We start from the raw sequence: 56764 nt of genomic DNA, 5'->3' as shown, positions 1-56764 counted from the left end.
GAGAGTGGTCAGCGGTGATCTCATCGAGGGTCTGCTGCAAGAGATTCTTTGGTGGCGACGGCTCTTGGTCGTCCAGAGCTTCGAGGGTTGCGTCGTAGAGGTTGATCGCCATCTACTGTTTCCCCCCGGACTTCTTCGCTTCGGCTTTCTTCTTGTCCTCAGCAGCTTTCCTCTCGGCGTTCTTCTTGACGGCCGCGGCGGCCACACGGTCGCCGGCGTCGATGCCCTCCCATGCCGCTTGACCGGCACCAACCACAGCGCCGGCCGCGTCCTTCGCGGTCCCCTTCAGCCAGTCAATAGCTCCACCACCAGGCGCCTGTGTCGTCGTGGGCGCAGGCGCCGCCTTCGGGGCCGGCACTTTCGGTAGCGGCGCAGCGACGATCGGTTCGTTTGGGTGGCGCTGCTTGAACTCCTTATAGAAGTCGAGAATGGCCGCGTCGCTGGGCCTCTTGCCCCTCGCGACCAGCGCGTCAGAGAGCGCCTTCTTCTCGTCTGGCGTAATGTCGCCGATGGACACGTCGAGCAGCGGTCTTGTCGCGCTACCGAAGATCCCCCACCACGAACCCGGAACCGTGGCCTTCTGGGAGAGGATGTTGTCCACGATCGACTGGATGTCCTGGTTGCTGGCCTTCTTGCCCGGAAGCGCCGCACCAGTGGCCTTGTCCACCGCGGGAGTCTGCATAGCCGAGACGCGCCGGTCCACCATGAGGTGAAGCTGCGCGATGGCCTTCGCCTCCGGCGTGTCTTCTTTGGCTTTAGGGTTGACGCCGAATTGCCTCAGGGTAGCGTCGACGACTTCCTGCCGCGTGAGGAAGGGCGTCAGTTCTTTGTCGGCCGCCTGCCGGTTGCCGGCCTTAATTGAGGAGCGGATCGACGCCAGGTGCTTGTAGTCGGTTTCGTCGAGACGGTACTTCAACAGGTCTTCCCTAATGAAGCCGTCAGGGTTGTTGTCCGCCAGATTCATCAGGGCGTCGTACGTGCGGCGGTCTGTTTGGGTGGTCTCGCCCTTCGCCTTGCGAGCCGCTTTCTCCTCCAGCATGTTCCGCACGCCTGGATCGAGTTGGGTCCAGTAGGGGAGATGATGGGCAACGCGGAGATTCCACCCCGACGCCTCTAGCGCGTTGTAGGCGTCCAAGCTCTGCGCTGCGGCCTGGTCGTGTTCCTTGGTCTTTTTGACGTTCCAGTCGTGCTCGACGTACTGCAGCGTCATATCGCGCACCTTGCCGTCGAGCTTCTTCGCTTCGGCGCGCTGCCCGTCGATATCTAGATCAGAGGCGATGATCCGGTCAGACTCTCGCTGCGCCGTCTGCGTTGTGGTGGCCTCGGTGATCTTCGTTTGGAGTTCGTCCCACTTGTCGGGAGCGATCTCGTCCTTCGCTGCCGTGAACCAAGTTGCGGCCAACGAGTCCTGGTCCTGCGCGACGAGATTGTGAATCGCCCCGATGTGTGCCGCCGTGGTCATCTCCAACTTCCTCGCCGCGACCTGTTCCGGTCCCATGCGAAAGAGCGACGCGTTGGCGTCGACGGACGCGAGCCCCGCGTCGAGGCTTGCCCGGAAGACCTTGGGGTTCGCCGCGTAGTGGACCGCCTCGATCACGCGGTTCGTTTGGAAGGTGGCGACCTCGCCCGTCTTGACTAACTCGGTCTCTCTCTCGGCGTGCTGCTGGACCTCAAGGTCAATTCGGCTCCACTCCTGCGATCGGAGGTTCTCAAAGTAGGGCCGCTGTTCGGGCGTGAGTTTCCCGCCGATTGCGTCCGCGGTTTGGTTGAAGGCCGACATGACCTTCTCGTGGAGCCCGAGCGCATCCGCTCCCTTGACCCTGAGAGCGCCCTTCTGTTCGTCATAGAGCGCCGCGCTTTTCCAGGCGTCGAGCTGGTTCTTCGCCCCGAGCAGCGCGGTCTCGTTCGCCTCCTTCCGCGCCTTCGCGACGATGTCCGCGTAGACCGACGCGCCAATGTTCGCCACCTTGCCCGCGACGCCCGCGATCGCGCCGAACGTCTGCGCCTGACCGAGCGCCTTGACCTCTGCGCCCTGCGCGGTGGCCACGTCGAGTTTGCCCTTCGCGAGTGCCACGCCGGCGCCTTCCGACTCCGGCGTCTCGGCGGCTGTGAGCCGCGCGCCGGGGAGAGGGGCCAGTCCGACTTGTCGTTGGTACGATCGTACGGTGGGCATCTCGGTTCCTTTCGACCTACGTTCCGAACAGCACCCGCGGGGCGGTCGCTGCACTCGTCTCGGGTTCCGTGTTCGTCGGCGTCTCTGTGGCTGCCGGCAGGCTGGGGGGCGTTCCCGCCACGTCGGGGAGGGCGTCCGGTCCCGTGGCTGCTGGAGCCGACGACACGCCAAGCAACCTCACCATCCAAGCGGGCCGCCGCTCCGGCTCTGGTTCCGGCGGTGGCGGGGGCCCCTTCCTGTGAATCGTTTGCACGGTCGCTCCTGTCGGTTTCGCTTCAGACGGATAACAGGCGTTCTCAGCCATGGCAGCTCTCGCTGGTTTCGAACGGGTTGAAGTCGTGAATCACGCCCGCGTCTTCGCCGGGGTCGACCGGAATCAAGACTCGCCGCGCCGACCCCAACGGGCTCATCTTCCCGAGCTCGGCGTTCAGCGACTGCTGTGCACTCGCCCGATGTTCCGGGATGTCCTCGGACACGCGCACCATCCATCGGGCCGAGAAGTGCTCCTCACGCGCGAGCGTGAAGATGTCGCTCTCGCGACGGAGGCTGTTCCCGTAGCACCCGCGATGCAACACTCGGACACGCAGGCTCATCGTTGTGCCTCCGCGTAGGGGTCAAATTCATGTTTCACGTGCCCAACCGACTGCCGATCGAAGCCACCGGAGAGCGACGCCGGCTGATCGGGGAAGGCGAACGTGAGTGCGAGCGCGTCGGCCAGGTCGGGGGAGCGGCCGAGCCGCTTCTTGATCTGGTCCTTCTCCTCGATCAGGAACTTGCCGTTGGCGAACGTGTAGGTAGGTTGCGTGAGCTCGGCAACCATCTCGGGGATGTTCGGGAGGCCCCCGCCGCGTTTCACCCACTCGGCCATCTCGAACCACATTTCCGCGCGACGGTTGCGGTATCGCGGGTTGAGCGCCTGGTCTGAGAAGACGATCCCGAGCACGGACTCGCCGGCGGCCAGCAGATTGTCAATGACCCCAGCTCCCCACGTCCCAGTGTCGTCAACGGTCGTCAGCTCGGCGCCCCACTTGGCGATCCCCTTCGCGACGCGGGCGGCGATGTTGGTGGTCCGCGCGGCCCGCATCACCACGGGCTTGAACGCGGCGAGCCCCTGGCGCGGGAAGATGACCGTTCGGTCGTCACCAAAGCGCGCGACGTCTACGCCGAGGCGCTTTTGGCTCCAGGTGTAGGCGTCCTCTCGGACGTGACGCCCCATCGCGGCCTGAACCTCTTCGACGCTCAGAAGGCTGTTGAACGACTGCGCCGGGAACTTCCCGAGGATGTAGCTTGCCACCCACGCATTGTCCCGGCCGTACGTTTCAATCTGCTGCTTCGCCCACTCGATGTCGACTCTCGGGGCCCGCTTCGGATCGTCGGGGTCGCCAGTGACGACGAGGACGTACCATAGGTGCCGGAGCTGCGCGGCTGCAGCGTAGAGCATCCCGTCCGTGCTGATCGGATTGCCGGCCTGGACGATCTTGCCGAACGTGCAGTTAGAGAGAGCCTGCTCGGCAGCTCGAAGGACCGTCAGCGGGATCACCCCAGACTCGTCGATGAGGGCAAGCACGTACTTCGAGTGAAGGCCGGAAAGCGTCTTCCCCTGCTCGTCGGCGTTGCCCGTCTTCGGCCAGGAGCGGGCGGAGAGGAACCACGTTTCAGGATGGTCGTTCGCGAAGATGCGCGAGGCCGTCCAGGTGAAGGCGGTTGAGAGGTAGATGCTGCGGCTCATCCACTTCGAGAGCTCGGCCCAGAGGTTGTCGCGCAGGTTGTCGCCGGTCACCGCGACCGCGGCGCCCTTCGGGTGTTCTCCTGGTTCGCCTTGTGTGCCGAGGAAGTGCAACGCGCACCAGGCGAGAACGCTGCTCTTGCCTGGTCCTACGCACGCCTGGAGGCTGATCCGGCGCTTCGACGGGTCCGGGCTGGCAAACGCTTCGAGCGCGTCTCGCTGCCAAGTGTCGGGCTCGACGTGCAACTCCTCGGTCACGAACGCGAGGATGTTCTCGCGCCAGCGTCGGAGCGTCGCGCCCATCGTGACCAGGTCAACCACGGGGCGCCTCCGACTTTCGCGAAGCCCCGAGCGCCTGCTCGAGCGTGACGGTGCCCGTGTGCTTGACGGTGTCGACGAAGTCGGCCTGGCTGCGGCCGAGCATCTCGGAAGCCTTCAACCTATCGCGCAGGTCCGCGTCGTCGTAGCCCGCGGCGCCGCTCGCGATAGTCGTCCAGAATCGTTGCCGTTGCTCGCGGGTCCAGACGATCGGGTCGCTCTTCGCCCGTTCGTCGATCGCCCGCCGGATCCCTACATTTCCCAACAAGCGGCTAGCCTGCTTCTCAGCGGTCGTCTCCGCGTAGCCGGCCATCCGCGCCGCCTTCGTCGCGTTGCCGCACGCGGCACCCATGAGGATTTCAACAAAGCGCCGTTGACGTTCAAGCAGGGGGCGACTCGTCCGGGCAGGAGCCGCCGGCCGTTGGGACCGGGAACGCACCTTCTCCGCCACAACCGGTCGAACCGCCCATCTCCGTCCGCCTTTCATGCGTACACCTCTGTCGTTGCGACAAACGCCTCGCTCGCCGATCGAATCTTGCGGAGCACCGGACACCCGGCGTCGTTGTGCATAAACGGCGGGAAGTCGGTTCCGGGCACGCGCGTGTCACAGAGGAACGCCGCCTCGCGCGGCGCGAACGATTCTTCGGCGTGGCAGCCGGGGCAATGAACGACCCGGACGCCGTTACTGAGCGTGGCGACGTCCATGCCCGCAACAATACTCAGCCGCTCCCGCAAGGCAGCGCCGTACTGTCGTAGCTCGCTCTCGGTCATCGTGCGCTCTCCTCGATGTCCCACTCGGGGGGATAGGGCGGTTCCCGGGAACCTAAGTCGGAGCCCATTTCATCGGGTCCGTTTGATGCTTGGAGCGTGGCTGAACCGCAGTTTCCAGAAGAGTCGGGAACCTCCGGAACCTCGGGAACCTGCAAGCACTCGGTATCGAGGTCAGAAGCCCTTTGAGGAGTAAGTACAGGCTCTTCAGAGATCAGGTTCCCGGTATTCCTTATAGGAACCTCGGGAACCTCATCCCTGAAATCGAGATTCCCATCGGTAAAATCGGGTCCGAGTGAGGTTCCCGCACTTTTCGCTGTTTCGGATGAAAGTGCCGAGTTGCGGGGTCCTGAGCCTTCGGGACTCAACTGGTAGCGGTAGGGGTCTCGATGGCCGCCGGCGCCAGAGCGCACGACGCGGCCCATCCCGACCAGGCGCCGCAGCACGCGGCCCTTGTCCTGGTTGCGGCCTTCGACGTGAGAGTCGAACCACTTTTCAGCGACGGGCTCGGCTTCGCCTTCGAGGGTTACAAGTAGGCGCTCCCCGAGCTCCCGGTCGTCGACGTTCCGCTTGGTTCCGGCCACCGTCACGCGCCCGGTCGATTCGTCCAGCACGAGCACGACGGGCTCGAGGTCGTGGCCGACGCGTTGCACGCTGGAGAGGGTCCGATACTTGTCCGAGCGTTGCAGCACGAAGACGTTGTCGGCGGAACCGGTGAGGGCCGTTGAGCCCAGCACCGCATCGAGGCCCGAGCGATCGGTGTGCGTGCTGGCATGGGTCAAGAGCAGCAGCGTCGCGCCGGTCTCGCGAGACAGCCGAAGCAGGGGCTCGAAGCGTGACGTGACGTCGGCGTAGTCGGAGAAGTCACGCGCCCGGATGAGCCGCTGTAGCGTGTCGACCACGATGAGCCCTGGCTGTTCGGTTGCCGCGAGCACGTGCAACGCGGGCAGGATCTCGTTCGGTGCCTGGCCGGCGAAGATGCGAATCGGTTCGCAGCCGGTGGCGCCCATCGCTCGAAAGTGCTTTCGGACCTCGCTGCGTTTGTCTTCGAGTGCGAGATACCACACCGCGCAGCGATGCGTACGCCAGCCCCCGAGCCACTTCTCCCCGCTGGCGACCGCAAAGGCCAGGTCCCGCGCCAACGTCGACTTACCGGCCTTTGGACGGCCAGCGAGGAGTATCACGCCGCCGGAAGGCATTCGCTCTTCGATGAGCCAATCCGCCGCCTCGTCCGGTTCGTTGAGCAGATCGGCGAGCGTCGTAAGCTCGAACTTCAGTGGCGCCGCGGCGAGCTGGCCCGGATTGAACGGCGGGGCCACTCGGATCGCCTCGAGCAGCTCCGCCTTCGTGTGCGAGCGCAGCCAATCGCTGACGTCGCCTTTCTGTTCGAGGCCGGCAAGGGGCACGATCTTCGTGAACAGGCCGGCGTCGTGACAGCTCCGAGCCACGGCGCGCGCGTGCGCATCGCCAGGCGCATCGTTGTCGGGAAAGATCGCGACGCGTTGACAGCCCAACGCCTTCAGTAGCGTCGAATACTCCGGTGCCCACTTCCCGGCGCCGCCCGCGTTCGTCGTCGCCGGCAGGCCCACGCGCCAGAGGTTCTCGACGTCCTTCTCGCCCTCGGCGATGAAGATTGCTTCACGGCCCTTGAGGTCTGGCAGACGGTACGGCACGCGGCGCACGCCATTGAGCGACCAGCTCCACCCGCCGCGGCCGTCTGGGCGGCGTTGACGGAATTGCTTGTTCGGAAAACGCACGACCTGAAACAGCACCGCGCCCGTCTCGTCGCGGTAGTCGTACGTCAGCTCGGAGTCGTGTTGGTCACGAGGAGGGAACAGATCGCGCAGTTCCAGACTCATCGCCGCGGTGATCGCGGCCGCCTGGCAACCCGCGTGACACTTGAGCAGCACGCGGCCGTCGTCGCCTGTCGTGATGGAGAGCGACGCGCGATCATCTTCGTGCGCCGGGCATCGGGCCATCCATCCGCCGCCGTTCTGTTGCGCCGGCCGCGGGAGTGCGGCCAGGAAACGATCGAGCGGGGTGGTCGCCAGCGCAGTCTCCATCAGGCGGCTTCACTTTTCGCTGCGTCAACCGCCGCTGCGAGCGTGACGCGGGCCGACGCCAGCGCGGCCTTCGCCGCTCGGAGAGACGACAGGTCGCGCATCACTGCGGCCGATCGGTCGTGAAGTGCGGTCTCTGCATCGATTTCGTTCTCGAGCGCAAGCTCCAGTCGACGCTGTGCTAAACTTGTCGTGTCCATCGGTGCCCCCTTCCACGCCCGGCCGCTTGCCACGTGCCGGGCGTTGCCGTCTTCAGCCCTGGTTCACGCTGCGCCCTGTCGCGACTCCGCGCACGAGCGGATCCACTTTTCGATGTCGTCTGCGAGCCAACCTCGAGCCCGCGGGCCGAGTGGCAGTGGTTTCGGGAACCGCCCCGCCTTGATGTCGGCGTAGATGGTCGAGCGTCGCCGCTGCGTGATCTCGATAACTTCCGGCAGCCGCAGAATCTTGCTCATCGCTTCGGGCCTCCAATGAATCCAGATGGATTCAAAACACCTAAAGCGTAGAGATGTGGCTAGATGACTGGAAGGCGATTCCCGACTTTCCGCAGTCGGGAAAGTGCGGAAAGTCGGGAAGGTATTGGGAGAGGACGGGCCGCGACTACTTGGTCGGAACGTCGCGCACGGTGACTCTGGACCCTTTTTTCGAGAGGGCGTCGGCTACCTTGTCGCGCACGTCTTCGCTCACCGGCTGGCCGTCGAGGATCTTGCTGGTAGTCTTCGGGTCCGGGCCGCCCGCATCAGACAGGGAGCGCTTGTTGAATTTCCGCTGCTTCATTTCGGCTTTCAGCCAGGCCGCGCACTCCACGTTTGGGCCGGACACGCAAGCGTCCGCGTTGCGTTGTTTTGCCGCCACGGGGGCTGGGGTCGGTTGTGGCGATAGCTGATCGGGCGCCCAACCATACTGACGAAGCAGCTCGGCTTGTCGCTTCCGCCACTCTCGCCGGCTGGGCGTCTTGATGCCTGGGCCGGCATCCTCGGGGACGCCGTGCTGCTTCGTCCGTTGTTTGCTGCCGATAATCATCGTGCCCTCGCCTGATGCTCCCTCGGGAAGAAAAGTCGCCGCCGACCAGCGAGGGACTGGCGTTCGCGCCGGTTCATGAGGCCGGCGCTAGGCGGCGAGTGAATTCTACTTCGACGGCGTCGGCTCGTTCGACGCTTTCAACGCCTCCGCGAGCGGATCCGGCTCTCGGAGCACCGTCACGAGAAGGGACTCCTCGATCGCTGAAAAGGGGAGGTCAGTCGGAAACCAACATTCGACCTCCGGAATTCGAAACGGCACCAGATCGATTGACCGGATATCGTTCCATAGGACGAGTTGCGGGTACACCGCTGGCGCGACGAAGAGAACGGCGATCGTGTCCCCTCTCGGCAAGAAGCAGCCGAGACCCCTCTGAATGGCCGTTTCCGACTGGCCCCTGAAATCGAAGAGGCAGACGTAGCCCCTCCTTCGCCCGACACTGAGCCTCGATTGTGGATACGTGTTACCGAGGGCCCCATCGTGGTTCGCTCGAATCCGCCCATCCTGTCGAATGACTGGCAGACGATCGCCTGGCGTCATGTGGAACACCCGGCCGTCCAGGAGGGGCGCCAGGCGATCGCGCAGTTCCATTGCTCGGATCTGGATGGCATGCTCTGTCACGTGTTTCCCTCTCGGGCGACGGGCGCGCCGTGGCTCATGTTCCCTTCCGAAATCGCATCGTCTCGGGCGGATCCACGTCCCGACGTGGAATACGGTAGGTGCGCCCGGTCTTGCCGATGCGCTTCACGGCCAACCGCCCGGAGGCGATCATCGAGTAGATGGTCCGCACTGGCACGCCCAGCACGAGCGCGGCCTCCTGCGGCGTGTAGTAGAGCGGCGCGATCGGGTTCATTTACTGCCTCGCCATTCTTCGCGGCGTCACCGTGGGACCGATAGGCGCCGTTCTCCGTCTCAACCTTCACGCCGCCGCAAGCGCCGCCGCGACGACGTCGGTAATCTGCCGTTGAACGCCGGCCCGGTCGTGTTCGTCGACATACCCGATCAACGTGGCGACCGTCTTGTGTCGGCTGTAGGCGCGCACCTGGTCAAGGCGAAGACCGGCCGCAGCGCCGCGTGCGACGGCCGTTGTAATCGCTGTGTGCCTCAGCGCGTGACACCACACGCGCACGCCGACGCGCTCCCCAAGGTCAGTGACCAGGCGCAGCACCGATCGCGCGTGGAGCCTCTTAGTGCCGCCGATCCCGGGCCGATGCGATCGGCTGAGAAACAGCGGCCCCTGGCCAACGGCGCCGCGGTGCGCCAGATACCGGCGCAGCGCCGCGACGACGGTCTCTGGCAGGGGCACGAGCTCGCGCTCGCGTCGACCCTTACCGCGGATCCAGGTGGTGCCTCGCGCGAGGTCCGTCTCTTCGAGATTGAGTCCGCACAGTTCCGAAACCCGGAGGCCCAAGCAGAACAGCGTCGCGACGATCGCGTGGTCGCGTGTCTCCGTCTCGGTGTCGGCGGCCGTCGCCTCAAGCATCCGTCTCACGTCCTCCACCGCCGGCCCGCGCGTGTCGCGGCGACGTTCGGCCTTCACGCCCGGAACCTCGATGATCCAACCGCCCTGAACCACGCCAAGCATGCGAGCGAGTTTCGAGACAGAGCGGAGAGTTGCAAGCGCCCGGTTGATCGTTGCTGGCGCGAGGTTGGCAGCCAGGAGCGACCCGCGGAAATTCAGAACGATCCCGTGCGCGCTCGCGCTGTCCTGTTGGAAGAGTCGATCGAGCGCAGCCTCGACCGTGAGCGACGGGGCGATGTCCAGGCCCGCCGAGAGGAACCGGGCGAAGGCCTCAAGGTCGTGCTCGTAGCTTCGCATCGTGTGGGGCGACTTGCCGGCCCGCCAGGCCTCCAGGATGCTGCGCGCGTTGCGCTGGCGCTGGTCGCCGAACATCAGCGCCGGCGACAGGAGCTCCGGCCGTGGGACAGCGAGGGCGGGAGCGGTGTTCATGACGCGCCGCCTTTCGCTTCGCTCGAAACCGTGTCGTCGCGCCACGTGAGCCCGGCCGCCTGGAACCACCGCTCCAGCTTGTCGGCGGCGTTCATGTTGAGATACTTCACGGAGCGCCCAAGTTCGTGTTTCCTGAAGCGCGCAAGGTCCCCCAGTGTGAACAGGCCCACGGCGTGAAGTCGAGCTAACGCACGGGCGGACACTCCATCGGGCGAGTCTGGACCGGGAACGGGGGTCTGCGGGGTCGGGTGGTGGCGCTGGCGCAAGGCTTCAACCGCCTGCCTCTGCGACTCGCGGTACGGCTCGTCCCAACTGAGAGCGGGCGGAGGGGCCGGCTCGCACATGAACTTGTCGAACGTCTCCAGCATTACGTTGACCATCAGGGGCTGGACGTGTGCCGGCAGAGCACGGAACTGCGCGACAAGCCCCGCCTCCGTTGGCGACAGCCCCAACGCGCTTCCAGAGGCTCGCGCGGCAACGATGCGGGCGCGGTCTTCGAGGGCTGGGAAACGAAGGACACTAGCGCTCATCGGGCACCGCCCGCCGCGACACAGCGCCCGACCGCCAGGCCAATCGCGTACGCCGCGTCTTCTCCGGCGAACTTCACTTCCGCTTGGGTCATCTGATAGCTGACGAATACGCCCCGCAGTTCGTCCGAGCCCAGGGCATCCCTCAGCCGGTGCTCCAGCGCGTTGGCATGCTTGCTCGTGAGCTGCCCGGCCTTCGCCGACGCCGCGTCCCGGATGGCGAGGCAGTGCTGTTCGACGGCCTCAAACTCGAGTTCCGCCAGTTCGGTGAGGTTGCTGTACGTGAGCGCCTTCTGTAGAACGCGATCGACCAACGCGTCGACCGACGGGCGCTTTCGCGCGACCGGCGCCTTCCGTGTAGACTGGTTCTGCTTCATCGGTGCCTCCAGGGTCGGAGGCCGGCGGGACGCTGGTAGAATAGCCAGCAGATCGTCGGCCTGGTATCGCAGGTTGACGGTTTAGGGGCGCTTGCGGGTGACAGCCCGCGGGCGCTCCGACTTCATGACACCTTTCGACTCCAGCCACATTCGAATCGCTCGCCGCACCTGCTCAGAGGGCGGAACCCCATCGCGCTTGTGGACGAGCTGTAGTCCCTCGAGCAGCTCCTCGTCGAGTCGGATTGTGGTAACTGTTCGGGTAGGCGGCATATATGAGATTGTATTCTAAACGCATACGCGTGTCAACACCCTATTGTGACCGCGATTCACGCGGGTTGCCGGCGACCGCCGCGTCTACCGGAATCAGGGTGCTCTTCTGGTTCGCCCGTTGCCCGGGCGGCGCTCCTGCCTTTGTGAAGTGCATATCCGGCGCGCTCGGTCACTTCCACCTGGCCCGCCAGGCCAACCCGCCAGCGGCCAGCATCGCGACGCAGCCGAGCAGGCGCCATTGGGCGTGCGAGAACGGGCCCACCTTGGTCTCGGCGGCGGCGCACCACAGGAAGACGAAAGCCAGCGCGAGAGCCGCCCCGGTCAAGATGCGCCACCACGCAAATCGCCTCACCAGTCGACGCAGGAGCAGGAACACGCTCGCGGTCAATCCGACACCGATGCTCACGACGCTGCTCTCTCCAACAACTTGAACCCACGCCGCTGGAGTGCATGGCATCGACAATGTATCGGGCGTCCTCTCGACGAGCGCCGGGACGCGTCGCTGCCTGCCCGCCCTGATTGCATCCTCCTCTGCTATGCGATCGAGCGCTTGAGAAAACGCCAAGTCGTCCCGCATCTTCTGGTATTTCTCTTGCTGCACCCGGTCCCTTTCCTGTTCCAGCAACGCCGCTCGGAGGCCAAAAGCCCCGGCCAGAACAAGAACCGCCGCAGCTACCGCTATCAGGCGCGTTGAAACCCTCACCGGCCACCTCCTCGCAGGGGCACTCGCGGTCAGACTTCCCGCACGGCACATAGTAGCGCCAGCAGAAGCGACCGGCGGTGGGAACAGTCAATCTCGTTCTCACTGTCGCGCTGGCACCGGTGCGATAATGCCGCTCGGAGATGAGACCGATGCCGAACTTCGAAGTCGTGTGGCACGGGGGAATGATGGGGTTTGTGAGTCCCTGGTCGAAGACGAAGGGCGAGCTCGTTGGCCTGCGTCCGGACTGGGAACGGCGCGACGACGCCAAGGACGATCAGGCGGCGCCGGCGATTGAGGCACGCATCGCGCGTCGCCTCAATCTGCGACTCGACCAAGCGCGGCTCCGCGGTGCGGACACAGAGAACGACTCGGGGCGGTTCGGCATCACCGACGCGAATCCCCTCGGCGCCTGGCTGCTACTGGACGACTCGCCCGGCTTCCTCGATAACCCACTGGCGCAGGATTCACCGAAACACCCCCGCGCTGACACGCTCCTGTCGGCTGGCGAGACTTCTGACGCGGGTCGATGAATAGAGCCCTTCGATCGCTCGACGCTTCTACGGGGCGCTGAGCGGCCCGGGCGCGCGTCGCTGTCGTTGAGGCTGAGAATGGAAAGTTATCGGACGCTGGGCGGACCGACGACTGGGTAGGCTCCAAGGGCGCGGGAAGCGCTGGCTAGTAGGGCGTACACGACCGGTTTGCCCGCGGGAAGATGTACCTGCCCCCTACTCAAGAAACGCCCCCACTCTGCGGGGAGCCGCCAGGAGGAATCATGGAGCCGATTGACAGGAAGAAAGCGGACCGATTTGCGTTCCTCGAGGCCATCTACAATCGGACCGATGGTGCCTCAGACGAGGCGATCGACGAGAGGGAAATCGGCTCCGAGCTCGGTTGGACCGACGACCGCCTGGAAGCCGTCGTCCAGTATCTGACCGCGGAACGCCTTATCGAATGTGTGGCGTTCGGCCACAACATGGGGATTACTCACGAAGGTATTTGCGAGTACGAACGCGCCGTGTCTGAGCCGGGCACGGCGACGACGTACTTCCCACCAGTCAACATCATCAACGTCGAACGGATGGAGCACTCGCAGATCCAGCAGGGAAGCAGAGACAGCGTGCAGACGTTCACGATGGGCGCTTCTGATGCGCCGGCTGTTCAGGCACTCCTGAGTGAGATCCGGACAGCCCTCAGTCACCTCGATCTACCAGGCGATGGTCGACAGTCGGTCGAGAGCGATGTCAACACGATCGCCGCGCAACTATCAAACCCGACGCCCAAGCGTTCAATCGTCGCGGACTGCCTCCAGTCGATTCGCCACGTGCTAGAGGCGGGCGGAGGCCACCTTCTCGCACTGAAGATTGCTGAGTTTCTATCCAGGTAGTCGCCCGGCACCTAGACTTTCGAGTGGGCGTCGTCGGCCTTGAGCGGGGCGGGCGCGGGTTTCGCCTTCGCGGGCGCCTCGGGGCGGTCCGCCTTGGACGGCGCCTTCCGCTCGATCCAGCGGTTCAGATGGATGTTCGTTCGCGCCATACCGATCAGGCGACCATCACAATTCCGTAGACTTCCGTGAGTGCAAAATCGATGGCGTCCCCACCGGGATTCGAACCCGGGTTTCGGCCTTGAAAGGGCCACGTCCTAACCCCTGGACGATGGGGACGACTTGGAAGGCGAGTACGCCACGGCGTGCACCACGCACGAATGACGAACAACAAATAGTACCAGAACGCCTCACCGGTTCGCAATGCGCTGATCGCGGGTCTGTCCGAATGGAGGCCGGGTCTTCAGACCCGACGCCACACGTACACACAGGCGGACGGGCGGGATCCGAGCAGTCCTTCGGTACCTTCGGCCACCCCGGGTCTGAAGGCCCGGGGCTCCACCAGAACTCTGGCAAGCCTTCTTGTCAGGCGAGGATTCATCGCGCCCGCGTGTGTCTCAACGGCAGTTCGTTATAAGATCTGGGCGCCGCGCTGATTGCGGCAGCGTCCCCCTGGCCGCCCCGATTCATTTCCGACGCACACATGCTGACCACCACAACACTTGCCCCGGCGATGCTCAAGAAGTTCAACGCGCTCGAACGAATCATCGGCAATACACCGTTGCTCGCCATCGACTTTACCTACCGCGGGGCGCCGCGCGTGCTGTACGCGAAGTACGAACAGGTGAACCTCACCGGCAGCATCAAGGATCGGATGGCGCTGCACGTGCTTCGGCGTGCGTACGAGAACGGCGCGATTCACCCGGGCGACATGATCGCCGAGGCCACCAGCGGCAACACGGGCATCTCGTTCTCCGCGATTGGCCGCGCGCTCGGGCATCCAGTCACGATCTTCATACCCGATTGGATGAGTGCGGAGCGTCTCTCACTGATTTCGAGCTTCGGCGCGTCGATTGTCCTGGTCAGTCGGACCCAGGGGGGCTTTCTTGGCAGCATCCGGATGTCGGAGGAGCTGGCGGCGCGCGAGAAACACGTGTTTCTGCCATGCCAGTTTGCCAACGAGGCCAACGTCGAGGCGCACATGATGACGACGGGGCCAGAGATCTGGGGACAGTTGCAGCTCGAAGGCCTTACGCCCGACGCGTTCGTCGCCGGCGTGGGCACGGGCGGCACGGTGATGGGCGTCGGACGATTCCTGCGATCACAGAAGCCGGATGTGCGGATTCACCCGCTGGAGTCGGCGGAATCACCCACGATGTCAACGGGTCACAAGGTGGGGCACCATCGCATCCAGGGCATCTCGGACGAGTTCATCCCGGCCATCGTCAAACTCAACGAGCTTGATGCCATCGTCGAATCGTCGGATGGCGACGCCATCCTGCTGGCGCAGAAGCTTGCGCACATCGGGCTGGCGGTTGGGATTTCCTCCGGCGCGAACTTCATCGGTGCGGTGAAGGTCCAGAACCAACTGGGGCCGGCAGCGGTGGTTACGACCGTCTTCTCCGACAGTAACAAGAAATACTTGAGCACCGACTTGTTGCGAGACGAGCCGGTGAAGCCAGGCTATCTGTCGCCGGATATCGAGGTGCTCGGATTCCGCGCGGTTGGCAGACTGTGTTCGGCCTGTCCCGAACTTCCCGGGCAAGTGAAGCAGGCGTAGTGCTTCGATTCGCAATGACGGTCGGGTATTCTTGCGAGGCGATCCGATGAAAAATGCTCGCTCAGCACTAAGTCCTGAGTGAATAAACTTGTTGTCGAATTCATGAATCGAAGGACTTAGCTACCGCGCCAGCCAGCCCCCGTCGACGACCAGGATGTGACCGGTGACGTAGTCGCTGGCGGGCGCACAGAGAAAGACTGCCGTGCCGGCGACATCCGCCGGGTCTCCCCATCGTCCGGCTGGAATGCGGTCGAGAATCTGACGGCTGCGCACCGGATCGGCGCGGAGCGGCGCCGTGTTATCGGTGGCCATGTAGCCGGGCGCGATCCCGTTGACGTTGATACGCTTTGAGGCCCACTCGTTGGCCAGGGCCTTGGTCAACTGCGCGAGGCCACCCTTGGCCGCCGCGTACGATGGCACCAGAATGCCACCCTGAAACGACAGCAGCGAACAGATGTTGACGATCTTCCCGGGCGCGCCCCGGGCAATCAGCCGACGTCCGACCTCTCGCGAGAGCCGGAACGCACTCGATAGATCGACGGCGAGCACGAGGTCCCAGTCGTCGTCTGAATGATCAGCGGCGGGAGCCCGCCGAATCGTGCCGGCGTTGTTGACCAACAGATCGATCGGCCCGAGCGCCGCTTCGGCGTCGGCGGCGAGGCGGGCCGGGGCTGTGTGGTCACTCAGGTCGGCGGCGACCGCAGCGGAGCGGCGGCCGAGCGCCCGCACCTTCTCCGCTGTGGCGTCGGGCGCCAGCAGGTCGTGGCAGACTACATCAGCGCCCGCTTCGGCCAAACCAATGGCCATCCCCGCGCCAAGACCACCGGCGGCTCCGGTCACCAGTGCCACGCGCCCTTCCAGGCTGAACTGTCGTGCGATGCCACTCATCGTCTCTCCTCGGACAAATCCCGAATACCGAATCCCGCTTGCTTCGCCGAAGCCCTCAGGCAGACTCCCCGGGATCGCCACGCTCCAGCGTGGCTCTTCCTCGGGCCGGGCTGGAGCCCGGCGATCCCAGGAAATCGACTGTCACACGCACTCCCGAACCCCGATTCGCTGGCACGCCGAAGCCGAAGGCACCCGAATCCCTATCTCCCCTTGTCGAGGCCCGACGGCGCCTGCGCGAAATCGGGATGCACGTTCACGAGCCCGAACTTGCGGTCTTCGGTCTCGCGATGCGCGGCCATGATCCACATGAAGCTGACGGCATGGCCGGGGATGGATACGTTGGGATGGAATCCAGTCGGCATGACGATGACATCACCATCATGCACGACCTCGACGCGCTCCGGTTCCATCTTGTCTGTGTACACCATCTGAATGGCGAAGGCCTCAGGCGGCATGTCGTAGAAGACGTACAGCTCCTCGGCCAGCGCCGCGTGCTCGTGGGGCGGCCAACTCGTCCAGTTGCCCGGTTCCGACCACGTCACGCCGGCCATGAGCCGCCCCGCCTCGACGTTCTTGCCGAGTAACACGTTTAACGTTCGCGTCGTCGCGGGCCCGCCGGCGCGGAAGTGCAGGCCCGGGTCTTTCTTCACCTCGGCGTACGGCACGAAGCGAAGCGGGTAGTGCCCCTCGACCGGCGCCCGGCACTCGACGATGTCGACCTCGGACGAGGTCGCGACCTCGATCGTCTGATCGCGCGGAATGTAGAGCGCGTCGTACCGTCCCAGTGTGAACACCGAGCCGCTGGTCGCAACCGTGGCCGAGCCGCTGAAGCACACCAGGCCGACTTCGTCTCCACCCGAGCCGAACTGCACGCTCGGGACGCTCCGATCGAGGATGATGCGTCCGTAGCTCAGATGCCGCGTCGCACTGTTGGCCGGCGTCACCGATAGATGCCGGCCCTTCAGTGCATTGGTCCGCCGAAACACGATCCGATCACGGGCAAGTTCAGCCGTCGACACGTGTGCCTCCTAAGTCCATCGATTCATGATTTCGGCGACGAGTCTATTCACTCAGGACTTAGTGCTGAGCGAGCGTCCTTCACCGGTTCGGCACGCAAGCAGACGAAACTGTCATTGCGAGTCGAAGCACCGCTTAGCGCCTCTGCAGATCCGTCATGCTCAGTGTGGCGTTCTTCTTGTACCCAGCCGGCGGGGCGTAGATGTTCTCGGGCGCCGGACGTTCAGCGATTTCGACTACTTCCTGCGTCATGCGCATCTTCGCGCCCATCATGTCCGCCGTCATCTCCGAGGCGATCTGGTAGCCCTTGATTTTGGCGAATTCGGCCACTGACGCGTCGGCGACGCGCATCTGTCCCTGCAGGACCACCGGCATGATCGTCGCGTTGAAGGAGGCGAAATCGAATGGGACGGCAGTGGAAGCCCAGATGCGCATGTTCATCTGCATGCCCATCACCGTCATCGTGGCGTCGTATCCGGTGCAGTCCCAGGAGCCGATTTTCTTCGTCTCGGTCGTCGGCTTGACCGTCGCCGACGCCTTGATCATGTCGGCCATGCCAGCCGCTTCGACTGGGAGAAGCTTGGCGAAGTCCAGCGGCAGCGGTGTCTCGACGTAGGACTTGTCCTTGTGATTGATGAAGTACGCGACCTTCTTCCCGACATCGATCACGAACCAGGAGTCGGCGCCGCCAGTGGCGTATCGGCCGGCGGAGATCCAGGATTCCATCGTCTCGTCGCGCGCCGGCGTACTCTGGCCCATCATGGCCACGGCGTCGCTGTGGGTCTTGGTTTTCACGTAGGTGTCGGCGAACGCGGACGGAACCGCGATCAGGAGCACGAGCGCCGCCAGGATGAGCTTCTTCATGTGTCGTTCCTCATTGTTCCAAAGGGTGCCCGTCGCGGCGCCCGACCGCTGCTGCCGATGGGCGACGTAGAGACGCCGCCTTGGTTGCTTGCAAAGCCAGCCGAAGGAGGCCCGCCTTCGCAACGGTCCGGATTGACATCCTCCTCCCGTCGCTTCGACGCGCAGCCTTCGCCATTACCGGTTCGCGAAGCCAGCCGAAGCTCACCGAGGAAAGCGAAACGAACCGGAGGTGAGCGAAGGCTGGTGAGCCGGGTGGGGATCGAACCCACGACCACCGCATTAAAAGTGCGATGCTCTACCACTGAGCTACCGGCCCGACCGATCGGTATTCTACCTCCTCCAACCCGCCGTTGGGCCGAAGCAGGGGAGTCCGAACACACCAACGGCGAGCCAGTGCGCCAGAGACTGCGCGCCCGGGCTCGCCGTCGACGAGGCTACTTCAGTTTGAACGGGACGCTCAGCTTCGTGGTCTCCCACTCCAGCGTCAACGTGCCGGCGTTGGCGCCAGCGGCGGCCAGCGTGATCGTGAACAGTTCCACCGGGGCTGGCAGCGACTCCACCTTCAGATCCACGCGGGCGAGATCCTGCTTCTCGTCATACTGCGTGCCCCACTGGCCGGTCTGCTTGTTGATGATGAGCTTCCAGGCCTTCTCGCCTGGCCACGAATAGATCGTGTACGTGCCGGCCGGCACGACGGCGCCACCAAGGTCCAGCGCCGCATCGGTCTTGAGGGTTGTGGCCGCGTTGGCGCCCGTCCTCCACACCTTGTCGTAGGGCACCAGGGCGCCCATGATCTTCCGCCCGCGAATCGACGGACGGCTGTAATCGATCGTGATCGTGGCCGCGCCGATCTTGATACTGGCAGTCCCGGGCGGGCTGAGCGGGGGTTGCTGGGCGTCGATGGTCAGCGCGAGAGGCGCCGTGATCAAAGTAGCGGCAATCAAAGCGGCCGCGAAGACACGGGTGCGAGTCGTCATCTGCGTATCCTCCTCGGAGGGCGGTTGACGCGAGTCGTTCAGATGAGTTTATCAGATGGGCGGGAGCGGGCGGATCCTACCGTTTCCACGACACCGAGATGCCTTCGCCCGACGGCGACACGATGGTGCTGAGCATGCCAGGGTGCGTGCGGAGTGTCTTGAGGAAGTCACCCATCTCGCCGGCCTTGTTCACCACGTTGTGGCCGAGAAACAGGCCGCCTTTGTCGAGCCGGGGAAACACGAGATCAAAGAACCGCTGGTAATCTCGCTTCCACGCGTCAAGGAACACGTAATCGAATGTCCCGGTGAGTGAGGGGATGACCTTGAACCCGTCTCCGGACACCACCTGCACGATGTCGGCGAGACCGGCGGCGCGGATGTTGGCCTCGGCCTCTTTCGCGCGCTGCGGATCGTACTCGATGGTGACCAGGCGGCCGCCGGTCTCGCGCAGGCCCAGCCCAATCCAAATCGCGGAGTAGCCCTGGGCCGATCCGATTTCGAGTGCGCGCCTGGTGTGGTTCGAGGCGGCGAGCAGCCGCAGCATCCGTCCGTCTTCCTCAGAGACCGCCAGCAGGTTCGTGTCGGCCGAACGAATCCGCTTCAATACCGCGGCGGCGGCGGCAGGGGTGGGCGGATCAGCGAAGGCCGTGGCGGCGCACAGACACAGAAGAAGGCACACACCACCGGCGGCTAGGCGTCTTGCATTCATCGCGACCGACTCTCTGGAAGAAAAGAAATTAGCCCTGATCGTGTGGAGCCAGCTCAATCATTCTATCAGGCCCGACGTACTCGACCGTCCGGTCGTGCACGTTGGTCAACTGAGCGAGCGTGACCCGGAATCCCTCGATCTCGAGCAGTTCTTCGAGTCCGCGCGCCGCTCGTTCCTGGTCTTCGACCAGTACGACGTGGGGGAGCCGAACCTGCGTGACGTTGACGGTGGCAGCAGCGGTGGCGGTGTTCATCACTGTGGCTGTATCGGCGCCTGCAGTCGTGATCCGCAGGTCTTGCACACAATTGCACACCGGCTTGGCCTCCAATCGGGCAAACATCTGGCGAAACAGGCGAGCAAGGCCGCGAAATCTGGGGGATTCCGTGCTAAACTCGGTCGCTCCGCTGGTGGAGCCTTGATTCGACGCAACTGGAGGGCTTTGTGAGCCCGATTCTCGTCCGTCCGGTGCGGGAACAACTGGAACACGACCGTATTATCCGGCTGCTCCAGCCGCGGTACCGTCGTCGTTTCAACGTGGGGCTCAACCCGGGCAACGAGACCACCGCGCCGGTGGGGACGGGGCCTGAGACGATCTACCCGGATCTGGTGTTGATGCCCACAGGCCGCAGCAAGAAGCTCGCGGGCGTTGTCGAGGTCGAGACCGGCGAGTCGGTCAACGCCCTTGAAGCCATGGCCCAATGGGCCGCCTACGGCCGCCTGCCGACGGAATTCGCGCTGTACGTGCCGGCCGGATCGGTGGAAGTGGCCAAGCGCCTGTGCCGCGACAACAGGATTGGCGTCACCGAGATCTGGACCTACCACCTGATCGGGGATCAGATCCGGTTCACGCAGGTGTTCAAGTCGCCGATTGACGCCAAGCTCTCGGCCGCGAGGGCGGCGGCAGCGGCCGCGGCGCCCCGCAAGAAAGCCGCTGGTCACAAGGCGGCGAAGGCCCGGCCTGTCAAGGCCAAGGTTCGATCGAAGACGACGGCGAAAGTCCGGCCGAAGGCGAAACCCACCTCAGCCGCAAAGACGAAAAGCAAGCCCGCCAGCAAGGCCGTTCGGAAGGGCAGATAGCGGCCAGCCTCGCCGGTTCGACGTCTGAAGTTTTGTCGGGTCGTACGCCCGGGCACACCGTGCCGAGTGGGGGTGCGTCTGCGGTAGAATAGAAGCGGAAGAAACCCCAAGCGCTGAAGGATTTGCCATGAAATCCGTACGGTCCCGATATGCGACGTGTGTGGGCATGCTCCTGGCAAGCGCCGTGCTGATGGCGCAGTCCCCGCCGCCGCCGGGCCAGCAGAGCCAACCGCCGGCAACGCCGGTCGCCGACACCATGCAGAAGCCGGTCTACCGGACGTCGGTGGATCTGGTCACGACCGACGTGATCGTGCGGGACGGGCGGGGCCAGTTTGTCGCCGATCTGTCCAAAGAACAATTCGAGGTGCTCGAAGACGGGGTTGTGCAGAACGTGTCGTCGCTGGTCCTGGTGCATGGAGGCCGGGTGACCAACGTCGCGCTGCCTCCGCCACCGCCGCCGCCCGAAGGCATTATTTTGCCTCCGGCGCGTCCGACCAACGATGCCTCGGGGCGCGTCTTCATCCTGTTTATCGACGACCTGCACCTGGACTTCAAGAACACGCATCGGGTGCGGGACCTGCTGAAGAAGATCAAGAACACGCTCATCCACGAGGGGGACATGTTCGGCATCGTGTCGACGGGCACCTCGTCTATCGCCATCGACCTCACGTACGACGCGAAGCGTATTGACGAAGCGATCGGGAAGGTGATGGGCGGCGCGCTGAAGCCGACCGACATCATCCAGGCGCCGGAAGGGCAGGAGGGGCCGAGCGAGGTCCGCTATCGGGCGCACGTGGCGTTTTCGACGGCCGAAGATCTGATGGCGCAACTCGAACAGGTGCACAATCGGCGCAAGGCCCTGATCTATCTGAGTAACGGGTACGACTTCAATCCGTTCGAGAAATCGCGGTCGGGCGAAGCCGACTCGGTCTTCGAGAACAACCAGCAGAAGACGCAGGAGAAGCAGGCGGCGCAGCAGGCGGCGCAACAGGCGGGTTCGGACACGACCAGCACCTCGACCGATCCGTCGTCCACGTCGGGCAATCGCTTCGCGGATGCCGATCTTGCGCGCGAGCTCTCCGAGTTGACGCGGTCGGCCAATCGGGCCAACGCGACCATTTACACGTTCGACCCGCGAGGCCTGATCGGCATGCCCGATCTCGACGAGAACGTGGATCCCACCGAGTGGGCGAATTACGTCGAGAAGTCGATCAGCAGCCTGCGGGTGCTCGCCGAACTGACGGGCGGCATCGCTGTGGTCAATCAGAATGACTACGAGAAGGCGCTCAAGCGCATTGACGCCGAGACCAGCGACTACTACATGCTCGGCTACTATTCGTCGAATCCGGATCCGCTCAGGCGCACCCGTCGCGTCGAAGTCAAAGTCACGCGGAAAGATCTGGACGTCTGGTCGCGGCAGACCTACTCGCTCAAGAAGGCCCCCGCGCCGAAAGTCACGAAAGTCACAAAGTAGGCCGGGGTCGGCCGTCCGGGTGGGGCCGCGCGTGCCGCCTTGACACGTGCCCCTTCGGTGTATACTGCTTGCTGGCGTGTTGGCCCCTGTGTGCTGTTGGGTATTCGTACTCCTTCAGGGGATCTCGCAACGCGCGACACCCCAATCCCAGGGACGCTCTTTCCTTTTGGAGAATGACTCATGCAGCTGAAGATGAGGGCCGTGCTGGCGTTCGCCGTGGTATGCGCGCTGATGATTGGCGCACAGTCTGCGTCGGCCCAGAACCTCACGACCGGAACGTTGGTCGGCGTGGTGATGGATGCGCAGAAAGCCGTGCTGCCCGGCGCGACCGTGGTCGCCGTGCACGGACCAACAGGAACCAGTTACGAGACCGTGACGCAGGCCGATGGGCGCTTCACGTTCCTAGCCGTTCGCGTCGGCGGTCCCTATAAGGTGACCGCGACGATGAGCGGGTTCAAGACGCAGGATCAGAATGGTCTCCAGGTGGCGCTCGGCGAGTCGCACGAGGTGGAGTTCGTGCTGGCGCTGCAGTCGGTGCAGGAATCGGTGACGGTCGTAGCGACCGCGCAGATTATCGACACGACGCGGGCGGGCACGGCCTCGAACATCGCGACGCAGACGATCGAGGCGTTGCCCTCGATTTCGCGCAGCATCAACGACTTTGCGCGCACCTCGCCGTTCGTCAACATCTCGCAGGCTGCGACCGGCAACGATCAGGAGGTCAGCGTGGCTGGCCGACCCAACCGTTACAACAACATGCTGATCGACGGTGCGGTGAATAACGACGTGTTCGGGTTGTCGTCGACGGGCACGCCGGGTGGGCAGACGGGCACGCAGCCGGTCAGCCTGGATGTCATTCAGGAGATCCAGGTCCTCGTGTCGCCCTACGACGTGCGGCAGGGCGGGTTCTCGGGCGGCGGCATCAATGCCATCACCAAGAGCGGTTCGAATAACTTCCATGGGACGGCGTATTACTTCGGCCGCAACCAGAAGTTCATGGGCACGATTCCCGCCCTTCCCACTTTCGCGAATGCGACGCCGCCTGACAGCAAGGTCGGCGCGTTCAGCGACAAGCAAGTCGGCTTCAGCATTGGCGGGCCGATCGTCAAGAACAAGGCATTTTTCTTCGGCAACATGGACTGGGCCCGCAAGTTGACGCCGGTCGGCTTCTCGCTCGACGGCACCTCGGGCTCGCAGTGGAACAACAACCTCGCCGACGTCCAGTCGGTGCTCAATATTCTCCAGACGGTGTATCAGTACAATCCCGGTGGCGTGAGCGAGGTGAGCAAGCCGAACAACAGCGACAAGATCTTCGGGCGGGCCGACTTCAACCTCTCATCGCACAACCAGCTGACGACGCGCGTGAATTACGTGAACGCTGTCGCGTCGGTGGGCTCGCAGAGCGCGAGCACCTACAACCTGCCGGACCACTTCTACTACATGACGGACAAGATGCTGTCGTCGGTGGCGCAGTTGAACACGACGATTGGCAGTTCGATGTTCAACGAAATGCGCGTCACCTATCAGCGCGAGCGCAACGTGCGTGGCGGCCAGCCGGGGAATCCGGCGTTCCCCGAGATGCGGATCTACATGCCAGGCAGCACGAGCAACAGCATTTATTTCGGCACCGAGTACTCGTCGCAGGCGAACGCGCTGAACCAGGACATCATCGAGTTGACCGACGACCTGACGCTGGTCAAGGGCAACCACACGATTTCCATCGGCACGCACAACGAGTTCTACAAGTTCTACAACCTGTTCATTCAGGACGCCTACGGTGCCTACACCTTCTCGAGCATTGCGAACTTCCAGGCGGGGCTCGCACAGCAGTTCTATCACTACTTCTCCAACACCGCGAACCCCAACGAGTCGGCGCAGTTCTCGGTGCAGCAGTTCGGCTTCTACGCCGGTGACAAGTGGCGCGCAGCGTCCAACTTCACAGTGACGTACGGCGCCCGCGTCGACCTGCCGCGGTTCCCGGACAAACCACTGGCCAATCCCCTTGCGGTCACCGACTTCGGATACGCCACCAACGTGGTGCCGTCACCGGCGATGTGGTCACCGCGGGCGGGCTTCAACTGGGATTTGAGCGGGGGCGGGTCGAAGCGCTCGCAGATTCGCGGCGGCCTCGGCCTGTTCACCGGTAGGACGCCATATGTGTGGCTGTCGAATCAGTACGGCAACACGGGCGTGCAGTTCACCAACCTGTCGACGTCATACAGCACGAGCAACATGATCCCGTTCGTTGCGGATCCGAATAACCAGCCGACGACAGTGACGGGCGGCGCGGCGGGTCGGCAGACCATTAACGTCATCGATCCGAACTACAGCTTCCCGTCGGTCCTCAGGGGCAACATCGCGTTAGACCGCGACCTCGGGTTCTGGGGCCTGTTCGGCACGGTCGAAATGCTCTACTCGAAGACTGTCAAGGACATCTTCTACCAGAACCTGAACATGAAGGCGACGGGCCTGCAGCCGGATGGCCGGACGCAGTACAACGGGACGGGTCCACAACCAGTCGGTACGGCGTGGTCATTCGGGCAGCAGACCTTGCGTCCGGATCCCAACCTGAACAACGTCCTCCTCCTGACCAACACGAACCAGGGGTACAACTGGTCGATGGCCTTCAAGGTGGAACGCCCGTTCAAGAATGGGTTCAATTTTGCGGCGTCGTACCTGTATGGCCGCGCCTACTCCACGGTTGATGGCACATCCAGCGTGGCGAATTCGAACTTCACGGGCACGCCGATCGGCTTCGACGCGAATCACCCCGCGCTCGCGTTGTCCAACTACTCACCAGGTAGCCGCGTCAATCTGTCGGCAACGCTCCCGATCCCGCTCTGGGGCGGAATCAGGAGCAGCGTGTCGTTCTTCTACAACGGCCAGTCGGGCCGTCCGTTTGACCTCCGGTACAGCCAGGACGCCAACGGTGACTCTGCCAGCGGCAACGACTTGCTGTACATCCCAGCGGCTTCGAGCCAGGTCGTGATCACGAGCGGGACCTGGGACAATTTCTACGGTTGGCTCCAGCGTTTTCCCGGCGCCCTCGACTACGCCGGCAAGATCATGCCTCGCAACGCGCTGCGGGCGCCGTGGGCTAATCAGCTCGACTTCCGATACGCCGTGACGATTTCGACCCCTGGCAAGACGAAGGTCGAATTGACCGCCGACGTGATCAACTTGCTCAACCTGTTGAACAAGAACTGGGGCTGGCAGTGGTGGGGGCCGTTCCCGTCGAGCGGCCAGGCGATTGGCTATAGCATCGACCAGGCCACCGGGCTGCTCAAGTACAGCGTGGCTGCCACGACTCAGAACATGTACGCGAACGTCTTGACGCGCGACGATCTGCGGTCGCGGTGGCAAGCCCAGTTCGGCGTCCGGTTCCGCTTCTAGGCTCTTCGCACGTTTCGTGACGTCGAACGGGGTCGGCGCTTCGGGCGCCGGCCCCGTTCGCGTTCCACGGGCATGGAAGGGCCGTAGGCCGGGGCGCAGACGATTCGACCCGGCGGATCAGAGGCGATGGCGTTGGGAAGTACTGATGGAGACGACAAGGCGAGCGGCCGGGCGATGGCACCGGCCGAGGTGGCAGGGAAGTCTGGCTGTTCAGGACGCTTTCGCGGTCACCATTTGCTGAGGAAACACGGCCACCGCCGCCCGGCTCGCCTGGATCGTGTGATTCCGGCGGTGGGCATGCGCATCGCAGCACTGTCCCTTTTCTTCAACATAGGCGACTTCGCGGTTGGTCGCCAGCTCGCGGTACCGGCCGACCACGCAACCGCACGACAGCGTCGCAAATCCGAGGAGCCGAACCAGGCTCATGACACTCTCCTTACCGGGCGTATATGCAAATGATGTACCGACGTAAGTGCGTGAATCAATTGCACGACAGTCCGGCGATCTACTACGAATATCGGCCACATCATGCGGATCTTGAGCCAAGGGCCAGTCGTGTCGTCGACAGGCTTCGCCGCCGATCCGTCTACAACTCTGGACGATTGGATTGACGATTCCGTTCCTTGGATCGCAAGGCGGCCTGGGAGCTCGCATACTCAAAGTGGGAAGAATCGACAAACGACTCCAGTTGGAAGCCCGTGGAGCCGATAACGATGGTATGGGCGGCCGCCGATGAAGAACAAACTGTTCACGATGCGCGACTGTCCGCACTGCCGGGACGCCAAGGCGTTTCTCGACCGGCGAGCACCCATTTACGTCGAATATGGCATCACCGACAATCCAGAGGCGCTGCGGGACATGCTGACCCTGACTGGTCGAGCCGAGGTCCCGACCCTCGTGGCGGGCTACGAGGCGGTCGTCGGCTTCAACGTCGAGACGTGGACCCGGGTGATTGAACACGCGGAGGCGATGCAGAAGGAGGATCCATTCCGCCTTCCGGAGTCGGTTGGACCGGATCCGTACGACGACGACTGACGGCACGCCCCCCGCTCGGAACGAGCGACCGGGTGTGGAGATTCACCGCGGAGAGGCAGTTTTCCGTATGCGTTTGCACCATGATTTGCTAGACTCTGCGTTTAAGTCTGTCCAATTGCTACGGGCCGTTGCTATGAGCCATCCGAAGCGTCAGTTGAAGCGCGTCGTCACGGCGGGCGTCGTGTGCCTGGTCGCGGTGGCGGCTGGCGACTTCTGTGTGGCGAGGGTGCAGGCGCAGGGCGCCGCAAGGGGTCGTGCGTCGGCGAAGTACTCCGCCGCGACGTCGCAGGCGAGGAAGGCCCGGTTGGCGCAGGCCGAGGCGGCAGCGCGGGCCCGCGAGGCGCAGGCGAACCAGCCACGGCTGAAACTCGACGCCCAGGGTGATGTGGTGCCGGATGTTCGTGCCGAGGCGGCCATCATCTATAACCCCGCGACCAATAAGGTGTTGTGGGAAGAAAAGGCGTTTGACCAACGGTCAATCGCGAGCATCACCAAGGTGATGACGGCGTTGTGCTTCCTGGAAGAGGCGCCCGACATGGCGCAGCAGGTGATCATCACCGCTGCCGATATCCGGGGCGCCTCGGTGACACACTTGCGGCCGCTCGAGAAGGTGTCGCTCCAGAATCTCCTGCACTTGATGCTGATCTCGTCCGACAATGTGGCGGCCAGAGTGATCGCCCGCGTCTCTCCCTACGGGGCGGCGGGATTCGTCGTGCGGATGAATCAGAAAGCGGCCGAACTGGGGCTGACCAGCACGAGCTACGCCGACCCGTCAGGTCTGCTCGCTCAGAATGTGTCATCGGCATACGACATGGCCAGGCTGATCGCCTACGCCGCCGACGATTCGCTGATCTCGACCATCATGCGCACCGAGGCGTACTCGTTCCGCACGAGCAGGAGGGCCCTCACCATCCACAGCACGAACCAGTTGCTGCGCTCAACCGGCGTGGACGTGCGGGGTGGCAAGACGGGCTTCATCGCTCGGGCCGGCTACTGTCTCGTGACGCTGCTCCATCTGCCCGACCTCGACCAGACCGTCGCGGTTGTCGTGCTGGGCGCCCGTTCGAATGCGGGCCGGTTCTCGGAGACGAAGAACCTGCTTAGCTGGGTGACCAGCAAGGCGCAGTCGCTGCTCGGCGGGCGCCCTGGGCAGCCTCACGGTCCCGCCTCACAGACCCAGCACTAACCGCCGGTATACCCGCGTTGCGCGGCGGCTGCGTCCAGCAGGAGCGAGCCGATGGTGTCGACGTCCAGCATCACCGGTCGCGATGCGCCCCGGGTGACATACGACTTCAGATAGCGGTGGCACGCGTCGCAGCCGGTCAGGCGGTAGACACCGTCCTTGCTCGCGTCGGGCCAGCAGCCGTATTCAAATGACGTGACTTGTCCCGGGTCACGGCTGTCGCAGTACGGGCACGCCGTATCGTCAAACGGCCACTGCCCGGCACACCGGCCGCAGATGAGCCGGCGCTTGCCGGTCTCACTGATCGCGCCGAGTTCAGGATCGCCGCCGCAGAACGGGCAATAGGGGCGCATCCACGGCGACAAGTCGACGCGCTGGTGGATCATCTCCACCGCCCGGCTCAGAAACGGACGGCTGGCCAGCGACAGTACCTGCGTCTGGGTGCTGCCGGCATCCGGGATTGCGGCATCGGCATGCCCTTGAGTGGCCCTGAGGTTGTACCAGGCCGCAACTTCATCAGGATTCGGGCGCCCCGATCGCACCAGCGCCTGCATCGCGTCGTACTCCGATGGCTCAACCAGGTCGAATCGCCGGAGCAGGTCCACGATCTGTCTGAACAATCCCCTCAGTTCCGGCCAATCGAACGGGACGTCGCTGAACTGCACGATCGGCGTGCCGGCCGAAAGCCTGCCCGCGAGGGCCTCGGCTCCGAGGTCGAATACCCGGGTGGTCACCCGGGTCTGGGCCCGACGATACAGCGTGACGAGTTCGACTTGCATGTCTACCGCGCTGGCCAGTTGGGGCTGCGCAGTCTTGAGGCGCCTGAGTGCCGCGACCTCCGGCGTGTCGGGGCGTTCCAACCGCTGCCTGGTTGGCGGCTCGGTCATCGCGTCACCTGTTTCTCGCGGGCCAGCCGCGCCTCGAGCGCGTTTCCTCGGGCCATTTCGGCGGCGGCCGCCGCTGGCTGTCCTTGTTTGAGCATCACGCCGGCGATCACGAAGTGACCGAGGGGGGCGACCGTTGACAACGGGTCGATCTCGAGTCCCTTTCGAGCCAACGACATGGCCTCCAGTAGATTCGTGCCGGCGTCGAGGTAGGCCTTGGCCAGGAAGAAATGGCCCTCGGCAAACAAGGGATTGGCGGCAATCGACTGCTTGAGCAGGGCGATCTGATCATTGATCCTGTTCTGACGTTCGTATACTCGGCTCAGATTGAACGCGGCCTTGTAGGTCTTGGCGTGCAGCGCGAGCTCTTGTTTGTACTCGGACTCGGCCGTCGTGAGATCGCCGCGCTCCTCGGCAATCAGCGCAAGGTTGAAGTGCGCCAGTCGTACGGTGCTCTTCAGGGCGAGGGCCGCGCGCGTCTCCCGCTCGGCGGTGGCGAGATCCCCGCGCGTGAAAGCGATGGCGCCCAGCGCGTTGCGCGCGGCGGCGACGCGCTTGTCGATCTCGAGCGCCTGCCGGAAATTCTTCTCGGCGCGCGGGACGTCACCGCGGTCGAGGTAGATTTCGCCAAGCTGGTACCGCACGTGCGCGTTCTTGGGATCGATGCTGAGGTACCGCTCGTACCCGGCCAGTGCCGCATCGTCTTTTCCCAACCGCCGGTAAGCGTTGGCCATGTTGACCACGGCCAGGTCGTAGTCTGGTTTGAGTTCGAGCGTCTTCGAGAAGTACCTGATGGCCTCCTCGAAACGCCCCAGTTTATAGTGGACGTTGCCGAGGTTGAACCACGCATCGATCACCTTCGGGTCTTCGGCGATCACCTTATTGAGCATCGCGATGACGCGCTCGGACGACGCCTTGTCCTTGGCGATCTCGCGCGACTGGATCATCAGATTGAACAGTTCGATTTTGTCCTTGGGGTCGGCGCGATCGCTCTTCGGCCCGGAGACCGTTGCGACAAACGACCCAACGTAGCCCAGGGCGGCCAGCCGGGCGCGCGCCTCGGGATCCACGTCAGGCATGCTTTGCGCGGCGGGGCCGGCGGCGTCATGTTCGTGCGCGCGCAACCTGGCCAGCATGCCATCGGCGACAGCACGCCGCTCCGCGTAGAGGTTGTGCGTTTCCTCCGGGTCCTTGTCGAGATCGAATAATTCGGGCCGCGGCGCATCGATCACCTTATACTGGCCGGCGCGCCACGCCCTGATCTCGCTCCACCCGAAATGGTGGAGGGGATAGAGCGCCTCGGCGTAGCCCTCGAGATCGAGTGTCTTTCTGGTACCAGCCAGCAATGGCGCGAGACTGACGCCGGCGATGTCCCTTGCCGCGGGCAGACCAAGCAGGTCGAGCACCGTGGGCACGAGGTCCACGGTGCGGACCGGGTCCGCGATGCGACGGCCGCGCGTCTTCTCAAAGGGTGCGCGGATGATGAAGGGCACCCGCGTCGTGCTCTCGTAGATAAAGAACCCGTGTGTACCTTCGCCGTGCTGATTCAGGCCCTCGCCGTGATCGCCCAGCACGGCGACGATCGTGCGATCCAGCAGTTGGTTGCTTTCAAGAAACGCGATGAGGCGGGCCACCTGCGAGTCGGTGAACGCGATCGCGCCGGCGTAGGGCCGCCTCTCATAGCGCGACTTGAAGGGCTCGGGCGACTCGTAGGGCGAGTGCGGGTCGTAGAAGTGAATCCACGCGAAGAACCGCGAGTGCTTCATCTTCTCCAGCATCGGCAGCGCGCGATCCACGACGTCATTGCCGGGCCGCTTCACATCCCCGATGCCGAATCCGCTGTTCTCGGGCAACTCGAAATCGTCGACGTACGTTGTGAAACCCTGGTTGAGGCCCCACTTGCCGTCGAGCACGTAGGCACCGACGACCGCGCCGGTCTGGAACCCTCGGGCTTTCAGCATCGTGGCAAGGGTGGTTTGTGTCGGGGAGAGGAAGAACCCGCCATTGTCCCGCACGCCGTGCTCGGGAGGGAATCGGCCGGTGAAGATGCTGCAATGGGACGGTAGCGTCAGCGGTGCACTGCTCATCGCCTGCTCGAACAGGACGCCGTCAGCGGCGAGCCGGTCGATGGCGGGTGTCTCGATGTTGCGGTACCCGTACGCGCCGATCCGATCCGCACGCGTCGTGTCCAGCGTGATGACCAGCAGGTTCAGGCCGTCGCGACCGGCCCGGCCGGGGAGGGCTCCCAGGTCAACTCCACCCTGCGCCTGCTGCGAGTGCGGCCACCATTGCCACCACGCGACCGCAGCGCCGACCAGCGTCAGCGTAGATAGCAGGAACACAGCGACCAGACCGGTGCGATTCACCCCTCCATCGTGACCTGCTGCGCCCACCGCCGTCAACCCGAGCATCAGCATGGATCCATCCTCTTGAATTTGCTACAAACAGTTGGATGGGCTGGCCTTGGCGTGACGGCTTCCTCTCAAGAAACTGGCGCTTGATAGGCACTTTTCTGTATACTCCGGCTGGCACGGCGTGTGCGAGATACACCGGCAGTAGTCTCCGATGCCGTCATTGCTGTCTGGTCTTTTTTCAAGGAGGAGCACAACGTGACAGTCAGGATTGCTTCCTGGCGCGGCGCCTTACCCCGGGCAGTCATGCTCGCGGTTGCCGTTGCGCTGATCCCGCTGCCCGTGGCGGCGGCAGAACCCGGTTCGTCTACGCAGGCGCCAAACCTCAGGGCGTCGATCGCGAAAGCGGCCAGCCATGAGGCCGCCGCGGCGGCTCGGAGCATGGCCCAGCAGAGCCAGCAGACCGGCAAGACGGCCGACAAGTCCGCCCTCGATACCCCGTCGTTCTTCAAGACGCCGGCGGGAATCGTCACGATGGCGGTGCTGGTTGCAGGCACCGGCTACGCGATTTATTCCTGGAAACACGACCGCATCCACTCTGTGGTGCGGACCGGACAGTAAACAAGGAGGCATGATCATGAGACGTATGTGGATTTCTGCCGTCCTTGTCGCGTTCCTGGCTCTGGCGGTGACGGCTGGCGCGCAGACGCTGACCGGGACCGTGACGGGCAGGGTCGTGGATCAGCAGGGCGGCGTGCTGCCGGGCGTCACTGTGACGTTGACGGGCAGGACGGGCGCACAGACCCAGGTGACCGACGCGCAGGGCGAGTATCGGTTCCTTGGGCTGACTCCGGGTGAATACACGGTGAAGGCCGAACTGTCGGGCTTCCGTCCGCGCGAGCAGAGAGTGGATGCGGGCATCGGCAAGGTGGCCGAAGTCAAGCTGACGATGGTGGTCGGTGGACTGACCGAGAGCGTCGAGGTCGTGGCGAACGCCGTGTCAGTGGACACCACCACGACGGCGACCGACACGAACCTGTCGCAGAACGTGCTGTTCAACTTGCCGATGACGCATGCGAACCCGGCCGTCAACCTGCTCAATTACACGCCGGGAGTGAATTCGGGCTCGGCCTTCGGCGGCGCGGCCGACGGGGCCAACTCGCTGATGCTCGACGGCGTTGACACGCGCGACCCGGAGGGCGGAACGGCGTGGGTGTTCTACAACTACAACATCATCGATGATGTCCAGGTGGGCAGCCTCGGCCAGCCCGCCGAGTATGGCGGGTTCACCGGCGCCATCATCAACACCGTGACCAAGTCGGGCGGCAACCGGTTCAGCTTCCTGTCGGAGTATCGCTACTCGAATGACAGTCTCGGCTGGAGCAACGTCTCTGCGGACATCATTGCGAAGAACGCGACGCTCGCGACGCCGGTCAAGTTGCTGAAGCTGCAGGACTACACGGTGCAGTTGGGCGGCCCCCTGGCGAAGGACAAGCTGTTCTTCTTCGCCAGCATTCAGCGCTATCACACCTCAGAGTACCGGCCGCCGGTTCGCGGCGAGGTGAGCCCGCGGTTTAACCTCAAGCTGACGTACCAGATGACGCCGAATGACACGCTCACGGGGTCGGTCCAGTACGACAACTACAACCAGACCGGCCGCACGGGGCTTATTCCCGGATACGCGGTGTCGAACCACAGCCAGACGATCGACCAGGACTCGCCTGAAATCGTCTATAACGGCGTGTACCGCAAGGTGATGGGCGCCTCCACCTTCTTCGAGGCGAAGTTCACCGGCTGGTGGGGCTACTACGATTTGAACCCGGTCAGCCCGAACCCGACGCACTTTGACGGCGACACGAGCGCCTACTCCGGCGGCGCCGGGTACACCGCGCAGTACGACCGCACGCGCAACCAGTTGAACGCGTCGCTGACCAAGTACGCGCGGGCGGCTGGCCAGCACAGCTTCAAGTTCGGCGTCGAAGTCGAGCGCAGCTCGATCCGCGACCGCTTCGCGTACTCGGGCGCGTCGGCGCAGGCGCCGGCCGGCGTGTTCTACTACGACTACGGCGGCCCGTACATCGCGTACGGCTACGCGTACGACCTGCAGGGGTCAAGCAAGCGGGAGTCGTACTACGCGCAGGATCAGTGGAAGATCAACCGGTTCACGGCCAACCTGGGCCTCCGGTTCGACAACGTGCGCGGCTATGCGACCACGACGGACGCCGAGCTGTACTCGACCAAGTCGTTCGGACCCCGGTTGGGCGCGGCCTTCGACCTGACGGGCAGAGGCGTGTCCGTGCTGCGCGCGTACTACGGCCAGCTCTATGACGGCGCGGTGTTTTCGTCCTGGAGCCGGGCGGCACCGGGTCTCACGCCCACCTACAACTACAGTGTCGGGCCGAACAACACTCTGACGCTGGACTACACGACGGCAAGAAGCTACACGACGGGCAGCGACATCAAGCATCCACGGGTGGACGAGTTCAACGTGTCGTGGGAGCAGCAGTTCGCGAAGAACTTCAAATTCACGGCGACGGGAATCGCTCGGGACTGGAAGAACTTCGTGAACTCGGTACTCCAGAACGCCACCTGGACGCCGTTCAGCTACACGAACCCGTTGACCAGCCAGGCGATGACGCTCTATAAGTGGGCGAATCCGTCTGACGTGCCGTCGTTCCTGATTCAGAACACCGATCAGGTCACTTACAATCTGTCTACGGGCGGCACGATGACGGCCCCCAAGGCCTACCGCAACTACCGCGGCCTGATGTTCGTCCTGCAGAAGGCGTACAAGGACAGGTGGCAGGGGCAGGCGTCGTGGGTCATCTCCAAGACCAAGGGGACGATCAACAACAGCACGTACGCGGGGATTTCCAGCGGCCAGTTCGAGACGCCGAACACCGCCGTCGTGAATACGGACGGTCCGACGGCCTATGACGCGCGGCACGAGGTCAAGATCTATGCCTCGTACCAGATTCCGGTCGTCGAGGTGCAGGTGGCGGGCTCCTTCAAGTACCTTTCGGGGACGCCCTACACAGCGTACCGCCGCATCAGCGGCAGCAACTTCGCCTGGCCCAACTCGATCAACGTCAACCTCCAGCCGCTCGGCTCGAACCTGAACGACAGCCAGAGCCTGACCGATATCCGGTTCGAAAAGGTCTTCAATATCGGCTTCCATCGCTTCGGCGTGTATGCCGATATCTCGAACCTGTTCAACAAGGAGATCGTCACGGGCCGGCTGTCGCGCTACCCGAACCAGAGCCTGACCAGCCCGGCAACGGGCCAGTCGGTTACGGTGCTATTCGGTGATCCGCAGTACATGAACGCGGGCCGTCAGCTCACGATCGGCGGCCGCTGGTCGTTCTAGCTGTTTCTCGCCTGGCGAACCAGGCGACTCTTCACGCCCCGGGGACTCACTTCTCCGGGGCGTTTGTTTTGTACATCGCGATGTTAAACTGTTTGCCGTGAAGAAGGCGATGCCCGCCGTATTGATGGTGATGTCGGAGGCCCTGCCGTACGCGAAGACCGGCGGCCTCGGCGACATCGGTGGCGGGTTGCCGTCGGCGCTCGCTCGGCTGGGCTGCGCCGTCACAGTCGTCATGCCACGCTACCGTGGCATCGACGATGGGGCCGAGGTCGTCCGGTTCAGCGCGGGTGCTTGGCCGGGCGCGCCGGATCTGCGAGTGGTGCAGCGCATTCACGACGACGGCGTCCGGGTGTGGTTGGTGGACTGTCCGGACTATTTCGACCGGGAGGGTATCTACGGGAGTGAGGCCGGCGATTATCCTGACAACGACCGCCGCTTCGCGGTGCTGTCCAGAGCGGGACTTGAGACGGCCGCCCACCTGGGCTGGCGCCCCTCGGTCGTGCACGCCCACGACTGGCAGGCCGGCCTTGTGCCGGCGTACCTGAAGTATCGGTACCAGAACGACCCGACGCTCGCAAATGTGCCAACCGTCTTCACGATCCACAATCTGGCGTACCAGGGTCTGTTTGCCGCTGAGGCGCTGCCAGCCCTCGATCTCGGATGGGAGTCGTTCACCGGCGAGGGGCTCGAGTTCTGGGGACAGGTCAGTTTCCTGAAATCGGGCATCTGCTTCGCGGACGTCGTGACGACCGTCAGCCGGCGCTACGCGCAGGAAATCCTGACCCCAGAACACGGATGCGGATTCGACGGCGTGTTGCAGCAGCGGAGCAGCGTGCTGGTTGGCATCCCCAACGGCATCGATACGGCCGTCTGGAATCCGGCATCCGATCGGTGGCTTCCCGCGTCCTACACGGCAAAGGACCTGTCGGGTAAGACGGTCATCAAGAAGGCCTTGCTCGAGCGGTGTGGGATGAAGACCACGGAACACATGACGCGCCCGGTCGTTGGCATGGTGTCGAGGATGGTCGACCAGAAGGGCCTCGACATCATCGAGGCGGGGACTTCCGACCTGATGCGTCTGGACGCGACGTTTATCATCCTTGGGGCCGGCGAGCCGAAATATGAGCGGATGTGGCGGAGGCTTGCCGCACAGCATCCTGATCGCGTGTGGGCGACGGTGGGCTTCAGCGAGGAACTGGCGCACTTGATTGAGGGTGGCGCCGACATCTTCCTGATGCCATCGCAGTTCGAACCGTGCGGACTCAACCAGATGTACAGCCTTCGGTACGGGACGGTTCCAGTCGTGAGGGCGACAGGTGGGCTGGACGACACGGTTCAGCAGGCAGACGTGACAACGGGAGAAGGGACCGGTTTCAAGTTTGCCGAGTACTCGCCGCAGGCGATGCAGACCACACTGCAGACTGCGATCGAGGTGTTCAGGCGCCAGGACGTGTGGCGGAAGATCCAGGTGGCTGGCATGAAGCAGGACCATTCCTGGGCCGTATCGGCCCGCGAATACGTGAGAGCCTACCAGCGCGCAATGCATTCTTGAATCCAACGGCGGGAAAGTGAATCATTGAAGGAGGCCGGACAGTCGGGTCCGGCCGCAATGAAGACAGACAGCGAGGCGAGCAATGGCTTCAGACAAGGTGCAGACGATTACTGACAGCAATTTCGAATCGACCATCAAAAACGCGACCGTGCCGGTTCTGGTCGACTTCTGGGCGGAGTGGTGCCAGCCCTGCCTTCGGCTCGGGCCGACGGTTGACGGGTTGGCGGCGGAGTTCGACGGCAAGCTCATCGTCGGCAAAATGAACGTCGACGAGAACCCCACGACCCCAAGCCGGTTCGGTGTACGGTCGATTCCGATGCTGGTGCTCTTCAAGGGCGGACAGGCGGTGGATCAGTCGATTGGACTGGTTTCGAAGGATGAGTTGAAGAAGATGGTGACGCCGCACGTCGCCGGCTAGATGGCCCTGGCTGGCCTCGCGAGGGATTACGGTGGACACGACTCGGGACGTCATCATCATTGGTTCGGGACCATCTGGCCTGACGGCTGGCGTGTACACCGCGCGCGCCAATCTCAACCCGTTGATCATCGAGGGCCTGCTCGCGGGCGGACAGTTGATGATGACCACGGAAGTCGAGAACTTCCCGGGATTCAGGAACGGCATCATGGGCCCCGATCTGATGGCGGAGATGCGGGCCCAGGCCGAGCGGTTCGGGGCCGACATCCTGCAGGGCGACGTCACAGAGGTGGACCTGTCGAATCGGCCGTTCTCCGTCACGGCCGACGGGACGGTGTATACCGCCAACGCGCTGATCATTGCCACCGGGGCCTCGGCGAAGCTGCTGGGGCTTCCCGCGGAGCGCGCGTTGATGGGCCACGGCGTCTCGACGTGCGCGACGTGCGATGGGTTCTTCTATCGCGGCAAGCCCATCGCCGTGGTGGGCGGGGGAGACTCCGCACTTGAGGAAGCCATCTTCCTGACAAAGTTCGCGTCGAAAGTGACGCTGGTGCACCGTCGCCACAGCCTGCGCGCGTCGAAGATCATGCAGGACAAGGCGCAGGCGAACCCAAAGATCGAGTTCGCCTGGCATTCGGTGGTCGAGGATATCAAGGACACGGGCAAAGGCGAGGTCACGGGCATCGTGCTTCGTGACGTCGAGACCGGCGTGCCCCGTGAGATTCCGGTGGATGGGGTGTTTGTGGCCATTGGCCACACGCCGAACACGTCGCTGTTTTCAGGCTCCCTCGTGTTGGACGACAACGGCTACATCAGTACACACGACGGCACCAAGACCAGTGTGCCGGGTGTGTTTGCGTGCGGCGACGTCCAGGACCACAAGTACCGGCAGGCGATCACGGCCGCCGGCTCAGGTTGCATGGCGGCCATCGACGCCGAGCGCTTCCTCGAGGGCCAATAGCACGAGACATCGACAGGACTTGGTGCCTGGCCCCACGCCGTCTGGATGCCGGCGTTCGCCGGCATGACGCATCAAGGAAATAAACGGTCGGGGCTCAGGGCTCTGAGTCGATCCAGCCGCCTCCGAGAACCTCATCCCTGTCGAAGAACACGACCGCCTGTCCGGGTGTCATCGCGGATTGGGCGCGGTCGAACTGCACCTGGACCCGGTCGTCCCCGATTGGTGTGACTGTCGCGTCGGCAGCGGCGTGCCGGTGGCGTATCTGCGCGGTCACGCGAAGGAGACCGCCGGGTGTCGCACCGGTAATCCAGTTCACGCTCGAAGCGGTGAGCGAGTCCTGCTCGATTGCCGACCGCGGTCCTATTGTGACCATCCGTCGCGCGGCATCGAGTTTCACGACATAGGCTGGTTCGCCGAGGGCGACGCCCAGGCCCTTCCGCTGCCCGACGGTGAACCGATGCACACCTTCGTGCCGGCCGACGACTGCTCCAGACAGATCGACGATCGCTCCTGAGACGTCGCCTGGCAGGCGGCGCTCGACAACGGCCGCGTAGTTGCCGTCCGGAACAAAACAGATCTCCTGACTGTCGGGCTTGTCGGATACCGGAATGCCCCGAGCTCGAGCGGCCGCGCGGACGTCGACTTTTCGCATCTCGCCGATCGGAAACAGGGCTCGCTGCAGCTGCACCTGGGTGAGGCCGAACAGGAAGTACGCCTGATCCTTCGTGTCATCAAGGCCGCGCCACAGATGGTACAGATTGTCGTCTCCGCTGGTGACACGGGCGTAGTGCCCGGTGGCGACCATCTCGGCGCCAAACCCGGCCGCCTTCTCAACGAGGGTGGCGAACTTCAGTTCGTTGTTGCAGTGGGCGCACGGAATCGGTGTTCGCCCGGCAGCGTACTCCCGGACGAAATTGTCGACCACGACGTCGTCGAACTCACGTTCCAGATTGAGCACGTAATGGGGGATGCCGAGTCCGGCGGCCACACGGCGGGCGTCGTGGAGATCATCGATGGTGCAGCAGGTCCCAAAACGCGCGTCGCCCTGTTCCTGATCGTAGAGCTGCATCGACACGCCAATCACGTCGTGTCCCGCGTCGACAAGCAGGGCAGCGGCCACAGAAGAATCCACACCACCGGACATCGCGACGACAACTCGCATCTAGTGAAGCTCCGTCTCAAGCCGCCGAGCGCTCCTGCCGACGATTGGCGCAGGAAGAGGCACATCCAGTTCGTCATTCCCGCGAACGCGGGCATCCAGACCTGGACCCCGGCGTTCGCCGGGGCGACGACGTGTTGCTTCATTCGGCAAGATGAGGCCCATAGAAGACTTCTAGCCACTCATGATCGGGTGTCTTCGCGCAGGCGCAGTCGACTGTCGCCGCGGAGCCGCAGGCGGTTGACAGCACGCGGCAGGACGTCGAGGACGCGATCGACGTCGGCGCCGGTGGTCGGCGGGCCGAGGCTGAATCGAATCGCGCTCTGGACGCGAGAGGCGGGCAGGCCGAGTGCGCGCAGCACGTGGGAGGGCTCGAGCGTGCCCGACGAGCAAGCCGATCCCGTGGACACGGCGATACCCTCGAGATCGAGCGCGATGACCAGCGACTCGCCTTCGACGGCTTCGAAACTGATGTTCGTGGTATTGGGCACGCGCCTCTCGCGATCGCCGTTGACCGTTGTGCCAGGTACCCGCTCGAGGATGCCGTGCTCGAGACGATCCCTCAGGGCCGTCATCTGGCTGTTGGCGGAGGCCAGACGCTCGCTCGCCACCCGGGCGGCGACACCCAGGCCCACCAACGCCGGGACATTCTCAGTACCGGCGCGGCGGCCTCTCTCCTGCCGTCCGCCGGTCAGGATCGGGCTCAAGCTGAGGCCGCGTCGGATCCAGATGGCGCCCACGCCCTTGGGACCGCCGAACTTGTGGGCCGAGATGGTCAGCATGTCGATGCCAAGCGCCGCGACATCAACCGGGATCTTGCCGGCCGACTGGACCGCGTCGGTCAGGAAGAGGGCGCCCGCTTCGTGCGCGATGCGAGCCAACTCCGCGATGGGCTGAATCGTGCCGATCTCGTTGTTGGCGTGCATCACCGCCACGACGGCGGTATCTGGCTGCATGGCGCGTCGCAACTGGTCGGGCGCGACGACTCCCACCGGACCGACCCGGACCTCGGTGACCCGCCAGCCCTGCCTGGCCAACGCCTTGGCCGTGTTGCGCACGGCTTCGTGCTCGATCGCGCTCATCACGATGTGCCGTCTGGAGGCCATCGTCGGCAGCCCCGACAGCCCGCGCAGCGCGAGATTATCGCCTTCGGTTCCGCCACCCGTGAACACGACGTCGGAGGCGGATGCACCGAGCAGGGACGCCACCCGATCGCGTGCCTCATCGAGCGCGGATTTAGCCTGCTGCCCGAACGAGTGGACACTTGACGGATTGCCGAACTGCTCCCGCAAGGCGACCGATACGGCGTCAGCAACCTCGGCTTCGACCGGGGTCGTGGCGTTGTGATCCATGTAGATGCGCACGATGATCCAACGATACCATTCGCGCCGGAGGCCCGCTAGTCGTCATTCCGGCGAACGCCGGAATCCAGAGAGACGCCGTTGGTTAGGAGGGTTCGTGGTCAGGTGACCGCAGGACTGGATGCCGGCTTCCGCCGGCATGACGCTTTTCCTTCGTCATTCTGGCGAACGCCGGAATCCAGGGCAGGGCGCGGTGAACCGCCCCCTACGACAGATTCGCCGACGTGCGGGGTGTAGGGGCAACCCCCCGTGGTTGCCCGAGGTGATTCGGGTGGGCACAGGGGCCCACCCCTGCAGCCGACATGGTTGGATGTTTCGCGCCTCCCACCGATGGGGATGTTGCATGGAACGCTAACCCATGGAAATGAAAGGACTAGACAAGGTTCGAAAGCGTTCCATATACTGCGCGGCAGGCGCCCGCTCGACAGCTGTGCGCCGGACTGATGCGCGAGTGAAGCGTTCCGGCCGGCCCCGCCGTCTCGTGGGCCAGGAGGGACAGAAGGACATGGCACCCGAGGCACCACCCACTGGAAAAGCACAAGCGGACCGCGGCGTCGCACTGATTGGGCGGTCGGTCGTCATCAATGGTGAGCTCAACGGGAGTGAGGACCTCACCATCGAAGGACATGTCGAAGGTAAAGTCGAACTGCGGGATCACACGCTGACGATCGGCGTTGACGGCCGCGTCAAGGCCCATGTGTTTGCCAAGTCCGTCGTTGTCCTTGGCGAACTGGCGGGCAACATCAATGCGAGCGAGCGGGTCGAAATCCGCGAGAACGGTTCCGTCGATGGCGACATCGTCTCGCCGCGGGTTGCGATTGCCGAGGGCGCGCACTTCCGCGGCAGCATCGACATGCAGCGGAAAGGGCAGCCCACCAGTCCATCGTCGGCGATGGGAGTTCTCCAGGAAACGCGTGTGCCGGTTGCGGTCGGGCAAGCCGAGCCCGGCACTGGTGCCTGAGTCCTTTGATTCATAAGTTCGACAACGAACTTATTCCCTCAGGACTCAGTGCTGAGCGAGCATTCTTCACGGGATCGCCTCGCAAGAATACGCAACCGTCGTTGCGAGTCGACGCACTGAGTCAGAAAGGAAGCTGGCGTGTCGGACGGCGAGAACCGTCGCTCGCTGACCGGCTGGCTGGCGCGCCTGGGCGCGTCGCTGCGTGGGACGCTCGACTACGCGGAACTGGGCGATGCGGCCGACGGCGCAGTGCACCTGTCGCGGGCGTTGCCCAGGTTCTTTTCCGTCATGCGCGGCCGCGAGGCGCCTGTTCTCGTCGACCTCGGGCCGGTCGTGGGCGAGAACGTGGCGCTGCTTGGTGATTTGCTTGGCTGCAAGCTCCACATCGAAAACGTCTTCGGGGATATCGACCGCTTGATGAAAGACCGTCGCGACTCCGAGATCTGCGCGGAACTGCCTACCCGGTTCAGTCATCCTGATAGCAGCATCGACGGCATTCTCTGCTGGGACGTGATCGACTATCTCTCACAGCCGGCGGCGGCGGCGTTGCTGTCTGAGCTGGCGCGTATGCTCAAACCGGGAGGAATGGGCATGGCTGTTTTCTCGACGATTCGATCCAACGAGCAGCGTTATCGGAAGTACGTGATGGTCGACGAACACCACCTGCGTCATCGGAGTTATCCGGCCGCACAGGGACCGCACCGGCTCTGGTCAAGTCGCGATGTGCAGCTGCTCCTGGCCAATCTGGAGGTCGACGAGTCCTTCCTGCTGACCCATCGGCAGCGGGAGACGCTGTTCCACAAACCGATGCACGCGGGCTCGAGTCGCTGAGGCGTCACGGCCGATCGCCTCAATGGGGGATCGGGAACCGAGGTCGTGGTGGTCAGGCCGTAGAAGGCTGTGCTAGTCTGACAAGCTTATGGACTTTCTTCTTACGGATGAACATCGCCTCGTGGAGCAGTCCGTCCGGGAATGGGCTGGACGTGAAGTCGCGCCACGGATTAAGGATCTGGACCGCGAACACCGCTTCGATCGGAACATCTTTCCCCAAATGGCCGAGCTCGGGTTGCTTGGCATTTCAGTACCCGCTGAATATGGCGGCGCGGGCATGGACTACATCAGCCTGGGGATCGCGAGCGAGGAACTGGAGTACGTCGATACCTCGCTGCGCGTGATCATGTCGGTGCACGCCGGGCTGAACTGCCTGAGCCTGCTCACCTGGGGTAACGAGGATCAGAAGCAGCGGTACCTGGTGCCGCAAGCGCAGGGCAGGAAGATTGCCACCTACGGGTTGACCGAACCGGCAGCTGGCAGTGACGTGCGCGGCATTCAGACGGTGGCGGTCAAGAAGGGCGACCGGTACTACCTGACCGGCGAGAAGATGTGGATCTCGCTGGCGGATGTCGCCGACAACTTCCTGGTGTTCGCGTGGAGCGATCTCGACAAGAAGAAGGCGCGCGACGCCTCGGGGATTTCCGCCTTCATCATCGAACGCGGATTCAAGGGCTTCTCGAGCGGGACCATCAAGGAGAAGTGGGGCATCCTGGCGGGCAACACCGGCTACGTCAAGATGGATGAGGTGGAAGTGCCCGAGGCCAACCTGCTGGGACGGCCAGGCGAGGGGTTCAAGATCGCGATGTTCGCGCTCGACCAGGGACGCTTTACGGTGGCCGCCGGTGCCACAGGCCTGATTCGCGCGTGCCGGGATGCGAGCACCAAGTATGCGAAGGAGCGGAAGACGTTCGGTAGCGAGATTGGCCGACATCAACTCGTCAAAGAGATGATCGCGCTGATGGAATCCGACTACCAGGCGTCCAGGCTGTTGTGGCTCCGCGCCGGGTGGCTCAAGAACCAGGGGCAGCGGAACACGAGAGAAACAGGCCTGGCGAAGTGGTTCTCGACGGTGGCCTCCGAGCGCGCGGCCGGCAACGCGGTCCAGATTCACGGGGCGAACGGGTATTCGGACGATTATCCGGTGGGTCGTTTCTATCGCAACTGCAAGGGCGCGGTCATCTACGAAGGCACCCGCGAGATTCACGCGGTGATGCAGGCCGACTACGTGCTCGGGTATCGGAGCGATCGGCCAACGCGCTGCGCACTGCCTCCCTATGGCAGCACCAAAGGGGCCTGACGCGGCGGTTCCTGTTTCGTGGCGGCGAAACCTGTTTGCGGTCACCGCCGCCAGCTTCATGGGCTTCGCGGGCTTCACGCTCGTGATGCCGTTGCTGCCGCTCTTCATCCATCAACTGGGCGCCCAGGACGAGGGCGAGATCGCCATGTGGGCGGGCTTGAGCCTTGGGGTAACGCCTGCCGTCACGGCGGTCCTGTCCCCCTGGTGGGGCCGTATCGCTGATCGGTTCGGCCGCAAGCTGATGGTCGAGCGATCGCTTGTGAGCTTCATCATCATCATGTCGGTGACGGCGTTTGCCGAACGTCCCTGGCATGTTTTTGCGCTCCGCGCGCTGCAGGGACTGTTCGCCGGCTACGGGGGGCTGACGCTCGCCATGGCGGCAGAGTCGGCGCCGCGCGAGCGTATGGCGACGGCGATTGGCCTGGTCCAGACATCGCAACGCCTGGGCCCGGCTCTCGGGCCCGTCATCGGTGGCGTACTGGCGGGTATGGTCGGCATCCGTCACGCCTTCTTCGTGACGGCCGGCTTCTACGCGATCGCCTTCGTGCTGGTGCTGCTGTTGTATCGCGATCCCGTGCGCCAACCAGACCCGGCAACTCAGGCGGAAGGCAACCACGGGATCGGGCGGACCATTCTCGTCAAGCCGGGCTTCCTGCTCGTCATGACGGCGATTTTCGGGATCACCTTTGTCGATCGCAGTTTCGGTCCGATTCTTCCGCTCTACGTTGAACGCCTGGGTTTCCAGACAGGATCGATTGCGCTGGTATCCGGGATCCTGTTTTCGGCGGCGGCCGTCGGCGCGGTTCTTGGCAATCAGGTCTGCGGCGCGATGCTCCGGCGATGGTCCGCGCGCGCCGTGATCGCGGTGTCGCTCTTGTTGGCGGGCGGGGCGCTGGGAATATTCCTGTTGCTCGGCGGAACGTTCGGGCTCGCCATGGCGCTGGCCCTCTTTGGTGCGGGTGTGGGCGTCGGCACCACGGCGGCCTACACCGTGGGAGGCCGGCAGGTGCCCGAAGGCGCACATGGAACCGGATTCGGCCTCCTGACGGGCAGTGCGCTGGCGGGATTGGCCATCAGCCCAGCCGTCTGCGGGTTGTTGAGTCGCGGCACCCTGCTGGCCGTGTTTGCGCTGGACCTCGGGATGCTCGTCGCCCTTGCTGGCGTGGTGGCCTGGAAGATGCCGGTCGACAGCCTGCGGGGCCAGGGCAGGAGTGCTGCCGCGTCAACCGAGACGGCGGAATTGTAGTCCCGCTCAACCACGGGTAGGATCAGAGACGGGTAGTGTTCGCTCCGCGTCCCCGCTCACGCAAGCCGGCAAGACATGCCTTACCGGGGCGTGTTGCCGAGAGCGCGTGGGGGCCCCCAGCCCCACGCCTGTCCCGGCCCTCACGGCACGTCTTGCGAACTGATGCAGTCGGCTTGGTTCGAGGGGCCGCTTCGCGGAACACAACCCGTCTTCTTGCTGGAGTATCTGAATCCGGGACGCTGTGAGCGTAGTGGGAAGTAGGAGCTGAACGTCCGATGGAGCGGGTGAGCATCACCGAGGTCAATCCCGATGCAGGCGTACTCGCGCGGGCCGCAAAGGTGCTGCGTGACGGCGGCCTGATCGGATATCCGACTGAGACGTTCTACGGCATCGGTGCCGATCCGCGCAGCGACCGGGCGGTTGACGGGTTGTTTCGTGCGAAGGCTCGGCCGCCGACAGTCGCGGTTCCTTTGATCGCGGGAAGCCTCGATCAGTTGGTCGCCGTGGCCGGTGGACTTCCGGCATTGGCGCGAGCCCTGGCTGAGCGGTTCTGGCCCGGTCCGCTCACACTGGTGATTCCCGCCTGGAAAGGTCTCTCGGTCGCAATCCATGGCGGGCAGGGGACCGTGGCGGTGCGCGTTCCAGGTCACCTCGTGGCCCGATCGCTTTGTGAGGCATTCGGGCATCCCATCACGTCAACAAGCGCCAACCTCTCGGGTGGTACGCCACCCGCCGACGCCGACGCCGTCGCGACGTCGCTGGCCTCTTCGCTCGCCATGCTGCTCGATTGTGGCCGGACACCCGGTGGGCCATCATCAACCATTGTCGACGTGCTCAGCGGGGCCCCGCGTCTGGTTCGCCCCGGCGCGATCGCCTGGGAGCAGGTGCTAGAATGCCTCGAGTAGTCTTACACCATGCGACATGACACGCGGAAGATTCGCGACAGGGCGGCCCTGGTTGGACTGGTCACCGGGAACCGACGGAGGATCGAGGCGGAACGCTCACTCGATGAACTGGCGGGCCTGGTGAGCGCGGCCGGCGGACTCGCGGTGCTGCGTTCGCTGCAGGAGCGGCCGCGTCCAGACGCCGCGACCTTCGTCGGCAAAGGCAAACTGCAAATGCTGGCGCTCGCGTGCGACGAGCAGGATGTCTCGCTGGTGGTCTTCGACAACGAGCTGACTCCTACCCAACTTCGGCAGATTGAGCCGGCCGTTGGTCGCCGGGTGATCGATCGCACGCAACTCATCCTGGACATCTTTGCGCTCCGCGCCAGGACGAGGGAAGGTCAGTCACAGGTCGAACTGGCGCAGTTGCGGTACCTGCTGCCGCGCCTGGTCGGATCGGGCATTGAGCTGTCGCGGCTTGGCGGCGGCATCGGCACCAGGGGGCCTGGCGAAACCAAACTCGAGACAGACCGCCGACGCATCCGCCAGCGAATTGCCGCGATCGCCGACAGCATCGAAGGCGTTCGGCAGAGGCGAGCGCGGTTGCGCGACCGACGGCACAAGTCCGACATCCCGACCGTTGCGCTGGTCGGCTACACCAATGCGGGCAAGACCACGCTGTTCAATCTGCTGACCGGTGGCGGGGCAGAGACGTCCGACGCGCTCTTTGTGACGCTCGATCCGCTCGTGAGGCAGGTGAAGCTGCGCGACAACCGGGAGTTGCTCGTGTCGGACACGGTTGGCTTCATCGATCGGCTGCCGCACACACTGGTGGCCGCCTTCCGTGCGAGCCTCGAAGAGGCGCGGGAGGCGGATCTGCTGATTCACGTGATCGACGCAGCCGCGCCGGGGCGCGACGAGCGCATGGCCGCCGTTGAGGCCGTGCTCGAGGAGATTGGCGCTGCGGGCCTGCCCCGCGTGGACGTGCTGAACAAGGCCGATCTGCTGACCGATCCCGAGATCGATCGGGCCGTGGTCGCGCTGAATAACCCGATTGTGATGTCGGCCAGCATGGGGCAGGGACGTGACGCGTTGCTCGAGCGCGTCATGGCCATTCTGGCACTCGATACACGTCGCGTCCGCGTCAGCCTCGATGCCAGAAGCGAAACGGGACGACGGAAGGTTGCGTGGCTCTATCGCCACTCCCGCGTGCTTCGACATGAGACGATCGGTACGCGGATCGTCATCGACGCGGATGTGCCAAGACGTGGTCTGGCGCTCTTCCCAGCGAGCGCACTGACGACCATTCCCACCGACACCGAGGGTGCCGCGTGAGCCTCGGGCGAGGATCGCAGGTGGACGTGAATCGTGGGCGAGCGTGGTCGGGCCGCCGATGGGTGCATGTGGCCGGCCTCGTGTGGGTGGCCGCGTCGCTGGCGTGCGCGGCATCGGTCACGCCTCCGGCCACGCCGTCGGCGCCGGTGTATGTGGACTACGTCTTTCCTCAACCGCCGGAGAAGGGTGGCGACCAGCGACTCGCCGCCCAGCATCGAAAGGCGTGGGAGCTTCTCCAGAGCGGCGATCTCAGGGGCGCCAGTAACGAGTACAGCGCGCTGGTGAAACGTGCACCGGGATACGTACCTGCCGAAGTCGGACTCGGATACGTATTGCTGGCCCAGCAGAAGGTCAAGGACGCCATGGCGTGGTTCGACCACGCCATCCGTGTCGCCCCCGGCTACGCACCCGGGTACGCCGGCCGGGCTGACGCGCTCCTCGCCGGTGGGCAACGTGAACTGGCGCTGGCCAGCTTCGAATCCGCGTTGAAGATTGATCCGAGCTTGTCGGACCTGGGGCGGCGGATCGAGGTGATCAAGTTCACCCGCGTGCGGGAACTGGTCGCCGTAGCCAAGCGGGCGGCCGACGAGGGCCAGCTTGAGGAGGCACGGCGGGCCTACACGGAAGCCGTCCAGGCCGCTCCGGACAGCGCCGTGCTCTATCGCGACCTCGGCAGCGTCGAAACCAGACTCGATGCCATTGGAGACGCGGTGCAGCACTTGCGCAAGTCTGTGGCGCTTGATGGCGGAGACGCTCGGGCGCTCACGGCACTTGGGGACGCGCTGGAAAAGCAGGGCGACCTCGAAGGCGCGGTTGACGCGTACCAGCGGGCGTTGGCGCTCGACGGAAGCGAGGTGACGCGGAAGACGCTCGATCGCCTTCGGGAACGACCGTCGACGACGCGCTTCCCGGCAGAGTATCAATCGATCCCGCGTCTGCCGCAGGTCACGCGTGGCGACCTCGCGGCGCTCGTCGGCATTCGGTTGCAGGGCCTGCTGGCAGCCGGCAGACGCGGCCCGACCGTCGTGGCAACCGACGTGCGTGGCCACTGGGCCTCGACCTGGATCATGGCCGTCACAAGGGCCAACGTGATGGAGGTCTACGCCAACCACACGTTCCAGCCGGCCGGGGCGGTGCGACGGGTCGACATGGCCCAGGTGGTCGCCCGCCTGGTGGCGATGATCGCGCCAGGGTTTGGCAAATCGTCCATGCATCCGACGATTACTGATGTCCCTGCCGATCACCTGAGCTACCCTGACGTGGCCGTGTCCGTGTCATCGGGCATCATGGGGCTGGTGGACGGTGGGATGTTCAGGCCCTCACGAGGGTTGACCGGCGCCGAAGCGGTCGACGTGGTGGACCGACTGGAGCGGCTGGCGAAAAAGCCCGGGGCGGGCACGGTTGGAGGCGCGTGGTGAGGACTATCAGCCCCCTGAATCTGGCCAATCAGCTGACGTTGCTCAGGCTGGCGCTCGTGCCGGCGTTCGCCATCCTCACGTTGTATGGGGAACTGGGGTGGGCGCTGATCGTGTTCGTGGTCGCCGGCATTACCGACGGGCTCGACGGCCTCATCGCGCGAGTGACCAACCAGCGGACGACCGTGGGCGCGTGGCTCGACCCGATGGCCGACAAGCTCCTGCTGCTGACGACGTTCATCGTGTTGTCGCTGCCCGGAATTGGCCTGACCAACAAGCTGCCGCTGTGGCTGACCGTGCTCATCATCAGTCGCGACCTGGTGATCGTGCTGACGGTGGCCGTCATCACCCTGGCGCTGGGGCCGCGCACGTTCACACCGTCCATCTACGGCAAGGCCGCCACCGCCACCTACATCGTCACGGCTATTGTGGTGATGCTGTTCAACTACCTCAAGCAGACCTCGGTGCTGGTCGACGTGGGGATCTACGCGAGCCTGGTGTTGACGCTGTTGTCAGGTGCGCACTATGTAGTCCACGTGCGCCGGATCATCAACGAGCCGCCACCTTTGTCCTGAAGTAGGCAATCGTCTGTTCGAGCCCGCTTTCGAGCGGCACCTTCGGTTCCCATCCCAGAATGGCCCGTGCCTTCGAGATGTCCGGCCGCCGGACCTTCGGGTCGTCTGTCGGCAGTGGCTTGTACACGAGCTGGCTCGAGGAGCCAATCATCCTGAGGATCGTCCTGGCGATCTCCTCGATGGTCAGTTCGTGCGGGTTGCCGATATTGACTGGTTCATTGGTGGAGGAGAGCATCAGCTTGATGACGCCGTCGACAAGGTCGGTCACATAGCAGAGGCTGCGCGTCTGTCGGCCGTCGCCAAACACCGTCACGTCTTCGCCCCGGAGCGCCTGCGAAATGAAGTTGGGCACCGCACGACCGTCCTTCACCCGCATGCGCGGCCCGTACGTATTGAAGATGCGCACGATCTTGGCGTCGACGCCATGGTACCGGTGGTACGCGACGGTCATCGCCTCGGCAAACCGCTTGGCCTCGTCGTACACGCCGCGCGGGCCAATCGGATTCACGTTGCCCCAGTAGGTTTCCTTCTGCGGATGCTCCAGCGGATCCCCGTACACCTCGGAGGTCGACGCCAGCACGAAGCGGGCGCCCTTCGCCTTGGCGAGCCCGAGCGCCTTGTGCGTGCCAAGCGCCCCGACTTTGAGGGTCTGAATGGGCAGTTCGAGATAATCGATCGGGCTGGCGGGACTGGCCCAGTGCAACACGAAATCCACGGGTCCATCGACGTAGATGTAGTTGGTGACGTCGTGCTTGATAAAGAGGAAGTCCCGGTTCTGGAGGTGCGTCAGGTTGGCCATGTCGCCGGTCAGCAGATTGTCGATGCCAATCACGCTGTAGCCCCGGTCGAGCAGCGTCTCCGACAAGTGCGATCCAATGAACCCGGCGGCTCCGGTAATGACAACGCGCGGCTTTGACATGGTGACTACTCGGCAGTGGTTCCGTGAAACAGCCCCAGCCCCCGGACGAGGGTGAGCCACATGATTTTCCCGTCAAGACTCAGCGACCAGTTCTCGATGTAATACAGATCGAATTCGATACGCTTCTCGAGCGACGTGTTTCCCCGCCACCCGTTGACCTGCGCCCACCCGGTGATGCCCGACTTGACCTTATGGCGCAGCATGTACTGCGGATACCGGTTCTTGAACTGCTCGACGAAGTACGGACGTTCTGGGCGCGGCCCGACCAGCGACATCTCGCCTCGCAGCACGTTGAAGAGCTGGGGCAGCTCATCGATATCGTAGCGGCGCAGGTAACGTCCGAGCGGCGTGCAGCGGGGATCCTCGTCGCGCGCCCAGATCGGGCCGGTGTCTTCCTCGGCTTCGCGGTACATCGAGCGGAACTTGTACACCGAGAAGGATGACCCGTCGAGGCTCATTCGCTCCTGGCGGTACAGCACGGGACCGGGCGAGGTCAGCCGGATGATGGCCGCGACGATGGCCAGGGGGATCCCCAGGATGACCAGGGAGACAATCGCCACGAACAGATCGACGGCGCGTTTCACGAAGACGTTCAGCCCCTGCAGCGGCACCTCGTTCAGATTGATGATGGGCACGCCATCGAGGTCTTCGATCCGTGCCCGGAGCGCGATGAACTGCAGCAGGTCGGGCACGATCTTGACGTCAATCAGGTCCTTGGCGGCCGCTTCGATGACCTCCATCATCCGGCGGTGCTCCTCCAGCGGGAGCGCGACGTAGATGTGATCCACGCGCTCGCGGGCGCAAATCTCGGTCGTCTCGGCCGTCGTCCCGAGCAGCGGCAGGCCGCGGTAGCCCAGGTGATCGCGCTCAGCCCGGTCGTCGAGAAACCCCACGATCTGATAGCCGAGTTCCTGGTGCTGGATGATCTTGTCGGCCACCAATTTGCCGAGATCGCCCGCTCCAACAATCAGAATGCGTTTGAGTCCGATGCCCGCCCGCCAGCGGCGCTCGAGCGTCTGCCTGACGACCTCGCGTGACGCGAAGGTGAGTGTGACGTTGAACAGCAGGAACAGTCCCCAGACCAGCTGGGAGACCTCGAGGACGCCGCGTTCCTTCAACTCGACCGGCGTGTAGTACGCCCCGACGTAGAGAGTCGTGAGCACACCGAGCACGACCGCCACGACACTGCCGATGAAGACCGCAAAGAAGTCGTCGACCCGCGACCGGTTGCGTCGAACGCTATAGAGTCCCTGGAAGTAGAACGCAACGGGAACCAGCAGCCCCACAAACGGCAGGACGGCCGCATACTGCCAGAAAGGAGGGTAGCCCTTGGTGACCTGAAACAGCTGGGTGTCGAAGCGGACCAGATAGGCCCCGACAAACGCCATCACGCCGAGCACCGCGTCGGTCGCCACGTAGAAGGCGGCGAGCGTTCGCTTGTACCGTTTGACCATAATTACAACGCGGTCAGTACCCCATGCACGCACGCCCGCATCTCTGCCTCAAAACGCGCCCGGCCGAACTGTTCGGCATGGATTCGAATCGCTCCGGCATCAAACCTGGCATCGAGCGTCGTCCGAATGGCCTTCCCAAACGCCTCGGCGCCAACCTCGCCGACCAGTATGCCCGTGACGCCGTCGACGACCGTCTCGGTGGCGCCACCTTGATTGTTCGCGACCACCGGCCTGCCGCACGCCTGCGCCTCGAGCGGCACGATGCCAAAGTCTTCGATGCCGGGCAACAGCGCGACGCCCGCCCGGATGTATTCATCGCGAATCTGGCTGTCGTCCAACCATCCGAGAAACGACACGGTTGGTCCAGCCATCTTCCGCAGCCGCTCGAGTTCGGGGCCGGTACCTACAATCCGAAGAGGAATCCCGGCGTGCACACACGCGGCAATCGCCAGATCAATCCGTTTGTAGGGCACCAGGGCCGAAACCACCAGCGCCGAACGCCCCGGTGCGCTCCCGTCGGGCCGAAAGAAGTCCGTGTCGACGGGTGGATACACCACCGAAGCCTGTCGATTATAGTATCGGGCCACCCGATCGGCGACGAATTGGGAGTTGGCGACAAATCGGTGGACACGCGGCGCGGTGGCAGCGTCCCACCTGGCGAGCCATGCCAGCATCGGTCGATAGATCCAGCGGCTGCGTATCCGACCTACGTGCGCCGGGCCGAAGTAGGCATCGAACTGATCCCAGGCGTAGCGCATGGGTGAATGGCAGTAGCAGATATGGCGCGCCCGTCCAGGGACCACCACCGCTTTCGCCGCGCAGTGACTGGAACTAATGACCACGTCGTATCGATCCAGGTTGAACTGCTCGATCGCGAAAGGGAAGAGGGGAAGATACCGCCGGTATCCCGTCCCGCTGTGCGGAAGTCGCTGAACGACGGACGTGTGAATGCTGTGCCGTTCAATGCCCGGCGACACCGAGCCCGGCACGTGCAGCAGCGTGAACACATCGGCGGTGGGGTACAGATCGCAGAGCACCTCCAGGACCTTCTCCCCACCCCGCATGCCGGTGAGCCAGTCGTGAACCAGCGCGATTTTCATGATCGCTCCGGGCTCACCCGATCACTTCCCTGTAGACGTCCAGGGTTCGCCGGACCGACGCCTCCCAGGAGAAGGTCCGGGCGCGCGCAAGCCCACGGATTCTGAGCGTCTCTCTCAAGTCCGGATCCACGAGCACCCGCTGGATGCCGTCGGCAATCGACTTGGCACTGTAGGGATCGACCAGGACCGCGGCATCGCCGACCACCTCGGGCAACGACGACACGTTTGAGGTGACCACGGGCGTGCCGCTCGCCATCGCCTCCAGGGGAGGCAGACCGAAACCCTCATACAGCGACGGGAACACGAACACTGTTGCCAGCCTGTACAACGCCGCCAGGGTGTCGTCACCAACAAACCCGAGAAAACGGACGTGCTTGTGCAGTTTGTAGCGGTCGACCGCGCGACGGAGCCTGGGGAACTTGGAGATCTGATCCCCGATGATGAGCAGTTTCAGCTGCTCGAATCCCTCCCGACGCACGAGATGAAACGCTTCGATCAGCCGTTCCAGGTTCTTGTGCGGTTTGATGTTGCCCACATACAGCGCGAAGGGGCCGTCCAGTTGATATCGCTCCCGGGTCCGCTGAATGTCTTCCTCCAGGGGCGGTGTCGTGAGCCGATGATCAATCGCGTTGGGGATGACGATGATCCGGTCAGCCGGCACATTGCAATACCGAAGGATGTCCGATTTCGACGTCTCGGACACCGTAAGGATCCGGGCCGCCCGCGCCGCCGCGGCGGCCAGGCTCGCCCTCGCATAGAGGTAGGCCATCCGGTTGGGCAGGTACTGCGGGAACATCAAGTGGATGCAGTCGTGGATCGTCACGATCGATCGACACGGCACCAGCGGGGGCAGCACGTAGTGCGGCGCATGAAACAGGTCGGCGCGTGCCGACAGAAGCCGGAGCGGCAGCGCGATCTGTTCCCGGATCGAATACGGCTTGGCCTTCTCAGCGATCGGCGTGAAGTTCGGCGCCAGCTGCCGGACGGTCTCGCAGTCCTGGGGACGGCACACAACGACATACTCGGTGTCGTGGTCAAACGACGCGAGGTGCTTCAGCAGATTGCGGATGTAGGTGCCAATCCCGAAGTCGTGTAACTTCCGGGCGTCAATGGCGATGCGCACGTATCAGGCCTCGTTTCGGTTTGTCACGATACCACAGCGCGCGAGCAGCGAGTTCCGCTCGGTCGGTGGCGAGCGACCCTGGCCATCATGTCCCCTCGGGGGGAAGTGTGCCGCGGACACGCAGGTAGAGCGTAAGCCACGGAAGCCACAGCGGATGGTGCTTCGCATAGAACGCCAGATGCGCTCTGCGATAGGCCAGCTCTGAGGCAATCGGCCTGGTGGCCCGGGCGCGGCCCCGGAGGTGAACGATTTCCGCGTCAGGGACGAAGAGCACTCGTTTGCCCAAGGCCCGCAGCGCGGCACAAAAATCGACGTCCTCCCCGTAGAGGAAATATCGCTCGTCCAGCAGGCCCGCCGCGACAGCGTCGTCTCGGCGAACCATGAGGCACGCGCCGCTCACCCAATCGGGATAGTGTCGAGTCCGCGTGAGACGCTCGACGCGGCGGTTCGCCCACCCGACGCCCCGCTCGTGCAGCCGGGTCAGCAGTTTCTGGCGAGCCTCGACCAGCGGCGACATCATGCGGCCAAACGACAGTTCGGCCCTGCCATCGGCGTCGACGATGCGCGGCCCGGCGGCGGCCACCTCGGCTGAGCGCCGCAACTCGTCAACGAGCGTGTCGATCGCACCGGGGCGCACAAGCGTGTCGCTGTTGAGCAGCAGGACAAACTCGCCGGACGAGGCGCGGATGCCCAGGTTGTTGGCGGCCGCGAACCCGATGTTCCGGCCCGGCTCGATCAGGCGGACTCCAGGCCAGCGTTCACGAAGCGCCGTGGCCGTGTGGTCGCTGGATGCGTTGTCGATCACCAGAATCTCGTGGGAAGTACGCGGTCGATGCTCGACGAGCGAACCGAGGCACGCCTCCAGTTCCGACCGCGTGTTGAACGACACGATGATGATGGTGAGGTCTGCCATGGTGATTAGCGCGCGGCGGCCTCGAGCGCGTCGAGAGTGGCTCGAGCCGCATCAGGCCAACTGTATCGCGCGAGCAGTTCGGCCGCTGGTGCGAGCGCCTCGCGGTGCGCCCGCTCGTCGGACAGGAGCCTCGTCAGGTGTGTCGCCACCTCTTCCGTGTCGCCCGGTCCGACGTAGCAGGCGGCGGCGCCGCACGTCTCGCGCGCGACGGGAGTATCGAGCACGACGACGGGAATCCCACAGCTGAGCGCTTCGAGCGGCGTCAGCCCGAATCCCTCGTATTCCGAGAGGAAGGCGAACACACGAGCCGAGCGGTACAGGCCCACCAGTTCGTCGTCGCTGACATAGGCCCGGACGACGACGCGGTCCGCGATATTCAGCGTACGACAGAGTGCGGCAAGGTCTTGAGTCGGATGTGTGCGGTTCTCGCCGACGATCTCGAGACGTGCGTCCGGGACGCGAGCCGCGACGTGCGCAAAGGCGCGGATCAAGTCGGGCACACGCCGCCGGTTGAATACCGACCCCACATACAGCACGATGGGTCGGCGCTCGCCGAATGTCGGCCATGCCGACGGAACAATCACTCCGGGAGTGGTTGACTGTCCGGGTGTGGTGAGGCCGAGCGGGATCACGCGAATCCTGTCATCAGGAATGCCGAGCCGGCCGCGGATTTCGCCCGCGGAAAAGCGGGAATCTGTCAGGACAATCCGTGCGCGCCGGGCTGAGGATCGGGTGAGCCACGCCCGCCGGAGCCGTTCGCGGAGAGAGAACCACTCGGGATGCGCGAGAAACGACAGGTCGTGAATCGTCTGGACGACCGGACAGGTGATCCTCAGCGGTGCGGTGTACGCCGGCGCGAAGAAGACGTTGAGGCGGTCCCGCGACGCGACGGGCGGGAGCTGCACCTGCTCCCACCACGTGCCGGGTGACCCGGGCACAATCCGACGCTCGGGTGCCAGGGCGTCGAACGCGGCTGCGGTCTCGGGCGGGCACTCCGCTGGAGAATACAGCACAATCTGGTGGGGAAATGCGCCCTTCCTGGCCGCGGTTGCCCATTCGACCAGCAGGTGCAGGACGTACCGGCCCACGCCGGTCGGGCGACCCAGCAGTTCGCGAACATCGACGCCAATCCGCATCATCAACGCTTCCCTTGGCGCGCCGCCTGAGGTTGCCGAGCCATCGCCGCCAGATAGTGCTGCAGGAGAAGGAGCGCCGAGTCGCTCCAGTTGAACTCCCTAGCTCTCGCCAGGCCGGCGTCTCGACACGTTCGGTGGAGTCCCGGCTCCCTAAGCAAGCGGTAGAGCGCGTCAGCGATGCCGTCGGCATCCGCTGGATCAACTTGGAGGCCGGCGTGACCGACCACCTCAGGGAGGGCCCCTCGATTCGACACGACAACCGGGATGCCGAGGGCCATCGCCTCGAGGGCCGGAAGTCCGAATCCCTCCTCAAACGAAGGCAGGACAACCACCGCGGCCCCGAGGTACGTGGCGGCCCGGTCGGCGTCCGAGATGTATCCACGAATGTCGACCTGTCCCTTGAAGGCAGATCCTTTTGCGCGCTCAATCCAGGGCTGGGCAGCCGGCGTTTGGCGCCCGGCCAAAATGAGGTGAGGGGCGTCAGGCCAACGCGACAGCAGTCGCTCGTAGGCGTCGAGCAGACCGGCGATGTTCTTTCTCGGCTCGAGCGTGCCAACAAAAAGGATGTATCCCCCGGATCTCGGCGGTTGAACCGTGGCCTGAGACGTGATCCACCGGGGAACGCCGGGCCGACAAACAGCGATCCTGTCGTCGGAAACGCCCAGTTCTCGACTGATACCACGTGCGGAGTGATTCGAGATGGTCACGACCAGATCTGCCCTGCGGGAGTGGTCGCCGACCAGGCGCGGGAAATCCCGCTGCATTTCGCCCCACGCGCGGTCAGGGTGGTGGAGGAAATCAAGGTCGTAGATGGTCGACACCCGGAGTCCCGACCGTGCCGGCAGCAGCACCGGGGTGGTGGCGTGGACGATATCGAATGGGCCCCTGGCGAGCCATTCCACGGGCGGCCAACCAAGCCGATACCACGCCAGATTGAGCGCGCGGACGGGGAGGCGACAGTCAACCGGCGTCACGCCAGCCAGCTCCCCGACGGCCGACCCGGCAAGCCGATCGCGCAAAGAACTCGAAAACAGGGCTATTTCCAAGCCTTCTGCCCTGGGTTCGCCAGAAGCCTTGAGTGCCAGGAGGGCCCGGACCAGTTCGTGGATCCACGCTCCCACGCCCGTCGGTTCCTTCAACGCCGGTCGATAGTCAAGAAAGAGGCGCATCCTTGCCGTTGTGTATGGTATCCCGATTGCGCCCTGCCACGGGAACGTCTGCGTTGGCCGGAGACCAAATCGGCTGCAACCTGTTGATTTACAATGCCTTGACAGCTAGTACTGCCTATAGTACTTTCAGACGTTTCTACATTCCGGCATCCGATCGATCTGGCGCCGGCGGCGGAGGAAGTGCGCATGAAACTGGCTGTCGTAGGTGCAGGTTACGTCGGGTTGGTCGCCGGGGCGTGTTTTGCGGAAACCGGAAATGATGTCGTATGCGTCGACAAGGACGAGGCGAAGATCAGGCTGCTCCGGAAGGGGAAGATGCCCATTTTCGAGCCTGGGCTCGAAGAGGTCGTCAAGCGGAACGTCGCGGACAAGCGCCTGACGTTTACGACCCAGTTGCCCAAAGCGGTGCGATCGGCGTCGGTCATCTTCATTGCGGTCGGCACCCCGCAAGGTGAGGACGGCTCGGCCGACCTCCAGCAGGTGCTCGGTGTCGCCCGCGAAATCGCGAAGGCGATGAACGGTTACAAGGTGATCGTCGACAAGAGCACGGTTCCTGTTGGCACGGCCAGCCGGGTGCGGGAGATCATCCGGCGCGAGACCACGTATCCGTTCAGTGTGGTCAGCAACCCCGAGTTCCTGAAGCAGGGCGCCGCAGTTGACGATTTCTTCAAGCCCGACCGCGTCGTGATTGGCGCCGAGGACGAAAAGGCCGCCGAGGTCATGCGAAACCTGTACAGCCCGT

At 64.2% G+C, this 56764-nt stretch carries 57 protein-coding genes and 2 tRNA genes (2 of these 59 only partly in view); 22 read left to right on the top strand and 37 right to left on the bottom strand.

Annotated elements, in window-relative coordinates:
* The 16 genes from NT151_09955 to NT151_09880 all read right to left on the bottom strand — a co-directional run.
* Positions 1 to 112, bottom strand: partial view of a hypothetical protein gene (locus NT151_09955; protein ID MCX6539237.1) — the start only. Its footprint begins 6017 nt before the window's first position; the window shows 112 of its 6129 coding nt (coding positions 1-112); the start codon lies at positions 110 to 112; its stop codon lies off the left edge, out of view.
* Positions 113 to 2173, bottom strand: a complete 2061-nt coding sequence (locus tag NT151_09950; GenBank protein MCX6539236.1) for a hypothetical protein — start codon at positions 2171 to 2173, stop codon at positions 113 to 115. It abuts the gene before it with no gap.
* Between the two features lie 296 nt (positions 2174 to 2469).
* Positions 2470 to 2766 carry a hypothetical protein gene (locus NT151_09945; protein MCX6539235.1) on the bottom strand — a complete coding sequence of 99 codons (297 nt, stop codon included), beginning with the start codon at positions 2764 to 2766 and terminating at the stop codon, positions 2470 to 2472.
* Positions 2763 to 4220, bottom strand: coding sequence for a hypothetical protein (locus NT151_09940; GenBank protein ID MCX6539234.1), 1458 nt, complete (start codon positions 4218 to 4220; stop codon positions 2763 to 2765). The genes NT151_09945 and NT151_09940 overlap by 4 nt, the downstream gene beginning before the upstream one ends.
* Positions 4213 to 4704 (bottom strand): terminase small subunit, encoded by a 492-nt coding sequence (locus tag NT151_09935; GenBank protein MCX6539233.1) that lies wholly within the window; start codon positions 4702 to 4704, stop codon positions 4213 to 4215. The genes NT151_09940 and NT151_09935 overlap by 8 nt, the downstream gene beginning before the upstream one ends.
* Positions 4701 to 4988 (bottom strand): hypothetical protein, encoded by a 288-nt coding sequence (locus NT151_09930; protein MCX6539232.1) that lies wholly within the window; start codon positions 4986 to 4988, stop codon positions 4701 to 4703. Before NT151_09930 ends, NT151_09935 begins: the two co-directional genes overlap by 4 nt.
* Positions 4985 to 7048: an AAA family ATPase gene (locus NT151_09925; GenBank protein ID MCX6539231.1), complete on the bottom strand. Its 2064-nt coding sequence runs from the start codon at positions 7046 to 7048 to the stop codon at positions 4985 to 4987. The genes NT151_09930 and NT151_09925 overlap by 4 nt, the downstream gene beginning before the upstream one ends.
* On the bottom strand, positions 7048 to 7245 hold the full coding sequence (locus NT151_09920; GenBank protein ID MCX6539230.1) for a hypothetical protein: 198 nt from the start codon (positions 7243 to 7245) through the stop codon (positions 7048 to 7050). The genes NT151_09925 and NT151_09920 overlap by 1 nt, the downstream gene beginning before the upstream one ends.
* A gap of 63 nt (positions 7246 to 7308) precedes the next feature.
* Entirely contained in the window at positions 7309 to 7500 is a 192-nt protein-coding gene (locus NT151_09915) for an AlpA family phage regulatory protein (protein MCX6539229.1), read from the bottom strand.
* 145 nt (positions 7501 to 7645) lie between these two features.
* Positions 7646 to 8068, bottom strand: a complete 423-nt coding sequence (locus tag NT151_09910; GenBank protein MCX6539228.1) for a hypothetical protein — start codon at positions 8066 to 8068, stop codon at positions 7646 to 7648.
* Positions 8069 to 8173: 105 nt separating this feature from the next.
* Positions 8174 to 8686 (bottom strand): hypothetical protein, encoded by a 513-nt coding sequence (locus NT151_09905; GenBank protein MCX6539227.1) that lies wholly within the window; start codon positions 8684 to 8686, stop codon positions 8174 to 8176.
* A gap of 34 nt (positions 8687 to 8720) precedes the next feature.
* Entirely contained in the window at positions 8721 to 8918 is a 198-nt protein-coding gene (locus tag NT151_09900) for a helix-turn-helix domain-containing protein (GenBank protein ID MCX6539226.1), read from the bottom strand.
* Between the two features lie 66 nt (positions 8919 to 8984).
* The gene (locus NT151_09895; protein ID MCX6539225.1) at positions 8985 to 10016 is read right to left on the bottom strand and encodes a tyrosine-type recombinase/integrase; all 1032 of its coding nucleotides are present in this window, start codon (positions 10014 to 10016) and stop codon (positions 8985 to 8987) included.
* Complete coding sequence (locus NT151_09890) at positions 10013 to 10546, bottom strand: hypothetical protein (GenBank protein MCX6539224.1); 534 nt, start codon at positions 10544 to 10546, stop codon at positions 10013 to 10015. The genes NT151_09895 and NT151_09890 overlap by 4 nt, the downstream gene beginning before the upstream one ends.
* A complete protein-coding gene (locus tag NT151_09885; GenBank protein ID MCX6539223.1) occupies positions 10543 to 10920 on the bottom strand; it encodes a hypothetical protein in 378 nt (125 codons plus the stop codon). Before NT151_09885 ends, NT151_09890 begins: the two co-directional genes overlap by 4 nt.
* Before the next feature lie 439 nt (positions 10921 to 11359).
* A complete protein-coding gene (locus NT151_09880; protein MCX6539222.1) occupies positions 11360 to 11596 on the bottom strand; it encodes a hypothetical protein in 237 nt (78 codons plus the stop codon).
* Between the two features lie 446 nt (positions 11597 to 12042).
* Here NT151_09880 and NT151_09875 point away from each other — a divergent pair, with 446 nt between their 5' ends.
* A complete protein-coding gene (locus NT151_09875) occupies positions 12043 to 12423 on the top strand; it encodes a hypothetical protein (GenBank protein MCX6539221.1) in 381 nt (126 codons plus the stop codon).
* Positions 12424 to 12665: 242 nt separating this feature from the next.
* A complete protein-coding gene (locus NT151_09870; protein MCX6539220.1) occupies positions 12666 to 13277 on the top strand; it encodes a hypothetical protein in 612 nt (203 codons plus the stop codon).
* An 11-nt stretch (positions 13278 to 13288) separates the two neighbouring features.
* Here NT151_09870 and NT151_09865 read toward each other — a convergent pair whose 3' ends face one another.
* Together NT151_09865 and NT151_09860 are read right to left on the bottom strand one after the other, a co-directional pair.
* On the bottom strand, positions 13289 to 13426 hold the full coding sequence (locus tag NT151_09865) for a hypothetical protein (GenBank protein MCX6539219.1): 138 nt from the start codon (positions 13424 to 13426) through the stop codon (positions 13289 to 13291).
* A gap of 52 nt (positions 13427 to 13478) precedes the next feature.
* Positions 13479 to 13553: transfer RNA gene (locus NT151_09860), tRNA-Glu, on the bottom strand.
* A gap of 364 nt (positions 13554 to 13917) precedes the next feature.
* Here NT151_09860 and NT151_09855 point away from each other — a divergent pair.
* Positions 13918 to 14994 carry a cysteine synthase family protein gene (locus tag NT151_09855; protein ID MCX6539218.1) on the top strand — a complete coding sequence of 359 codons (1077 nt, stop codon included), beginning with the start codon at positions 13918 to 13920 and terminating at the stop codon, positions 14992 to 14994.
* 120 nt (positions 14995 to 15114) lie between these two features.
* Here the strand turns inward: NT151_09855 and kduD are convergent, their stop codons facing one another.
* From kduD to NT151_09820, 7 genes are all read right to left on the bottom strand, one after another.
* Positions 15115 to 15873 carry a 2-dehydro-3-deoxy-D-gluconate 5-dehydrogenase KduD gene (kduD, locus tag NT151_09850; protein ID MCX6539217.1) on the bottom strand — a complete coding sequence of 253 codons (759 nt, stop codon included), beginning with the start codon at positions 15871 to 15873 and terminating at the stop codon, positions 15115 to 15117.
* A gap of 209 nt (positions 15874 to 16082) precedes the next feature.
* The gene (locus tag NT151_09845; protein ID MCX6539216.1) at positions 16083 to 16901 is read right to left on the bottom strand and encodes a 5-deoxy-glucuronate isomerase; all 819 of its coding nucleotides are present in this window, start codon (positions 16899 to 16901) and stop codon (positions 16083 to 16085) included.
* Positions 16902 to 17034: 133 nt separating this feature from the next.
* Positions 17035 to 17763, bottom strand: coding sequence for a hypothetical protein (locus NT151_09840; GenBank protein ID MCX6539215.1), 729 nt, complete (start codon positions 17761 to 17763; stop codon positions 17035 to 17037).
* Between the two features lie 241 nt (positions 17764 to 18004).
* Positions 18005 to 18079, bottom strand: a tRNA-Lys gene (locus NT151_09835).
* Positions 18080 to 18197: 118 nt separating this feature from the next.
* A complete protein-coding gene (locus tag NT151_09830; protein MCX6539214.1) occupies positions 18198 to 18740 on the bottom strand; it encodes a DUF2911 domain-containing protein in 543 nt (180 codons plus the stop codon).
* A 76-nt stretch (positions 18741 to 18816) separates the two neighbouring features.
* The gene (locus NT151_09825; protein ID MCX6539213.1) at positions 18817 to 19449 is read right to left on the bottom strand and encodes an O-methyltransferase; all 633 of its coding nucleotides are present in this window, start codon (positions 19447 to 19449) and stop codon (positions 18817 to 18819) included.
* 28 nt (positions 19450 to 19477) lie between these two features.
* A complete protein-coding gene (locus NT151_09820) occupies positions 19478 to 19702 on the bottom strand; it encodes a hypothetical protein (protein MCX6539212.1) in 225 nt (74 codons plus the stop codon).
* 188 nt (positions 19703 to 19890) lie between these two features.
* On the opposite strand from NT151_09820, the gene NT151_09815 reads away from it, so the two are divergent.
* From NT151_09815 to NT151_09805, 3 genes are all read left to right on the top strand, one after another.
* Complete coding sequence (locus NT151_09815; GenBank protein MCX6539211.1) at positions 19891 to 20526, top strand: hypothetical protein; 636 nt, start codon at positions 19891 to 19893, stop codon at positions 20524 to 20526.
* A 127-nt stretch (positions 20527 to 20653) separates the two neighbouring features.
* The gene (locus NT151_09810) at positions 20654 to 22000 is read left to right on the top strand and encodes a VWA domain-containing protein (GenBank protein ID MCX6539210.1); all 1347 of its coding nucleotides are present in this window, start codon (positions 20654 to 20656) and stop codon (positions 21998 to 22000) included.
* A gap of 180 nt (positions 22001 to 22180) precedes the next feature.
* The gene (locus NT151_09805; GenBank protein ID MCX6539209.1) at positions 22181 to 25393 is read left to right on the top strand and encodes a TonB-dependent receptor; all 3213 of its coding nucleotides are present in this window, start codon (positions 22181 to 22183) and stop codon (positions 25391 to 25393) included.
* A gap of 210 nt (positions 25394 to 25603) precedes the next feature.
* Here NT151_09805 and NT151_09800 read toward each other — a convergent pair whose 3' ends face one another.
* Positions 25604 to 25819, bottom strand: a complete 216-nt coding sequence (locus NT151_09800) for a hypothetical protein (protein MCX6539208.1) — start codon at positions 25817 to 25819, stop codon at positions 25604 to 25606.
* A 306-nt stretch (positions 25820 to 26125) separates the two neighbouring features.
* Here NT151_09800 and NT151_09795 point away from each other — a divergent pair, with 306 nt between their 5' ends.
* Together NT151_09795 and NT151_09790 are read left to right on the top strand one after the other, a co-directional pair.
* Complete coding sequence (locus tag NT151_09795) at positions 26126 to 26428, top strand: glutaredoxin family protein (protein MCX6539207.1); 303 nt, start codon at positions 26126 to 26128, stop codon at positions 26426 to 26428.
* Between the two features lie 133 nt (positions 26429 to 26561).
* Positions 26562 to 27614 (top strand): serine hydrolase, encoded by a 1053-nt coding sequence (locus NT151_09790; GenBank protein MCX6539206.1) that lies wholly within the window; start codon positions 26562 to 26564, stop codon positions 27612 to 27614.
* On the opposite strand, the gene NT151_09785 is transcribed toward NT151_09790, so the two are convergent.
* Both NT151_09785 and NT151_09780 read right to left on the bottom strand, forming a co-directional pair.
* A complete protein-coding gene (locus tag NT151_09785) occupies positions 27611 to 28498 on the bottom strand; it encodes a formate dehydrogenase accessory protein FdhE (GenBank protein MCX6539205.1) in 888 nt (295 codons plus the stop codon). The genes NT151_09790 and NT151_09785 overlap by 4 nt on opposite strands.
* On the bottom strand, positions 28495 to 30912 hold the full coding sequence (locus NT151_09780; protein MCX6539204.1) for a sulfatase-like hydrolase/transferase: 2418 nt from the start codon (positions 30910 to 30912) through the stop codon (positions 28495 to 28497). Before NT151_09780 ends, NT151_09785 begins: the two co-directional genes overlap by 4 nt.
* A gap of 192 nt (positions 30913 to 31104) precedes the next feature.
* Here NT151_09780 and NT151_09775 point away from each other — a divergent pair, with 192 nt between their 5' ends.
* The 5 genes from NT151_09775 to trxB all read left to right on the top strand — a co-directional run bounded on the left by NT151_09775 (position 31105) and on the right by trxB (position 37141).
* Positions 31105 to 31467, top strand: coding sequence for a hypothetical protein (locus tag NT151_09775; GenBank protein ID MCX6539203.1), 363 nt, complete (start codon positions 31105 to 31107; stop codon positions 31465 to 31467).
* A gap of 16 nt (positions 31468 to 31483) precedes the next feature.
* Positions 31484 to 34213, top strand: a complete 2730-nt coding sequence (locus NT151_09770; GenBank protein MCX6539202.1) for a TonB-dependent receptor — start codon at positions 31484 to 31486, stop codon at positions 34211 to 34213.
* Between the two features lie 109 nt (positions 34214 to 34322).
* On the top strand, positions 34323 to 35765 hold the full coding sequence (gene glgA / locus NT151_09765) for a glycogen synthase GlgA (GenBank protein ID MCX6539201.1): 1443 nt from the start codon (positions 34323 to 34325) through the stop codon (positions 35763 to 35765).
* Between the two features lie 82 nt (positions 35766 to 35847).
* Positions 35848 to 36183, top strand: coding sequence for a thioredoxin (gene trxA / locus NT151_09760; GenBank protein MCX6539200.1), 336 nt, complete (start codon positions 35848 to 35850; stop codon positions 36181 to 36183).
* A 31-nt stretch (positions 36184 to 36214) separates the two neighbouring features.
* Positions 36215 to 37141 (top strand): thioredoxin-disulfide reductase, encoded by a 927-nt coding sequence (trxB, locus tag NT151_09755; protein MCX6539199.1) that lies wholly within the window; start codon positions 36215 to 36217, stop codon positions 37139 to 37141.
* A gap of 94 nt (positions 37142 to 37235) precedes the next feature.
* Here trxB and mnmA read toward each other — a convergent pair whose 3' ends face one another.
* Together mnmA and NT151_09745 are read right to left on the bottom strand one after the other, a co-directional pair.
* Positions 37236 to 38303, bottom strand: a complete 1068-nt coding sequence (gene mnmA / locus NT151_09750) for a tRNA 2-thiouridine(34) synthase MnmA (GenBank protein ID MCX6539198.1) — start codon at positions 38301 to 38303, stop codon at positions 37236 to 37238.
* Positions 38304 to 38482: 179 nt separating this feature from the next.
* The gene (locus tag NT151_09745; protein ID MCX6539197.1) at positions 38483 to 39667 is read right to left on the bottom strand and encodes a cysteine desulfurase family protein; all 1185 of its coding nucleotides are present in this window, start codon (positions 39665 to 39667) and stop codon (positions 38483 to 38485) included.
* A gap of 499 nt (positions 39668 to 40166) precedes the next feature.
* Here NT151_09745 and NT151_09740 point away from each other — a divergent pair, with 499 nt between their 5' ends.
* From NT151_09740 to NT151_09705, 8 genes are all read left to right on the top strand, one after another.
* Positions 40167 to 40622, top strand: a complete 456-nt coding sequence (locus NT151_09740; protein MCX6539196.1) for a polymer-forming cytoskeletal protein — start codon at positions 40167 to 40169, stop codon at positions 40620 to 40622.
* Between the two features lie 138 nt (positions 40623 to 40760).
* Positions 40761 to 41453: a methyltransferase domain-containing protein gene (locus NT151_09735; protein MCX6539195.1), complete on the top strand. Its 693-nt coding sequence runs from the start codon at positions 40761 to 40763 to the stop codon at positions 41451 to 41453.
* 88 nt (positions 41454 to 41541) lie between these two features.
* Positions 41542 to 42753, top strand: coding sequence for an acyl-CoA dehydrogenase family protein (locus NT151_09730; protein MCX6539194.1), 1212 nt, complete (start codon positions 41542 to 41544; stop codon positions 42751 to 42753).
* The gene (locus NT151_09725) at positions 42731 to 43999 is read left to right on the top strand and encodes an MFS transporter (protein MCX6539193.1); all 1269 of its coding nucleotides are present in this window, start codon (positions 42731 to 42733) and stop codon (positions 43997 to 43999) included. The genes NT151_09730 and NT151_09725 overlap by 23 nt, the downstream gene beginning before the upstream one ends.
* 275 nt (positions 44000 to 44274) lie before the next feature.
* Positions 44275 to 44904 (top strand): L-threonylcarbamoyladenylate synthase, encoded by a 630-nt coding sequence (locus NT151_09720; GenBank protein ID MCX6539192.1) that lies wholly within the window; start codon positions 44275 to 44277, stop codon positions 44902 to 44904.
* 9 nt (positions 44905 to 44913) lie between these two features.
* Positions 44914 to 46218, top strand: a complete 1305-nt coding sequence (hflX, locus tag NT151_09715; GenBank protein MCX6539191.1) for a GTPase HflX — start codon at positions 44914 to 44916, stop codon at positions 46216 to 46218.
* A gap of 26 nt (positions 46219 to 46244) precedes the next feature.
* Entirely contained in the window at positions 46245 to 47636 is a 1392-nt protein-coding gene (locus NT151_09710; GenBank protein MCX6539190.1) for a tetratricopeptide repeat protein, read from the top strand.
* A complete protein-coding gene (locus tag NT151_09705; GenBank protein MCX6539189.1) occupies positions 47633 to 48208 on the top strand; it encodes a CDP-alcohol phosphatidyltransferase family protein in 576 nt (191 codons plus the stop codon). The genes NT151_09710 and NT151_09705 overlap by 4 nt, the downstream gene beginning before the upstream one ends.
* Here the strand turns inward: NT151_09705 and NT151_09700 are convergent.
* From NT151_09700 to NT151_09670, 7 genes are all read right to left on the bottom strand, one after another.
* On the bottom strand, positions 48183 to 49127 hold the full coding sequence (locus NT151_09700) for an SDR family oxidoreductase (GenBank protein MCX6539188.1): 945 nt from the start codon (positions 49125 to 49127) through the stop codon (positions 48183 to 48185). The two genes, NT151_09705 and NT151_09700, sit on opposite strands and share 26 nt — an antisense overlap.
* 5 nt (positions 49128 to 49132) lie before the next feature.
* A complete protein-coding gene (locus tag NT151_09695; GenBank protein ID MCX6539187.1) occupies positions 49133 to 50581 on the bottom strand; it encodes an undecaprenyl-phosphate glucose phosphotransferase in 1449 nt (482 codons plus the stop codon).
* 2 nt (positions 50582 to 50583) lie between these two features.
* Complete coding sequence (locus tag NT151_09690; protein ID MCX6539186.1) at positions 50584 to 51681, bottom strand: glycosyltransferase; 1098 nt, start codon at positions 51679 to 51681, stop codon at positions 50584 to 50586.
* A 13-nt stretch (positions 51682 to 51694) separates the two neighbouring features.
* Entirely contained in the window at positions 51695 to 52804 is a 1110-nt protein-coding gene (locus tag NT151_09685; GenBank protein ID MCX6539185.1) for a glycosyltransferase family 1 protein, read from the bottom strand.
* 85 nt (positions 52805 to 52889) lie between these two features.
* Positions 52890 to 53717, bottom strand: a complete 828-nt coding sequence (locus NT151_09680) for a glycosyltransferase family 2 protein (protein MCX6539184.1) — start codon at positions 53715 to 53717, stop codon at positions 52890 to 52892.
* Between the two features lie 5 nt (positions 53718 to 53722).
* Positions 53723 to 54856, bottom strand: a complete 1134-nt coding sequence (locus NT151_09675; protein ID MCX6539183.1) for a glycosyltransferase family 1 protein — start codon at positions 54854 to 54856, stop codon at positions 53723 to 53725.
* Complete coding sequence (locus tag NT151_09670) at positions 54856 to 56022, bottom strand: glycosyltransferase family 1 protein (protein ID MCX6539182.1); 1167 nt, start codon at positions 56020 to 56022, stop codon at positions 54856 to 54858. The genes NT151_09675 and NT151_09670 overlap by 1 nt, the downstream gene beginning before the upstream one ends.
* Before the next feature lie 186 nt (positions 56023 to 56208).
* Here NT151_09670 and NT151_09665 point away from each other — a divergent pair, with 186 nt between their 5' ends.
* A protein-coding gene (locus NT151_09665) for a UDP-glucose/GDP-mannose dehydrogenase family protein (protein MCX6539181.1) crosses the window boundary here: on the top strand, positions 56209 to 56764 show its start. Its footprint extends 740 nt past the window's final position; only the first 556 of its 1296 coding nucleotides appear in the window; its start codon is at positions 56209 to 56211; its stop codon lies beyond the right edge, outside the window.

The sequence above is a fragment of the Acidobacteriota bacterium genome, from assembly GCA_026393675.1.
In the GTDB taxonomy this organism is placed as follows: Bacteria; Acidobacteriota; Vicinamibacteria; order Vicinamibacterales; family JAKQTR01; genus JBAXOX01.
The sequence above is the reverse complement of the archived record's forward strand: the minus strand, read 5'-3'. Positions and strand labels throughout refer to the sequence as shown.

What these genes read in the sequence shown, in the direction of transcription:
- NT151_09950 (MCX6539236.1), bottom strand. Translation starts at nt 2,173, where the DNA reads ATGCCCACCGTACGATCGTACCAACGACAAGTCGGACTGGCCCCTCTC.
- NT151_09945 (MCX6539235.1), bottom strand. Translation starts at nt 2,766, where the DNA reads ATGAGCCTGCGTGTCCGAGTGTTGCATCGCGGGTGCTACGGGAACAGC.
- NT151_09935 (MCX6539233.1), bottom strand. Translation starts at nt 4,704, where the DNA reads ATGAAAGGCGGACGGAGATGGGCGGTTCGACCGGTTGTGGCGGAGAAG.
- NT151_09930 (MCX6539232.1), bottom strand. Translation starts at nt 4,988, where the DNA reads ATGACCGAGAGCGAGCTACGACAGTACGGCGCTGCCTTGCGGGAGCGG.
- NT151_09925 (MCX6539231.1), bottom strand. Translation starts at nt 7,048, where the DNA reads ATGGAGACTGCGCTGGCGACCACCCCGCTCGATCGTTTCCTGGCCGCA.
- NT151_09920 (MCX6539230.1), bottom strand. Translation starts at nt 7,245, where the DNA reads ATGGACACGACAAGTTTAGCACAGCGTCGACTGGAGCTTGCGCTCGAG.
- NT151_09915 (MCX6539229.1), bottom strand. Translation starts at nt 7,500, where the DNA reads ATGAGCAAGATTCTGCGGCTGCCGGAAGTTATCGAGATCACGCAGCGG.
- NT151_09910 (MCX6539228.1), bottom strand. Translation starts at nt 8,068, where the DNA reads ATGATTATCGGCAGCAAACAACGGACGAAGCAGCACGGCGTCCCCGAG.
- NT151_09900 (MCX6539226.1), bottom strand. Translation starts at nt 8,918, where the DNA reads ATGAACCCGATCGCGCCGCTCTACTACACGCCGCAGGAGGCCGCGCTC.
- NT151_09895 (MCX6539225.1), bottom strand. Translation starts at nt 10,016, where the DNA reads ATGAACACCGCTCCCGCCCTCGCTGTCCCACGGCCGGAGCTCCTGTCG.
- NT151_09890 (MCX6539224.1), bottom strand. Translation starts at nt 10,546, where the DNA reads ATGAGCGCTAGTGTCCTTCGTTTCCCAGCCCTCGAAGACCGCGCCCGC.
- NT151_09885 (MCX6539223.1), bottom strand. Translation starts at nt 10,920, where the DNA reads ATGAAGCAGAACCAGTCTACACGGAAGGCGCCGGTCGCGCGAAAGCGC.
- NT151_09875 (MCX6539221.1), top strand. Translation starts at nt 12,043, where the DNA reads ATGCCGAACTTCGAAGTCGTGTGGCACGGGGGAATGATGGGGTTTGTG.
- NT151_09870 (MCX6539220.1), top strand. Translation starts at nt 12,666, where the DNA reads ATGGAGCCGATTGACAGGAAGAAAGCGGACCGATTTGCGTTCCTCGAG.
- NT151_09865 (MCX6539219.1), bottom strand. Translation starts at nt 13,426, where the DNA reads ATGGCGCGAACGAACATCCATCTGAACCGCTGGATCGAGCGGAAGGCG.
- NT151_09855 (MCX6539218.1), top strand. Translation starts at nt 13,918, where the DNA reads ATGCTGACCACCACAACACTTGCCCCGGCGATGCTCAAGAAGTTCAAC.
- NT151_09840 (MCX6539215.1), bottom strand. Translation starts at nt 17,763, where the DNA reads ATGAAGAAGCTCATCCTGGCGGCGCTCGTGCTCCTGATCGCGGTTCCG.
- NT151_09830 (MCX6539214.1), bottom strand. Translation starts at nt 18,740, where the DNA reads ATGACGACTCGCACCCGTGTCTTCGCGGCCGCTTTGATTGCCGCTACT.
- NT151_09825 (MCX6539213.1), bottom strand. Translation starts at nt 19,449, where the DNA reads ATGAATGCAAGACGCCTAGCCGCCGGTGGTGTGTGCCTTCTTCTGTGT.
- NT151_09820 (MCX6539212.1), bottom strand. Translation starts at nt 19,702, where the DNA reads ATGAACACCGCCACCGCTGCTGCCACCGTCAACGTCACGCAGGTTCGG.
- NT151_09810 (MCX6539210.1), top strand. Translation starts at nt 20,654, where the DNA reads ATGAAATCCGTACGGTCCCGATATGCGACGTGTGTGGGCATGCTCCTG.
- NT151_09805 (MCX6539209.1), top strand. Translation starts at nt 22,181, where the DNA reads ATGCAGCTGAAGATGAGGGCCGTGCTGGCGTTCGCCGTGGTATGCGCG.
- NT151_09800 (MCX6539208.1), bottom strand. Translation starts at nt 25,819, where the DNA reads ATGAGCCTGGTTCGGCTCCTCGGATTTGCGACGCTGTCGTGCGGTTGC.
- NT151_09795 (MCX6539207.1), top strand. Translation starts at nt 26,126, where the DNA reads ATGAAGAACAAACTGTTCACGATGCGCGACTGTCCGCACTGCCGGGAC.
- NT151_09790 (MCX6539206.1), top strand. Translation starts at nt 26,562, where the DNA reads ATGAGCCATCCGAAGCGTCAGTTGAAGCGCGTCGTCACGGCGGGCGTC.
- NT151_09785 (MCX6539205.1), bottom strand. Translation starts at nt 28,498, where the DNA reads ATGACCGAGCCGCCAACCAGGCAGCGGTTGGAACGCCCCGACACGCCG.
- NT151_09780 (MCX6539204.1), bottom strand. Translation starts at nt 30,912, where the DNA reads ATGCTGATGCTCGGGTTGACGGCGGTGGGCGCAGCAGGTCACGATGGA.
- NT151_09770 (MCX6539202.1), top strand. Translation starts at nt 31,484, where the DNA reads ATGAGACGTATGTGGATTTCTGCCGTCCTTGTCGCGTTCCTGGCTCTG.
- glgA (MCX6539201.1), top strand. Translation starts at nt 34,323, where the DNA reads ATGCCCGCCGTATTGATGGTGATGTCGGAGGCCCTGCCGTACGCGAAG.
- trxA (MCX6539200.1), top strand. Translation starts at nt 35,848, where the DNA reads ATGGCTTCAGACAAGGTGCAGACGATTACTGACAGCAATTTCGAATCG.
- mnmA (MCX6539198.1), bottom strand. Translation starts at nt 38,303, where the DNA reads ATGCGAGTTGTCGTCGCGATGTCCGGTGGTGTGGATTCTTCTGTGGCC.
- NT151_09740 (MCX6539196.1), top strand. Translation starts at nt 40,167, where the DNA reads ATGGCACCCGAGGCACCACCCACTGGAAAAGCACAAGCGGACCGCGGC.
- NT151_09730 (MCX6539194.1), top strand. Translation starts at nt 41,542, where the DNA reads ATGGACTTTCTTCTTACGGATGAACATCGCCTCGTGGAGCAGTCCGTC.
- NT151_09725 (MCX6539193.1), top strand. Translation starts at nt 42,731, where the DNA reads ATGGCAGCACCAAAGGGGCCTGACGCGGCGGTTCCTGTTTCGTGGCGG.
- NT151_09720 (MCX6539192.1), top strand. Translation starts at nt 44,275, where the DNA reads ATGGAGCGGGTGAGCATCACCGAGGTCAATCCCGATGCAGGCGTACTC.
- hflX (MCX6539191.1), top strand. Translation starts at nt 44,914, where the DNA reads ATGCGACATGACACGCGGAAGATTCGCGACAGGGCGGCCCTGGTTGGA.
- NT151_09700 (MCX6539188.1), bottom strand. Translation starts at nt 49,127, where the DNA reads ATGTCAAAGCCGCGCGTTGTCATTACCGGAGCCGCCGGGTTCATTGGA.
- NT151_09695 (MCX6539187.1), bottom strand. Translation starts at nt 50,581, where the DNA reads ATGGTCAAACGGTACAAGCGAACGCTCGCCGCCTTCTACGTGGCGACC.
- NT151_09690 (MCX6539186.1), bottom strand. Translation starts at nt 51,681, where the DNA reads ATGAAAATCGCGCTGGTTCACGACTGGCTCACCGGCATGCGGGGTGGG.
- NT151_09680 (MCX6539184.1), bottom strand. Translation starts at nt 53,717, where the DNA reads ATGGCAGACCTCACCATCATCATCGTGTCGTTCAACACGCGGTCGGAA.
- NT151_09675 (MCX6539183.1), bottom strand. Translation starts at nt 54,856, where the DNA reads ATGATGCGGATTGGCGTCGATGTTCGCGAACTGCTGGGTCGCCCGACC.
- NT151_09670 (MCX6539182.1), bottom strand. Translation starts at nt 56,022, where the DNA reads ATGCGCCTCTTTCTTGACTATCGACCGGCGTTGAAGGAACCGACGGGC.